Here is a 55,947-nt window from a genome sequence, read left to right on the forward strand (position 1 = left end):
AGTAAATATGCGTCGGGATTCATCTGTCTTATTCCACTCATTCTGATCATCGACCTGATCTTTTTGTCTGGTGTCAGCGGCCCTTGGGACTTCCCCGGCTGGCCGGTATCGCCAGCGCGAGAGGCTGCGTATCGATGGGGTTGCGCGGCAACAGCGGCCGCTCCGGTCGTCATGGTACTTCAAGCAATCGTCAATTTTCTGGCTGCCGAGTTCAAATGGACGCTTCGACGCGAGCTCATTGTTGGACTGACTACGGCCAGTGTCGTGCTGATTACCGGCGCGATCTTCCTGGCTATTTCTCGTGGCTACGCCGCACTGCCCCAGTATCTCGGAGCAGCACTATGACGTCCAGCAGAAAGACAAAAGCTCTCAACATCTGCTGGGGTGTCGCACTCCCCTTACTAACTCTGCTCACCAGCATCAGTTGGTACACGGCGTCGCCGCCGGATACCAGCAACCGGAAAATCGAGTCATTCCTTGCCCTCACCAGCTCGGTAGGGCTGCTTGCTGCACAGAGCTTCGGTGTTTATTGCGCCGTGGGGCGGAAAAGATCATCAGCTCGGCGGCTTTCTACGGAACGATGCTGGCTAGTGCTCTGATTGCACTGTTTTCGACCGCGACAGTGGTGCTGGGCTTGCTTGCCTCCGCTCCTGAGGCCGATTCTGGCAAAGACCCGTCCGCAATTCCGGGCGCCGGTCCAGCCTATTTTCTGGCCGCATTCGCGATGCCCGCCGCACTGAGCGCGGTCCTCGCAACAGCCGCAATATATGCCTTGGCCGAATGCAAGAATTGGACCCGCAACACCGTCACCACGGGCACAGTCATTGCGTGCAGCTTGATTCTTTGCCTCGGCTGGGCTGCTTTCCGCCAGCCAAACAGCCGCCCTCGGGCCGCCAGCGCCGCCACAACCGGCAGCCCGGCCAAACCCAATGACAGCTCGCACTCCGAAGGCGGACCCGAACGCGTCTGCGCTCCCTTCCGAATGCCCAGCAGTAAAAGTGAGCAGCATGCAGGCTTTGCGCATTCCGGCCGGCGACCAATAGAGCATGGTGACCAGCGTGCTAAACACCTTTTCAACGTGGCTCAATTCTGGCTCAGAATTTATGCGGTTGCCGCAGTGGCGCACAGCCCCCGCTCATTGAGTCAACTTACTCGCTTCTGCCTACGGCAACGCCTACACCAGCTCAATTTTCACCAATCAGGCAGGCGCGGCTTGGTTGCAGTACTTCAATGGACAGGTGACGCTCAACGCGAGACTGTTGCAGGCCCTCCGCACCGCGAGCCCAGATACCGATTTGTCAAAACCGGCCAGTTACCATTTAGACCTAATCATCGATACCAGTGGCAACAGCTCGGGTAACTACTTGAAATTCGACGCAACGTTGATTTCAAGCGCAGCCGTCGACTGGCAGAATCCCGACAAAAAAGCGCGCTGGTATGTGCAAATGATCCCTGTGGGAAGAATTCTACATGATCGACTATGTTGAAGCTACCTAAGCGATCTGAGCAGAGTCCCCGATTTGAGTCTGACTGCCGCCAAACCCACCCATTTTTTGCCAAATTTGCCAATTCGCGGACTCCACCTAAATTGAAGCCCCGGGCACCGCAGGGCCGCTGGCTACATCTGCCCGAATATCTCCTGAACGTCCTTTGGGCAATCAGCATCCCAACGCTCTTGCTCTTTGCCAGCAAGGCTTACTACGAGGTGCTCTCCTCTAAATATGTCTATCCGCACGATTGGCCAATATTCATTGCGGCCACGGTATTGATTCTGGGTACCACAACCGTGAGTGCACACTGGAGCTTCGCGCGAGCTCCGTTGATGCACAGGAGGACTAAGCTCATGTGCATGAGCCTCAAGAGGTTGGCCTGTATTCCTGCCGGATTCATCGCGTTCCTGACGTTGGTGTTTGGAGTCTCTCGGCTAGACCAACGAGATCCGCCGCTTTCAAGCACCGAGCTGCTCATAGGCTGGCTCAATGGCCTGTCCCAATTCGCGCCAATGCTCGCGATTGTCTTCGCGAGCATCATTTCGATGTACGGAAAAAGGTCCGGCTGGAAGCTTAATACCGTCGTCTGGAGCACAGTCGCTGGCGTAACCGCAATCCTCGGTACCGGTACCGGTACCGCCTTCATTATCGCTGGCCACATTCTCAAATCGCAGGTCTAAACCCGACGAAGACACGTCTCAGTCAACCGAAATGTCGTGACCTGGCGCACAAAAGAGGACTAGGATATTTACTCTGGTCAACTACTCTGCTCGGGTCAAAAAGAAGCTGGCATGACTGATACGAAACTAAAACAGAACACACTCCTGCAATCCATCGGCCGACTCTATCCCTTTATGGAACCCATCATGCCGCGCTTGGTGATGGGCCTGTTCAGCGCTCTCGCTGCCAGTATCGTGGCCTTGCTCATCCCCCAGGTCTATCAAGTTCTCATCAGCTCAGCTCTTCACCAAGGCGGTGAAGCAGCTAGCCTTTGGCTTGCCGCCGTCGTCGTGCTTGTCCTGGGTATTTTGGAAGCTGGCTTCGTCGCACTGCGCCGGCTTTTGGTGATCTCGCCGTCCACCACAGTCGAGTCAAAGATGCGGACGACCTTCTTTAAACACCTGCAGAATCTCACCGTCTCATTTCACGATCGCTGGGGCTCGGGCCAACTGCTGAGCCGCGCGATGAGCGACCTGAATTTGATTCGCCGCTGGATGGCCTTTGGCGCAATCATTTTGGTGGTGGATACCACCACGGTGCTGCTTGGCACTGTCCTGATGTTCACGCTCAGCTGGGTGCGGGGATTGATTTTCGTTGCCGCCGCGATTCCGATCGTGATTAGCGGCTTCCGGTTCAGCCGCTAATACCGCGAAGCGAGCCGGAAAAGCCAGGATCAAGCTGGCGATCTTGCCACCGCCGTCGAGGAATCTGTGCACGGAATCCGAGTGCTGAAAGCTTTTGGCCGCAGTCGAGAAGCTTTGGCCAACTTCAGTGGCCAAGCTGAAGAATTGCGCCAAACTGAGATTTCCAAAGCCAGATCGCTGGCCAGCTTTTCGATGATCGTCACGTTGCTCCCGGAGCTCGCGCTGGGCACCGCACTCACGGTGGGCATACTACTAGTGGCCGGCGGCCAGCTCACGGTTGGCGCCGTCGTCGCCTTCTTTGCCACCGCTGCTGTTGTTGCCGGTCCGGTGGAGTTTATTGGTCCGCTGATGGCGATGTCGCTGAGCGCAAAAACCGCGATCGACCGGCACTTTGAGGTTATGGACACCGAGAACACGATCGTCGATCCAGCAACACCAAAAACCTTGGCAACGGTCGGCGGAAGTGTCGACTTCCGCGATGTTTCTTTTCGATACGCAGACTCAACTGAAGACACCTTAAAAGGCTTGAACCTCAGCATTCGAGCTGGCGAGAAAATGGCCCTTGTTGGCGTCACCGGTTGCGGTAAAAGTACTCTCTTGCAACTGGCACCGCGGCTCTACGACGTCACTGGCGGCTCCATTGCCGTGGACGGCGTGGACATCCGCGACTTGCCCCTGCATGAGCTGCGCCGGATTGTCTCAGTCGCCTTCGAAGACACCATTTTGTTTTCATCTTCGGTTCGGGACAATGTGCTGCTGGGCCTTGATTGCGAACATTCTGATGAGCTGCTGGATCAGGCCTTAGAAACCGCCCAGGCACACTTTGCCTACTCGCTTCCCGACGGCGTTGAAACCCTGATCGGCGAAGAAGGCTTGAGTCTTTCTGGCGGACAACGGCAACGAATTGCCTTCGCCAGGGTAATCGCTGCCAAGCCCGCGGTGTTGGTGCTAGACGATCCGCTCTCCGCGTTGGACGTTCGAACGGAAGAACTCGTGGAAGCGCGACTCCGCGTGGTGCTTGCTTCTACCACCACCTTGATCGTGGCGCATCGACCCTCAACAGTGGCGCTAGCGGACAGGGTTGCTCTGATGGAAAACGGCATCGTGAGCGCGGTTGGCACCCACGCTGAGTTGCTAGCGAGCAATGCGCACTACCGCTACGTGCTGGCCAGCCTCAGCGAAGAGCCCAAGGACCTGGACAGCGAGTTAGAAGACGACTTAGACGACGATTTGGAAGGGATTTCCCGATGAGCATCGGCACCGCTGACGGAGACCGGGTCAAACTCAACCAGGCCGATTCGAAGATTGTCCGCAAGCGTTCACTGCGGTTGCTTGGCTCGTTGATTCGGCCGGTTCAACCTGACAATTGTCCTAGTGGTCTTATCCCAAGCCACCCGAGTTGCCGGGCCACTGCTGATTGCTTTCGGCATTGACCATGCGCTGCCTTCGCTGCGCGATGGTAATCCTTGGCAGCTAGTGATCACAGGTGGCGGCTATTTACTTGCCGCGGTTTTGACTGCCTGGATGACCGCCGGGTAGGTCCGGACGACGGCGCAGCTCAGCCAGGCAATGCTGCTCGACTTGCGCCGACGGGTCTTCCGACACACGCAACAATTGAGTTTGGAGTTCCACGAAAAATACACTTCCGGTCGCATCATTTCGCGGCAAACTTCAGATCTGGAGGCGTTGCGCGAACTGTTAGATTCGGGTGTTTCCTCCCTAGCTTCTGGCGCGGTATTCCTGGTTCTGACGGCGATCAGCATCTTCGCGCTCGATTGGCAGACCGGAGTAGTCATCCTGTTTGCCGCGGTTCCCGTGACCTTGCTCTTCCGCTGGTACCAGAAACGCTCACAAGTTGCCTTCCGTGCCTCGCGAGTGGTCTCGGCCAAGCTCATTGTGCATTTCATTGAGACCATGACCGGAATCCGTGCGGTCAAAGCATTCCGTCGGGAAAAGACCAATGGCACCAGATACGACGAACTCTCCGAGGATTACCGCAAAGTAACGCTAAAATCGATCAACTTGGTGGGGATCTTTCAACCAGGGCTGATTCTTATTGGCAACGTCACGGTCGCGGTAGTTTTATTGCTTGGCGGTTTCCGCGTGCTGAGCGGTGGTCTTGCGGTTGGCGCGCTACTTGCCTTGATCTTGGCGACCAAACGGTTCTTTTCCCCCGTGGATCAGATGGCGATGTTTTATACGTCTTTCCAATCAGCACAAGCCGCTTTGGAAAAGGTCTCCGGCTTACTGGAAGAGGTGCCCACCGTCCGGCCGCCGAAGAATCCGATTCCGCTCCCAAACCCGCGGGGCGAGTTGGTCTTTCGGGGCGTGGAATTCGGCTACGGCGCCGGCCCGCTAGTGATGCCACATCTTGACTTGACCATCCCGTCCGGCCAAACGGTCGCCGTCGTCGGCCAAACTGGTGCTGGAAAATCGACGCTAGCAAAGCTGGTGGCCAGATTTTATGACGTCACGGCCGGTTCATTAACGCTCGACTGCGTGCCGCTCAAAGAGCTCTCCTCGGAAGATCTACGCCGAGCGATTGTGATGGTAACCCAAGAGGCATTTTTGTTCAGCGGATCGGTCGCGGAAAACATAGCACTGGGCAAGCCATCAGCCAGCCGAGCTGAAATTGAAACGGCGGCCCGAGAGGTTGGCGCACACGACTTCATCATGGAGTTACCCGAAGGCTACGACACCGATGTTAATAAGCGCGGCGGTCGAGTGTCTGCTGGGCAACGCCAGCTGATTTCTTTTGCCCGCGCGTTTTTAGCTGCCCCTGCAGTGCTCATTCTGGACGAAGCAACCGCTTCTTTGGACATCCCTTCCGAACTCGTTGTCCAGCAGGGGCTCAAAAAGTTGCTCGGCTCAGTGGCTGGTTCTTCGCGTACGGCAATCATCATCGCGCACCGGTTGTCTACGGTGGAGATTGCCGACCGAGTTTTGGTAGTGCACGACGGCAAAGTGGTTGAGGATGGTACGCCAGCTCAGCTGATTTCCGACGGCGGAAGATTCGCTGCGCTACACGGAGCTTGGCAGGAGTCGCTCGTTTCGGGCTGAGCCCGGATCAAACCACTTGGGTTTGGGTACTAGGGCTAAGTCGGCTATTCTTGAGAAGTTGCTTTGCCGCTTTGGGTGGCGAAGCATCGGGGTGTGGCGCAGCTTGGTAGCGCGCGTCGTTCGGGACGACGAGGCCGCAGGTTCAAATCCTGTCACCCCGACCAACACTGTTTTTCTTAGGCGAACCGCATGAGAAACAGCAGAATCTAAAAAGGGAGTTTCAGTCCACGGACTGAAACTCCCTTTTTGTTGGCAAGGTGAACTAGGAGTGTTTAGCTCCCCGCCCGCGTCGGATGGCTAGCAGCAACACCAAGCCGACGATGAGTAAGAGTATCCCTAGCAATATTGGCAATGCTGGGCTAGCACCGGTATTGGCCAAATCTGAAGATGCATCCGCAGAAACTGAAGTATCAGCGGACGGCCCTGTTTCTGGGTGAGCGGACTCGCCCGACGGCACCGTTGGAGTGGGAGTTACTGCCGGTAACGACGCTTCGCTCACCTGAACCGTTACGTTGGTACTCAAGATCATCGCACCCGTGCCGTCAAAGATATTGAGCACACCTTCTTGGAGACCCGAGTTATTGAAGCTCTGCTTCAAAGTTACGATTTGTCCCATTCCTTGTGGCTGTATTTCGGCAGTATTTTTGCTGCCATTTTTCCAGACAACCTCCGCTCGGGCACCGGTCAAAAGCGACGGTTTGGCGTCGATTGTTGCGACCTGCGCGGTAAGAGATTTATTCACCTCGGCGCTCAACGGCGGCACGTTGGCAATGGTTGGCACACTAGTGCAAGGACTCTTTGGCCGCGCCGTAGCAGAGGTCTCCCAAGCGCTGTCCGAGTCAGTTCCGAGGGTGAATTTCAGGTCTCCGCCAGCTTTAAGCTCACTCCAGTTGAGGTGGCTTCGATCAATGGACTGGCCACCGAGGTTAAGCGCGTCAATGAACTGAAGCTTGTCCGTTTTTGCTGTTGGCGCACTCAAGGTAAGCACCTTGCCTTCTGGCAATTTCAAGGTTGCTGAGCTAAACGATGGCGCACTGAGCAAGAAATCTCCGGTGCCAAACATGCCGGGGTAAATGCCTAGCGCCGCGAAGACATACCAGGATGACATGGCCCCTAAGTCATCGTTACCGGTTACACCACTTGGTTTGTTGACAAACAAAGATTGCGCAGCGCTGGACACTGCCGATGCTTTGGCTGGTTGGCCGACGTAGTCATAAAGCCACGGCGTATGTGTATCCGGTTCATTATTCGGATTGAACCGGAAGGAATTGTCATAGTTCAGTGCACCGATAACCCAGGATTTACGCGCAGTCCCTTCCGGATCTTTCATGATTCCCGGCAGGTCGAAAAAGGCGTCCAGCCGGGAGACGGTCTTCGCATCTCCGCCCTGCGCTTTAATGAGCCCCGGCATGTCTTGCATAGTCAGCCATTGGTACTGCCAAGGAGTGCCTTCTTGGCAGCCAACATTTGCCGACGTCGGGTCCCCCTGACCCCAGCTGCCATCCACGTTCCGCACGCGAGGGAATCCGGTCTCGCCTTGAGAACTGAGCTGAGGATCCCAAACATTAGCCCAGTTGCCACCTCGCTCGCGAAGGGCCTGTGCATTCGGAGTGTCACCTTGGCCTTGTGCAACGAGCGCAACAGAGCAGTCCGCCAAGGCATATTCCATAGTTGCCGAACCAGGGAAGGCTCGATCATCGTCTTGACCCTTTTTGTTATAGGCCGCATCCGCTGGAATATATCCTTTTTCGAGATAGCTAGTGTTCCCTGCCCAGCCAGGGAATTGCGAATCCTCAGGCGGCGTTCCATCCACATTCTTGAGCATCACCTGATACGCCGTCGCGGCATCGAAGGTTACCGCTTTGTTCGTCAGCGTGTCGGCGGCTTTGAGCCAACCGCTAGCCTTGTCGAAAGCTCCGTACTGAATCGCCCCGGTGTGTCCGGAGACTTTCTTGTTTGAGAGGATCAGGACATGGCAGGGAAAACTACGACACGGTATCCGCAGGAGTTGAAGGATCGTACGGTGCGCATGGTTGCGGAGATGGAGGGTGCATCTTCGGAGTGGGCGGCGATGCAAAAAGTTGCCCAGCTTTTGGGTGTGGGTGTGCCGGAAACGGTGCGTAAATGGGTCCGGCAAGCCGAGATCGATGTTGGTACTAGAACTGGAACAACGAGCACGGAATCGGCCGAGCTGAAACGGTTACGGCGTGAGAACGCTGAGCTGAAACGGGCGAACGCGATCCTTCGGAGTGCTTCAGCTTTTTTCGCGGTCGAACTCGACCGCCACAACACTGATCGTGAAATACATCAAGGACCATGCCGGTCACCGCGAGAATAATGGATTGCGGTGGGGTGTCGAGTCGATCTGCCAGGTGCTTACTGGGACGGGGTGAAGACCACCCCGTCCACGTACTACGAATGGGTGGATAAAACACGATCTCACCGAGAACAACGTGATGAGGTGCTCAAGCCCGTGATCCAGAAGGTGTATGCCGCTAATTACGGGGTTTACGGCACCAGGAAAGTCTGGTTGGCGATGAACCGTGAAGGTGTGCCGGTGGCCAGGTGCACGGTAGAACGGCTCATGGGGTTACTTGGCATACAGGGTGCGGTCCGTGGCAAGGTCAAACGCACCACGATCAAAGACTCGAAGGCAGCCCGAGCGAAGGACTTGGTCCGCCGTGATTTCACACCAACGGCACCGGATCGGCTATGGGTAGATGATTTCACCTATGTTTCGACCTGGTCCGGGTGGGTCTATGTTGCCTTCGTGATCGATGCTTACTCTCGGAGGATCCTGGGCTGGTCAGCGAGTGCTTCTATGAACACCGTGCTAGTGCTCAACGCAGTTAATCAGGCAATCTGGAGTCGTGAACGGGCCGGGGCTGAGATTTCCGGGGTGATTCATCATCACGATGCCGGGGCTCAATACGCCTCCTTGGCCTTCACCGAACGCCTGGCCCAGGCCGGTATCCGCCCCTCGATCGGTTCTGTGGGTGATAGTTACGACAACGCCTTGGCGGAAACCATCAACGGGCTTTATAAGACCGAGCTGATCAAACCAGGCAAGCCCTGGCGGACTCTAGAAGAAGTCGAAATCGGCACTGCTGAATGGGCCGATTGGTACAACCACCGAAGGCTCTACACAGTACTGCGGAGACATCCCACCAGTAGAGCTAGAAAACCACTACTACAATCACTACCAGAGCACGGCAGCCGCCGACAGGCTCATCGTCTGAGAAACCCTCCGGACACACCGGAGCGATTCAAGTAGACATCGCCGGATCCGGAAGCAACACCGCATACCCTCGGGCTGCCATGATCATTGGATTCCAGCGCCAGGACCAGCTATTCCATGAGCCCAACGGCCCGCCGTGCACCCACAGCAACATTGGGTGCGGTGCTTTGCCTTCTTTCGGCAAAACTAACCATGCGCGAACTTCGGCTCCGTCGGCCGCCGTCGTGCTGATTTCTTCGATCCGGCCAGGAAGTTCGGGACGGGCCACGGGGCCGAGCAACGCCGAGACCTCTCCCGACTGCAAATCGATGCGAACCGCTTCGGCCGGAAAGGCGTAGGAACTCCGCAAGGCGTAGAGCGTATTACCGTCTGGCGAAACCAAGACATTCGAATAGGAAGCGTCGTCAGTGCTGATCTGCGTAACGTCACCAGAGCTTATGTCGATCAAGAAGATTGGCGAACGACCCCTATGGTCCGCGGTAACCACCAGGCGCTCTCCCCGCGGTAACCAAGCCTGCGGAGCCGCCCAGTGATCCCACTCTGCCACCAGTTGCTTCATGTTGCCGGTGCTGAAATCAAACAACCAGAGCGTCAGCTCCATCGCCTGCGCCGGGTCAGTGATTGATTCCCTAGTCACCACCATCTGCGAATTGTCTGGGCTGATCGGTCCGGGCGTGAATCGTGCATCAGGCTCGTCGATCAGCACACTACGTTCGCCAGTGTCGAGGTCTATCCGCTCCAAGCGTGTGTAATTATCTGCCTTTGCAACCGGGCGGAATACGCCGACGACGGCGAAACTTCCATCCGGGCTCAATTCAGTTCCAGCCCCGCACAAGCCGACGCCGATCTCCTCGGTCACGAGCCGAAGCTTCGTGGCCCTGACATCTACCGTTCCAGAGACTTGCGGCTCATCTTCCAGCACAAAAAGCCTGGGTTGGTCGGGTCCGAGGTCGTGATCCCAGTGGCGAACCGGGTAACCAGAATGCAGTATCGCGGAAATCTTGTGTTCTTTGCGTGCTTTTCGCTTCCGCATCGGCTTCCTCATCCGCCGCGCCGGGCAGCACACTTGCGTTCAGCAGGATTCGCGCAGAACTAGTGTTCGCGGTGAATCCGTTCATGCCGCCTTCGCGAACGTGCAGCAATCGCGCTTCTCCGGCCTCACCGGGCAATTCCCAAAGCGCGCCAATTGACTCTTCGCTATCCGCCTCGGGATCGGGGCGGGCCGAGGTAAAGAGCAACCGACCATCTTGGCTGAATGCTGCCGAGCTCTCACCTTTAGCGCTGCGGGTGAGCCTGCGAGCTGGCGTAACTCCTTGCGGGTCAATCTCCCAGAGTGCGTTGCGATACGCGGTACTTTTCGAATCCAGGCTGGCAACTGTGGTCACCAATCGCCGGCCATCTGCGCTGAGCGTCAACCCGCTTAGTCGGGGAATCGCGATGTATCGGTTCAGATCGTGGAAGGGGCTTTCGGTGGGGCAGCGCTCTTGATGGGCTCAGAAGTAACCATCAAAGTTTACCACAAGACCGGCATAAGCACTCCCCTTCCGCCGAGTGTCGACTTGTGGCTGGTTTCCTGGAAGAAAACCAGCCACAAGTCGACACTCGGCGGAAGTTAGAAGCGAAGATGGTTAGTGCATTCCGCGTAGGTCTAGCGCCAGGCTGGTTTCGCCGTCCGCGGTTAGACGGACTGGGATGCCCCAGTCCTGTTGATACAGATGGCAGGCCGCGTGGTCGGGAATTTCACCACCAGGCTCACCATCGCAAGCTGCCGCTCTGGCCGTGATGTGCAGAATGCCCTCCGGAATTTTACCATTGAGCGTGAGGGTCCGGTTCAAGCCAATCGATGTCCCGCCGCCGTCAAGGAGTAGCTCCGGCGGTGTGGAAGCAATCTTCAGCTGAGTTGGATCACCCCAACGGTCATCGAGTTTCTTTCCGGTAGGCGCACTGAATCGCACCGCCAAGGAAAATCGCCTGCAGCGACGTTGATTGCCGGTCGCTGAGTCTGGGCAGACCCCTCATCCACCTGCAGCGCTTCCTTGGGCAGAGCAACGCGGCTGAGCTGGTGCCGGTTTGCTTCTACGACAATCAACAAATCGCCGTCGAGAACCACATCGGAAGGCTCGGCTAGATCGCGTGCCAGCGTACTCACGGTCTTCGACGCCGGATCGTAACGGCGCACAGCACCGTTATAGGTATCCGCTATTGCGACGGAGCCATCTGGCAGCGCTGCAACGCCTAGCGGGTGTTGCAATCGGGCCGCTGAGGCGTCGCCATCTTGGAATCCAAAGTCGAACAGCCCTTCGCCAACCGCAGTCTCCACCCGATTCACGCGGCCGTCCGTAACCCGCAAAACGCGTAGCGCCGAAGTTTCCGAAGCGGCGACCCAAATATCGCCATTCGCGTCCACGGCCAGGCCGGATGACTGGGCGAACCAAGCCTGATCAGCAGCGCCGTCGAGCAGACCCTCCAAGCCGGTGCCGGCCAAAATACTTACCGTCTGCGCCGCCGGGTCGAAGCCGAAAATTTGGTGGGTGCCGGCCATCGCGATCACTACCTGGCCAAGGGTCTCCGAGTAGGTGACATCCCACGGCGAGGAGAGTGCGATCGTGAGCGGATCGCCGCTGAGCACGCCAGAGGTGCCCTCGCCGTCGTCATTTACTGTGTTAGGGCCGGCATCGAGCAACCGCTGCACACCATTTCCGGCCAAGGTTCGCACTGAGCCATCAGTCAAGGAAATCCCGCGCAGACGATGGTTGACCGAGTCCGCTACGACGACGTCGTAACCCAGCTGGGCGGCCAAAACTTCCGGCAGCAGCACTAAGCCTTGCGGCTCGTTGAACCGAGCCATTTGCGCAGCACCATCGGCAAAACCCTTAGTGCCAGTGCCGAAGGCGCGCACCACGGTCTCCAGGTCGGCTTCCAACTCCACCAAACGATGATGACCGGTATCCGAGACCAGGAAATTCCTATTCCGCAGCGGTGCAACCTTGCCCGGGAAACGCAAGGTGCCAGCGCGCGGTTCCGGCGCTACATAAGGACCGTCACCGCGGTGCAAGGTGCCTTTCGCTTCGTGGATTGCGATCAGTTCCGGGATGAATGACTCCAGGCCGGCCGCATGACCTTCACCAGAAAGATTCGCCACAATATAGCCCTCTGGGTCAATGACCACCAGAGTCGGCCAAGCCCGCGCGCCATAGGCCTACCAGGTCACCAATTCCGGATCGTCCAGAACGGGATGTTGGATCTCATAACGTTCGACGGCGGCCGCGAGCGCCACTGGATCGGCTTCGTGCTCGAATTTAGGCGAATGCACGCCAACCGTTACGAGAACATCGGCGTATTTCTGCTCCAGCGGGCGCAACTCGTCCAAGACGTGCAGGCAATTGATACAGCAGAATGTCCAGAAATCTAGCAGCACAATTTTGCCGCGCAGAGCCTGCAGATCCAGACTCTGGCCACCGGTGTTGAGCCAACCCCGACCAACCAGTTCCGAGGCCCGAATTCTGGGCGCACTTTGCGTCGTCACGGCAGCGTTCCCTGCGGTCATTATTTTCCTGCCTTTGGCTGGTCGTGGTCAGAATCGCGTTTCGCGAGCCGAGCGAACATGTCGTTATAAGCATTGAGATCGGCGTTGTTATTCCGGTCGGCGGCGCGATCGGTACGTTTACTCTCGCGCGTATCGGAGCGAGACCACAGCACAGCGACGCCGATTGCCACCAGAACGGTAGGAATCTCACCAATCCCCCAGGCAACGACACCACCCATTTGCTGGTCTGCAATGGCTGACAGACCCCACGGTCGGCCAAAATTGCCGAAGTAGGAAGCCTGCAGCAGGGTTGTGGAGGACATGATGGCGACGCCGAAGAAGGCGTGAAATGCCATGGTCGCCAAAAGCAGTAACAGCCGCAATGGATAGGGCGCCCGGCGGGGTACTGGATCGATGCCGATCAAGGACAACACAAAGAGATAGCCGGTGATGGTGAAATGCAGATTCATCAACTCGTGGCCAATGTGGTCTCGCAAGGCGTAGCCAAAAATCGGCGAGTAATAAAACAGCACGATGCTGCCAGCAAAGTTGGCCGCGGCGAACAAAGGATTCGTCACTAAGGCGGAGAACTTTGAGTGCACCACGACCAGGATCCATTCGCGAATGCCCCTGCTGCCATCAGCGCGCGGCGGCAACGCCTTGAGCGCCAGGCTGACCGGCGCACCGAGCACCATGAAAATCGGCACCACCATTGTGAGCGCCATATGGTCCACCATATGCGCGCTGAAAAGGATTCGGCCGTAAACGCTGGGGCCGCCCGAGGTGATGTAGACCAGCGCGATCATGCCTACTGTCCACGATATGGTGCGCAGTACCGGCCAGCTGTCGCCACGGCGTCGAATCTTTCGCACCGCGAGGAAGTACGCTACCGCAGTACCCACGGCGAAGGTGAGCCAAAGCCAGTCAATCCGCCACTCACTAATCCAGCGAATCGGCGTCAGTTCCGGCGGCAATGGGTAGCCGGAGAGAATTTCAGCGGGCGGCGTGCTGGGCGCGTAGCTAGTGGGTTGCGGCGGCGCGGAGCGGCTCAGGCCAACGGCAATGCCACTGGTTGCCGCCATAATGAGAAGTTCGACGGCGATGAGCTGCCACAGCACTCGTTTGGTGCTCTTTTTGCCCTTCTCTAGCTGCGGGATAATCCACTGCCGATGCATGAAGCCAATCACGCCGAGCACCAAGGTTGCCGCGGTTTTGATCAGGATCAATTGACCGTATGGCGAGTTGAAAAGGACGTCCCAACTGGTGACGCGGATGGATGCATTCACCACACCAGAGGCGAAAACGATCGTGAATCCGAATAATGCCAACGAGGAAAAGCGTTTGAGGACTTTTGCTGTTAAAGCTTCGGGTACTGAAAGTTTGGGCGAAACCACGGTAAGCGCCGTAATGCCGCCGAACCAGATCGCCACTCCAACAATGTGCAGGAGGAGTGAATTGACCGCGCCTTCATGGTCCGCTGCAGAGGCCGAGTGGCCGATTAACGCCTGCGGCACCATACCGATGACGGCCAGGATGAGGGTCAGCCCCAGGCCAGTGAGTGAGCGAATGCCAAAGCACAAAGTGCTGACGACGGCGGCAAAGATAAAGATTGCCAGCCATGCCCGGCCGGAATCAATGTCAGTCATGAAGTAGACCAAGCCGCTGGTGAAGTCGGGGCTGCCAGAGACGGAGAGACCAGATTGATCGAGGTAGGTCAGAATCAGTACCGCGATTGCGGCAACGGTCCACACAACGGCTGCCACCGAGGCCAGCGCCATTGCCCGAGCGAACGCTGGGTGCTCGTCCTTATTGGTGCTGCTACTGGAACGGCCTTTGGCGATTTTGTCTTTAGGCAGGATTACTACGGCGAAAATTAGCGCACCGACGACGGCCGCGATGGCAATGTTGTGCACGGCGAGCGCTGCGGGCAATCCCCAACGCACAAGTGGTCCGGGGTCAAGCAGAGTAGGTGCGGCAACTGCGCCACCAAAGAGCAATTCCGCAGAAAGTCCAAGCGCAAGCGCTAATCCGGCAAACAACAACCACGGGTTTCGGACGCCTTCGGCAGCGCTGGCTGGACTGGTTTGTTTGGATACGGCAACTGGCACCCCTCTATTGTCCGGCACTGGGTGCGCTCGCGGCTAATTTCCGCTCTGCGAGGATCACGCCGGACGTCTGCGTCCATTCACGTTTCAGATAGCTAGACAACATTTCGTTAGCCAGAACGCAGGTTGTCTAGCTAACGCGAAGCCGTCTAGCTATCCGAAACGGCTGGGCGCGGAAACAGCTGAGGGCGGCTCCCCTAAGTGAGAACCGCCCTCAGCTGAAGCGAATCGAAGTAAAATTACTTCTTTTTGGCCGGAGCCTTCTTCGCGGGAGCCTTCTTGGCAACAGCAACAGCAGCCTTCAGCTTGGAACCAGCGGTCAGCTTGACGCTGTGGCCAGCGGCAATCTGGATGGTCTCGCCAGTCTGCGGGTTGCGGCCGGTGCGGGCAGCGCGGTCGGTACGCTCAACGGCGAGCCAGCCCGGGATGGTGATCTTCTCGCCAGCGGCGACGGAGCTCTCGAAGGTCGAGAACAGCGCGTCGAGCACGTTGTTCACGGCAGCCTGGCTGGTTTCAGCCTTGGCAGCAACTTCAGCGACGAGCTCACTACGGTTCTTAGCCATGTATGTCCTCCTGGACCTCGGATCGAGCTAAAACACGGGGTGCGTTCTAACCACTGTTCGAAAACATACCAGCTAGACCCGTATTGGCCAGCAAAATCGCCGAGATTTCCGCGGAATTTGGCGGTTTTCCCCATGTTTTCCACAGTTTTTGGTCATAATTTCGCTCAGAGAGTAGCGAATGCTTCGGGCGCGGCGGGTCTTGACAGGCTCCTGCCTGCGGAGTTGAGTCGGTCTAGACCAACCGCTCAACCGGCCATTCACTTTCAAGAATCGGAAAAATCATGGAATACACCCACCTTGGCCGTAGCGGCCTCAAAGTCTCACGTCTTGTCCTGGGCACCATGAACTTTGGCCCCGTTACGAGCGAAGAAGACAGCCACCAAATCATGGCAAGTGCCCTCGACGCCGGAAGCAACTTTTTTGACACCGCGAATGTCTACGGCTGGGACAAAAAGGGCAGCACGGAGAGCATCATTGGCAACTGGTTCGCAGCCTCCGGTAAACGTGAAGATGTGGTTCTGGCGACCAAGGTCTATGGCTCAATGGGCGAAGGACCTAACTCAGAAGGCCTGTCTGCGAAACATATTCGTCGGCAAGTTGAGGCTTCGCTCAAGCGGCTGCAAACCGATTACATTGACCTTTACCAATTTCACCACGTGCAGCGAGACACCCCATGGGACGAGATCTGGCAGGCGATGGATGTGCTGGTCCAACAAGGCAAAGTGCTTTACATTGGCTCTTCCAACTTTGCCGGCTGGCATATTGCGCAGGCCAGTGAAGCTGCCAAATCTCGGCACTTCTTGGGGCTGGTCAGCGAACAGTCAATTTACAACTTGATGAATCGAAATATTGAGCTTGAGGTACTGCCCGCGGCGCGAAGTTATGGGCTGGGCGTGATTCCTTGGTCGCCCTTGGCTGGCGGCTTACTGGGTGGCGTGCTGCAAAAAGGTAAGACGGCGGTCCGCGGCACCGATGATTACCGGAAAGGTCTACTTGCCGCCAACCGGGACAAAATCAAAGCCTTTGAAGCATTCAGCAAAGAGCTAGGGCATCATCCGGCCAACGTTGGGCTAGCTTGGCGGCTGGCCCAGGACGGCGTAACCGGTCCAATCGTCGGACCGCGGACGGTGGATCAGCTCAAGGGCTCGCTGGATGCGCTGAAGATCCGTTTCAAAAAGGCAGATTTAGCCAAGCTCGACGAGATTTTCCCTGGACCCGGCGGCCCGGCGCCTGAAGCGTACGCCTGGTAGCCGCGAGATGCCTAAGGTCAAGTGGCTGAAGCAGCCAGAAGAACAGGATTACCTGGCAGCGGCGAACTATCTGTCGCTGCTAGCCGGCGACGGCGAGGTTGCCGACGTCGTCAAGCAATTGCGGGCGGCTCCGGTGACTTTCCAGAAGGCTAAAGACATCCTGCGCGCTTCCGGATTGACATTGCTCGCTAGGGATAACGCACACGTTGCCTCCGATCTGCACAAGATCGAGGCGGGCAAGCAGCTCTCGCCGGTGTTGTTGGTCCGCGGCGATCTGGCTGCTGGACGGTACGCGCAGATCGCCGATGGCTATCATCGGGTCTGTGCAAGCTATCTGACCGATGAGAACACTGACATTCCGGTAAAAATCGCAGCGCTGCCCAGCGCGACGGGCACTGATTGACCATGTTGAGTTTCCCCACGCTTTCACTCGTCGTGCTCGTGGGGCTACTCGGACCGTTGCTTGCGGTGCCGCCGCGGTGGCGGCTGCCAGTGGTGCTTGGCGAGCTCTTAGCCGGTATCGCGATCGGCCAGACCGGTTTCCAATGGGTTGATGCTGGCGATAGCACTTTCACCTTTCTTGCCGACGTCGACTTTGCCTTGATCATGTTCGTTGCCGGCACGCACGTCCCGGTGCGCGACGCCAAAATCCGCGAGGCGCTAGGGCAGGGCGCGTTGCGGGTATTGGCGACGGCGGTGCTGGCGGCTGCGCTAGGCATCGGCGTCGCGCTGTTGTTCGGCATCGCGCACGCGCCGCTTTATGTGGTGCTGATCGCTTCGGCGGCGGCGGCGCTCGTGTTGCCGATTGTTGAGTCTTTGGGGTTGAGCGGGCCAAAAGTCTTAGTGATGACGGCGCAAGTTGCTATTGCTGATACGGCAGCGATTATTGCGCTGCCGCTGGCGATCGATCCCGCGAATGCTGGCAGAGCGGCGCTGGGCGCGCTGGCTATTGCCGCCTGCGCCGTCGCACTCTTTTCTTGCTCCGTGAGGTGGAACGACGTGGGCTTCGTCAGCAATTACATGAAGTTTCCGAGCGACGCGGCTTCGCGCTGGAGTTGAGAATCCAGTTAGCTATCTTGTTCGCGCTGGCTGCGTTGTCGACGCTGAACCACGTTTCGATTATGTTGGCCGGATTTTCGTTCGGCCTGGTGGTCTCCGCGGTGGGTGAGCCGAGGCGACTGGCCAAACAACTTTTCGCGGTGGCTGAAGGCTTTCTGGGTCCACTGTTTTTTGTCTGGCTTGGTGCCTCGCTCAATCTGCGTGAGCTGGCTACAAACCCGGCGATGATTCTGCTGGGCGTGGTGCTGGGTGTGGCCGCGTTGCTTGCGCATCTGGCGATGCGACCGCTGGGGCAACCATTTCCGCTTGGCGCGCTTTCCGCTGCCCAGCTGGGAGTCCCGGTTGCCGCTGCCACGATTGGCACGCAGTCGCATTTGCTCATGCCGGGCGAAGCTAGTGCGCTGATTCTCGGCGCGATAGTCAAGATTGCTGGCATGGCGTTCGCGGGTTCGCACACGACGAAGGCCATTGCTCCGGTGAAGTAAATTGATTCTATTTGTCCAGTAACTCTCATCTTCAAGCATCATGTGCTAGTCTCCGAGGCAAATATTCGTGCTGAACATTTGTGCTGAACAAGGGGCGGTTATGGGCGAGGTTTCACGACGAAAAGTTATTGCCGGTATTACGGGCGTTGCCGCGGTGGGGGCGCTGTCCTGGGCTGGCGCCGCGCCGGCCACGGCGTCGCAGCCCTGCCAGCAGGATGGTAAGGTTCTGGCGCTCAACGCCTGGTACGGCGGCAAAGGTGTTGCCGCGGTGGCGTAGACATGATTGCCAACGTGATCAAGGAATCCGGAGCGTCGCTCGTCTTCATTCCGGAGGCCAAGGAGACGACGCCGGAGATCGCGGCGAAGCTGACCGCGCTGGGCGTGGAATTCCATCAGACAATCACCGGGGACACTGCGATTCTGTCTTCCTACCCGATCAGCGAGGCCACCCAGTTCCCGTTCATGACCAAAGCTGTGGTGACCGTTGGATCGATTGAGGTTGCTGCTTATGCTGCGCACCTGGAGTACCGCTGGTATGCCACCTACTTGCCGCGCGGTTACGGGGCTGGCGTGCCGTCGGGAGAGTTTTCCGAGTACGGCTGGGACAAGATTCCTGGCGGCGCGGTTACCGACGCAGCTGCCGTCAATCGCGTCAATGAGGCCTCCGGACGACCGGCTGAAATCGCTGGTTTTATCGCCGACGCGCGGAAGGAACGACGGCGTGGCCGGGTTGTGATTATGGGCGGCGACTTCAATGAGCCGTCAACTTTGGATTGGACTAGGCGCACGGCACAGCTCTTCGATCACCACGGTGTGGTGCTCAAATGGGGATCAACCCAAGCTTTACGCGAGGCAGGCTTTGTAGATGCTTATCGGAAGCAGCATCCGAATCCGGTTTCACACCCGGGGTTCACCTGGCCTGCAAGTAACCCGAATGCGCCGGTCAGCAAGCTCACGTGGGCACCGGAGGCTGATGAGCGAGACCGGATCGACTACGTTTTCCATTATCCTGATTCCCGGCTGCGGCTTGTTGACACGCAGGTTGTGGGCCCGAAGGGGTCGATAGTGCGCAATGAACGCGTAGATGAGACGTCGCAGGACTCCTTCGTTTTGACTGATTCGCCGTGGCCGACGGATCACAAAGGCGTGCTGGCTAGTTACTTGGTGCGGGGCTAACGGCTCGGCGAAACCGCAACCATCTGCACTTCCAACTCGCTACCCACCATCACCGACCGAGTCTCCGTGATGGAAGGCCAACTGTACATTTGCTAGGTAAATGGACAAACGCGGCTCGAAATAAGCTACTTTCAAGACGATTTTGGGGCCGCTCCGGCTGAATCGCCCCGGTGTGTCCGGAGACTTTCTTGTTTGAGAGGATCAGGACATGGCAGGGAAAACTACGACACGGTATCCGCAGGAGTTGAAGGATCATACGGTGCGCATGGTGGCGGAGATGGAGGGTGCATCTTCGGAGTGGGCGGCGATGCAAAAAGTTGCCCAGCTTTTGGGTGTGGGTGTGCCGGAAACGGTGCGTAAATGGGTCCGGCAAGCCGAGATCGATGTTGGTACTAGAACTGGAACAACGAGCACGGAATCGGCCGAGCTGAAACGGTTACGGCGTGAGAACGCTGAGCTGAAACGGGCGAACGCGATCCTTCGGAGTGCTTCAGCTTTTTTCGCGGTCGAACTCGACCGCCATAACACTGATCGTGAAATACATCAAGGACCATGCCGGTCACCGCGAGAATAATGGATTGCGGTGGGGTGTCGAGTCGATCTGCCAGGTGCTTACTGGGACGGGGTGAAGACCACCCCGTCCACGTACTACGAATGGGTGGATAAAACACGATCTCACCGAGAACAACGTGATGAGGTGCTCAAGCCCGTGATCCAGAAGGTGTATGCCGCTAATTACGGGGTGCACGGCACCAGGAAAGTCTGGTTGGCGATGAACCGTGAAGGTGTGCCGGTGGCCAGGTGCACGGTAGAACGGCTCATGGGGTTACTTGGCATACAGGGTGCGGTCCGTGGCAAGGTCAAACGCACCACGATCAAAGACTCGAAGGCAGCCCGAGCGAAGGACTTGGTCCGCCGTGATTTCACACCAACGGCACCGGATCGGCTATGGGTAGATGATTTCACCTATGTTTCGACCTGGTCCGGGTGGGTCTATGTTGCCTTCGTGATCGATGCTTACTCTCGGAGGATCCTGGGCTGGTCAGCGAGTGCTTCTATGAACACCGTGCTAGTGCTCAACGCAGTTAATCAGGCAATCTGGAGTCGTGAACGGGCCGGGGCTGAGATTTCCGGGGTGATTCATCATCACGATGCCGGGGCTCAATACGCCTCCTTGGCCTTCACCGAACGCCTGGCCCAGGCCGGTATCCGCCCCTCGATCGGTTCTGTGGGTGATAGTTACGACAACGCCTTGGCGGAAACCATCAACGGGCTTTATAAGACCGAGCTGATCAAACCCGGCAAGCCCTGGCGGACTCTAGAAGAAGTCGAAATCGGCACCGCTGAATGGGCCGATTGGTACAACCACCGAAGGCTCTACCAGTACTGCGGAGACATCCCACCAGTAGAGCTAGAAAACCACTACTACAATCACTACCAGAGCACGGCAGCCGCCGACAGGCTCATCGTCTGAGAAACCCTCCGGACACACCGGAGCGATTCAGAGCGGGGCGATGCGGCGCGCAATCGAGAGAAATTGCTCAATATCGCGGCGCAGATCATCGCCGAAAATGGCATTGAAGGCCTCACGATGGACGAGCTAGCGCATCGGGCTTGCACGGGGAAAGGCACAATATTTCGCCGTTTTGGTAGCCGATCTGGCCTGCTTGACTCGTTGTTGAGTCATACCGAAGAGGACTTTCAACGATCTTTGATCTTCGGGCCGCCACCGTTTGGCCCTGGTGCACCCGCGCAGGAACGCCTTTTGGCTTACGGGCGCGCCGTGATTGATCGATTTGGCGTCAATGGAGAACTGCAACGAGCCGCAGATGCCGGTGGGTATCGCTTTAATACTCGAGTAGCATCCTTCCATCGAATGCACGTGACGATGTTGTTACGCGAATGCGGTGTGGGCGTCGACGAAGCCGGGTTGGCGCTAGTAATGCTCAGCGCTTTGCAGCCCAACCTACTGAACTACCAACGAAAAGAGGCCGGCATGAATGCCGACCATCAATTCGTATTATGGAGTTTTTTGGTCCAACGACTAGCTGGACCGGCTAACTAGACCAGCGCGTGCCAGTTCTCGGATAGCTCTAGGCCATGCGCCAAGGCGACCGAGCTGTTGGTCACCTTGCCGCCAGCCACGTTGAGGCCTGCCGCAAGCGCTGCATTGCTTTCCAGGGCAGCTTTTGCGCCCAAGTTTGCCAGCGCGACGGCGTAGCGCAGCGTGACGTTAGTCAGCGCGTACGTCGAGGTGTTAGGTACCGCACCAGGCATATTTGCTACGCAGTAGAACAGCGAATTGTGCACCGTGAAGGTCGGGTTTTCGTGCGTGGTGGGGTGGCTGTCTTCAAAGCAACCGCCCTGATCGACGGCGATGTCCACCAGAACTGAACCCGGCTTCATCCGTGCAACAAGTGCGTTAGTGACCAGCTTTGGTGCCTTTGCGCCGGGGATCAAGACCGAGCCAATGACCAGATCCGCGTCGAGAAGCGACTTCTCGATTTCCAAAGTGTTGGAAGCAATGGTCTTCAGGCGGCCCTGGTAAATCGCGTCGAGCTCGCGCAGACGATTGATATTGATGTCCAAGATGCTGACATCTGCACCCAAGCCAAGCGCCATTGCGGCAGCATTGGTGCCAGCAACACCAGCGCCGAGTACAACAACCTTGGCTGGACGAACTCCGGGCACGCCGCCCAGCAGCACACCTTTACCGCCAGCGGGCGCCGTCAGCGACTGTGCGCCAACCTGTACGGAAAGACGACCTGCGACCTCGGACATCGGAGCGAGCAGCGGCAGTGCGCGGCCTTCCTGGACAGTTTCGTAGGCGATCGCCGTGACGCCGGACTTGACCAATTCTGCAGTCAACTCTGGTTCTGCTGCGAGGTGCAAGTAGGTGAAGAGGACAAGGCCTTCGCGGAAGCGGTGGTACTCGGCAGCGACGGGTTCTTTGACCTTCATGACCATGTCTGAGCGGGTCCAGAGATCATCAGCGGATTCAACCAGCTGGGCTCCGGCAACTGCATACTCGTCGTCGCTGATGGATGAGCCAACGCCTGCGCCACGTTCGATCAGAACGGTGTGGCCATGACTAATAAATTCGTGCACGCCGGAGGCAGCGATTGCCACCCGGAATTCGTTATTTTTGATTTCCTTGGGGACACCGATGATCATGGTAAAACTCCGTTGTGAGTGCGATCTATAACCCTTTAACTTTAGGACCGAATGTGAGCTGGCGGACAGATGATCTTTTCTTGTAGTCGAGTGAAACCTTGATATTGCGCTGACTTTTCGGTCAAGTTGTTCGACATATGTCGAGCTGTAGTGCGTCAAGTATCGTATCCTGTCGATATGCCTCAGCACAGTTTGCGTAGTCACGATGTCGAAGGCCTGGTCGAGGAAGTTGCCATGGCTTTGGGCCGCGGCTTGTCGTTGGAAAATGTTGACGGTCTGCTCCTGGCTTACAGCTCAAATCAACCGCATGCAGATAAGGTCCGAATCAACTTTTTGTTGAGTAAACAGGTACCCGCTGACGTCAGCGCTTGGCAGCTTTCGCGTGGAATCGCCGTCGCTGTTCGCCCGGTTGCCTTGCCGGCAAACGAACAACTCGGTATGTTCGGCAGGGTATGTGTGCCGTTGTTGGTTCGCGGATACCGAGTTGGTTACCTTTGGGTCCAACAAGACGAGACGGAGGACTCGGCAACCGGAATCCTGGCGCAGCTTCCTGGCGTGCGCAATCAACTGGATCTTCTAGCCTCATTACTGCTCGATTCCAATACCGCTGAATCCGAGCACCGTCGAGGTCGCGAACAGGAATTCCTGGCCGCTTGTAACGGTGATGTGGCAGCCTTAGGCGGGATTTCTAGCTGGAAGGAAGTACATAATCGCGGCCCCTGGCAATTGATCTGCGCCGTTGATGTTTCTGAAGATTCGATATTAGCTTCAGATGATTTGATTGCAGCGACTCTGACGCACCGGAGTGCGGCTTTGCAAGCCACCATTGGTCTGGACGCGGCTCTATTTGCTGCTGGAACTGGCACGCACGCCGTGATGTTGTTTCGTGACTCTGTGGGGCGTGCCAATCATGCGGCCGCTTTAGTGCGGTATCAGCTTGAACTTGGCAAGCGCTTGGGGCGGTCCTCGACCAGAATGGTTTTTGGCATTAGCGAGCCGTTCTCGAATCTTTCCTTACTCGCCAAATCGTATCTGCAATCGAAAATTGCGGCTCAAGCTGGTGCGGTAGATCCGGGTCTTGGAGAACTGGTTGATTGTCATTCCGTAGGTTTCTATCAGTTGCTGGCAAGCGGTACTTGGGGCCGAATGAGCTCGGTTTACTACCGTCAACTCAATCAAAGCGATCGAAACGCGGAGCTGATGCCGGTACTTGAACTGCTCTATGACAATAACGGCTCTGTCCAGGACGTGGCCGATCGGCTGCATTTACATCGCAGTTCGATTTATAACCGACTGGCGCGAATCAAAAGCTTGCTTGGTGCTGACCCGCTGAACGGCTTGGTGCGGTTAGAACTTCATGGCGCGATCAAAGCCGAACGGTGGGCGCGGCGGCCTAGATTGTGACCGCTGCCAAGCTCTGGTGATTGTGGGCTGTGGTTATCGACGGCGCTTGCCTACTCAATTAGGGTTGAAGCAGTTTCGGACGCTGCATCCACTGATTGCTGAATTGAGGATTTTCATGGCCAATTTTGCTGATTACCAGTTAGGGATCTACCTTGCTGGCACGCAGGGCAGAAAGCCCGCCTTGCCAATTTCGAGCGTTGAGCTGGAAGCCGCGGCCCACAGCGAACTCGGCGCGGAGATACTGGGGTATGTAGCTGGCGGCGCTGGCGATGAGCAAACCCAGCGAGCGAATACCGAGGCTTTCGCGAACTGGGGCCTGATGCCGCGGATGCTGAGGGGCGCGGAAAAACGGGATTTGTCGATTGAACTATTTGGCCACCGTTACCCGAGCCCAAATTTTCCTTTGCCCAGTTGGCGTACTCGGCGTCTGCCGTGCCGACGGCGATCTAGAGACCGCGAGGGCAGCGGCAATCACCAGGGTGCCGATGTTTGCCTCGACTCTTTCAGCTGCACCGCTGGAACAGGTGCGGCAAGCTCAAGGCGGCACCCCTTGCTTTTTCCAGCTGTACCCGCCGAACGATCGTGAGCTGACCGAGAATTTAGTCAAACGGGCTGAGCTAGCCGGATTTACTGGAATCGTGGTGACCGTTGATACCTGGGTAAACGGTTGGCGTCCTAGGGACCTAGCCAATGCGTATTTGCCGATGCTCCGTGGACTTTGCCTAGAAAATTATCGAACTGACCCACGGTTTCAGCAACTGGTCAACGCTCAACCAGGGGCACCGAACATGCCGCTGAGCTCACCTGGGCCGGGATCTTCGGCAAACCAACGCTGAGCTGGGGAGATATCTCCGCGATACGTGCGATGACCGATTTACCGTTGTTGATCAAGGGGATCTGCTCGGCCGAGGATGCCCGGCAAGCCGCAGATTTCGGTGCTGACGGCATCGTGTGTTCTAACCACGGCGGCAGGCAGGCCAATGGCGGCTTACCGGCGCTGTAATGTCTGCCCGACGTCGTCGATGCCACCGATTTTCCGGTGTTATTCGATTCAGGTGTGCGTACCGGTACCGACGTGGTTAAGGCGCTGGTGCTTGGCGCGAAGGCGGTGGGAATCGGTAGACCTTATGTGTACGGGCTAACGCTGTCCGGTGCCGCTGGCGTGGAGCATGTTATTCGGAGCATCCTCGCCGAGGCCGATTTGCTGATGGCTGTGGATGGTTACGCGAGCATTGCTGAGCTGACTCGCGACGTGCTGCATCGAGTCGCTAAATGAGCGGCTCGCCAGCAATCCGGGCCGCCGTCGTCGGCTTTGGCCTAGCTGGAAGTGTCTTCCACGCCCCGGCCATCGCGGCCAATGCGGATTACAAACTAGTTTCGATTGTCACTGGGAATCCGCAACGGCGCAGCCAAGCAGAGCAGTCTTATCCAGGAGTCGCAATTGTTGACTCCTTTGAGCAGCTGCCGTTTTCGGATCTCGATTTGGTGGTTATCGGTACCCCACCAGATACCCATCTGCCGCTCGCACACGCGGCACTTGATGCGGGCCTGGCCGTCGTCGTAGATAAACCGTTTGCTCCCAGCAGCGCTGAGGCAATGGAGCTCGTCCAGCACGCCGAACGAGCGGGCGGATTGCTCACTGTGTATCAACATCGACGCTGGGACGGTGAAATTCAAACGTTGCAGGGCTTGTTGCGCAGCGGATCACTGGGCGAGGTGTTCCGATTCGAATCGGCAATGGAACGTTGGGCTCCACAAATCAGCAAGCCGTGGAAGGCTCAAGGTGGGCCGGGAACCGGAGTGTTATTTGACTTGGGTACGCATTTGATCGACCAGGCCTTGCAGCTCTTTGGGCCGGTACAGAAGGTGTACGGCGAGCTCAACGCGCGCCGAGCTGACGGGCACAGTGATGACGATGCCTTTGTGGCCCTGTTGCATGAGAACGGTGTTCGATCACATTTGACCATGAACCTTAGCTCGGCACGGATTGCGCCCCGGATGCGTTTGTTGGGCAGCCAGGCTGCCTATTTCAAGCAACACGGCGACCTGCAGGAGGCTCAAATTCAGGCGGGCGTTGGTCCGGGGCAAGATCAGTATGGGATTGATCCGCAGGAAAATGGGGGTTTTTTGGGCTTAGGAGATACGGCGCAACCGATTGAGACCGTCCGTGGGAATTATCCGCGATTTTATGAATTGCTAGCCGCGTCGATTAACGAGTCAGGGCCGCCACCGGTCGATCCTCTCGACGCGTTAGCGGCCCTGCGGATTATTGAACAGATCCGAACTCAGAACTCGTTTTAGAGCGCGGCAACTGCCTCTTCTTTAGCTGCTGAAGCTTCCTTTGGATCGGTGATCTTCTTCTTGGGCAAGAAGAAGGTGACCAGGAAGGCTACGCCAACCAAAACGGCCGCGCTGAGCATCACCAAGTCGATGGACTGGGCGAAGCCGTTGCGAATCGGTTCGGTGAGGGCTTTATTAGCGCTGCGCAGCCAGGAGGTGTCGTTCAAATTGCTGGCACCACCGTTCTGCGCGTTCTGAATGAAGTCCAAGAACCCTTTGTTGTCTGGGTTTTTCACAATTGCAGGATCTTTGAACATCGCGGCATAAGTAGGGTTCTTCATGGCATCGCCTAGGAGCGTGGCGATTTTGTCTTGCGCCGTGGCGAAGAGCATCGAGATGAACACTGCAGTACCCACGGTGCCACCCATTGAGCGGAAGAACGTTGCCGTAGAAGTAGCTACGCCCATGTCTTTCGGCGGTACAGCGAATTGCATCGACAGAGTGAGCGGCTGCATGCAGAAGCCCAGGCCCAGGCCGAAAGCAATCGCGATGCCGCCCGGTACGAGCAGCGAGGTGTCGACGCCCAGCAGCAGGCCCATTGCCAAAGCAGATGCGCCAAGAATCAAGGTGCCAAGGATCGGGAACACTCGATAAGTGCCAGTCCTGGAGATGACTTGACCGCTGGTGATTGAACCCACCAAAATACCGACGGTAAAGGTGATCATCAACAAACCAGCTTCAGTCGGCGTGAGGCCAGCAACAAGCTGCAAGTACATTGGCAGCATCGCGATAGCACCGAACATGCCAATGCCGATGATGAAGTTCAAAAGCGCTGAAACACCGAAAGCTGGGATCTTAAAGAACCGCAACGGGATCAGTGCCGAATCTCCAGCCATTCGTTCAGCCAGGATAAAGGCGATGATGCCAAGGACGCCTAGGCCATAGCAAAGGAACGATCCGCCTGAACTCCAGCCCCATTCACGGCCTTGTTCAGCCACGATAAGCAGAGGTACCAAGGCCAAGGTAATGCTGGCAGCCCCCCAATAATCGACCTTTTGGCGTGCGCCTTCCTTCTTTGGCAGATGGAGGAACATCCAAACCACCACGAGCGCCGCAAGGGCGATCGGGACGTTGATCAGAAAGACCCAACGCCAGCCTTCCAGCCATAAGATCTGCGAAGAACCGGCAAAGAATCCGCCAACTACTGGGCCCAGAACTGAGGAGATACCAAATACGGACATGAAGTAGCCCTGGTATTTGCCGCGGTCTTTCAGCGGAACAATGTCGCCGATGATGGCCAGGCCAAGGGACATCAAGCCACCAGCGCCAAGGCCCTGGATGCCACGAGCCACAGCAAGCTCACCAATGGAGTGGACAAAGCCGGCGTAAATTGACCCGGCTAAGAAGATTGAAATTGCGATGACGTAGAGCGGCCGACGACCGAAGATGTCGGAAAGCTTTCCGTACAGCGGCTTGCTTACCGTGGAGGTAATCAAGTAAGCCGTGGTGGCCCAGGCTTGGAGCGAGAGACCATTGAGGTCATTGGAAATGGTGTAGATGGAAATGGAAACAATGGTCTGGTCCAGTGCGGCGAGGAACATACCCAACAGCAGACCGACCAAAATGGTCATGATCTGGCGGTGACTGTATGCCTGGCCGGGTTCTGGAAGCCGTCTATTCTGGTTATTTGATGTCATCGTGTGTGACACGTCGTGCTCCGTAGTCTGAGCTCAGGGATGCCCCATGCATCCAAAAAAATAGTTGCTTTCGTGAAACGAGAATATCCCCGGACTGCGGAATTGTCGTTAATAAGTGGGTGATCTTCGCCGCATTGTGCGGGATCGAAGCAGAGCTGCGCCTAACGCGCAGCTTGCACCGGCGGCAGATCCCAGATCCATCCTGGACCCTTAGTGGTGCGTTGGGACAACATAAGCGATCCAGAAGCGATGGGCGAATCTAGCACCACTAAGCCGCGGATCTTCTGCCCAGAGGCGATCCTGGCCGGCAAGCCCAAGCCATTATCTAAGCAGGCATGCCCAGCCCTGGTGTCCAAAGTGCTAGTTACCGTTTTGCCGTCTGGGCCAATCAGATCGAATTCTTTAGGACTAACGCCAAAGAAGGGTTCTTGGGAGCTAGCGAGCGCTGCCCTGGTCTGGACCCAGAGCTCTACTGCAATGAAATGACCATTGCTAGGTTTGATGTCAGTGTCCGTTTGGCACTTGTAATCGACGGTGATTGAAGCGACCGAAAAATCGACAAGCCGTTGTTGCTTGTCGTCGGTAACTGTTACGCCGGCCAGTTCGCCGATCTGTTTCTCTAAGCTGCCTTGCGAGTCGTAGACGCCCGGCCGGATGGCCTCCGGCAAAGTGAAGTCACTATTTGGTGTGACCGGAGTGTTGTCAGTGCCCTGCCGATTTTTACTCGAGGGAGAGCTTTGGGCGCTTGGTGAACCTTGCGCATTAGCGCTCGACGACGGTCCACTGAGACTGCTTGGCCCGTTCGCTGGTGAACAACCAGTGGCAATCAACACGAGTGAAACCAGCATCAGGGCCGGCAATGCGGCGGCGCGGCGTAATGACAAGTTCACTCCTTCGGCATTGCATTCAGATGTGCCGCCCGGTTGCGGTAGCTAGTTCAAATATTCCGGAGGGTAGGCTAATTCCAGATTACCCGGCAATAGCAAACTTTGGGAGGCAGTCGATGGCGACAGAACAAGCTGGAGCGTCGGCTCCGCCGCCGCTGTCAGCGGCATTGGCGGAGCCGGTTGTTAAGGTCAAGCCGCTCTGGATTAGCTCGGTAGTGCTGGTCAACGTTGGCATAAACGCGGCGTTTTTTGGTCCGATTCAGGTACTTCTGGGTAATCAAGCGATCTCCTTCGATGAGAGGGACAAAGAGGCAATCTTGGCTCTGGTTACCGGCTGTGGAGCTGCTGTGTCTTTAGTAGCCAACCCACTTTTTGGTTCCTTCTCTGACCGAACGACCTCCCAATTTGGCAGGCGTGTGCCCTGGGTTTTGGCTGGCGCAATCACCGGCACTATCGCGTTACTGGGACTTTCAGTAGCCCCAAGCGTTGCCGTAATGGCGGCGCTGTGGTGCTTAGCGCAATTGGGTTGTAACGGGATGTTAGCGGCCATCACCGCCGCGATCCCGGATCGAGTTCCGGTATCGCAACGCGGCGTGGTTGGCGGTGTGGCCTCAATGGGCACGGTGATTGGCATCTTGCTGGGCGCCGGAATAGGTGCCGCGGCAGCCAAGAACTTCGCCCTCGGATACTGGCTTTGTGCTGCAGCGCTGCTGGCCGGCGTCGTACTTTATCTTTTGCGAAGTAACGACGAACAGTTGGGCAAAGCTGAGCGCGGTCCACTATCGCTAGTTGAGTTCTTCCGGGGATTCTGGATCAGCCCGCGAAAGTATCCAGATTTTGGCTGGGCCTGGCTAACTCGTTTCTTGGTTCAGTTTGGCGTCCAAATCTGCATTGTGTACTTGCTGTTTTTCTTGCGCGATAAGGTCGGGTACTCCGAGCCGGAATTTGGTGTGTTGATTCTTACCGGAATTTACGCCGTATTGACGATGATCACGGCTGGAATTGGCGGGGTCTGGACTGACCGGATCGGCAGGCGTAAGCCTTTCGTGCTGGCATCGGCAGCAATCATTGCGATGGCCGCTTTGACCTTGGCATTCTTCCCCAGCTGGCCCGGCGCGTTGCTTGGCGCAGCCATATTGGGTGTTGGCAACGGCACCTTTCTCGCTGTTGATCTCGCCTTGTTGACGCAGGTGCTGCCTGCCGCCGTGAGCCGCGGCAAGGACTTAGGTGTGATCAACGTGGCTAATTCATTGCCGCAGGTTCTCACCGCGCCAACCGCTTTCGTTTTCGTCAAAATGCTGGGCGGCTACGTGAGTCTTTATGTGATCGCTGCCGTCATTGGCTTGCTTGGTGCGTTTTTCGTCCTGAAAATTCAGAGCGTGCGCTGACCAGGCTGGGCTGCCCCTGCGCGTAATCCTTGAGCTGGTAACCGTTGACCGCGGCGTCGAAAGCGGCGTTTGCTGCCGCCAATTTAGCCGCATTTTCCTTGCTATCTGCCGAAGACGCATATTTATCGGCATTGGTCAGGATCAAGGCTTGGTTCTTGCTCACCCATTCACGCAACTCAGATTCATAGGCAACAAACGCGTCCTGATGAGCGTTATGTTTGGCTAGCTCGCCGGCTAGTACGAATGCGCCCACGAGTGCCACTGAGGTGCCTTGTCCAGAGAGCGGTGAGGGGCAATAAGCGGCGTCGCCAACTAAAGCGATTCGCCCGCGGTGCCAACGGTCCAGATGAATCTGACCGACGGAGTCGAAATAGAAGTCGGAAGCTTCTTCCATCGCATCAAGTATTTCTGGAATGACCCAACCGAGCTTGCTGAAGGCGGCCCGGACTAGCGATTTCTGCTGATCAGTATTTCGGTAATCAAAATCATCTGGAAGTTGCCCACCAAAGCCAAGCATCGCGCGGACCGCGCTATTGCCGCGCGCGCTGTAAAAGATTCCCATGGTGCCAGCCTCTGGATCGGCCGGGTCAAAAAGCTGCTGGATGACCTGCCAATGATCCAAATTGAGCACATTTGGCGTCGAAAAGATGCCCAAGTGGGTGTGCAGTGGGGTGAAGAACTCAGCCCCCGGGCCAAAGGTTAGCGAACGGGTCCGTGAATGCAATCCGTCTGCGCCAATAACCAGGTCGAACTCCCGAATCAGGCCGCTTTCGAAGCTAACCGTGACGCCTTTTTCGTGTTCAGCAAGCGCACTGATTGAATCGCCAAAGATGTACTCGATGTCAGCCGAGGCGTCGAATATCAATTGGGCGAGTTCGTCACGCAGAATCTCGACGTCCGGGCTATCGCTTTCGCCGCCAGTGAGAGTGTGTTCGGAACTGCTCATGATCTCGTTGCCATCGGCGTCGACCATTGTCATGCCTCGCATGGCCGTCCGATGTTCGTAAAGGGCCGAGCGCAAACCCATCCGCGCCATGACCTCTAGCGCCGGGCCTCGTACGTCGATTGGTTGCCCGCCTTGCCGAAGGCCTCCGGGATTGCGTTCCACAACTGTGGGATTGAAGCCGGAGTGACGCAACCACCAGGCGAGAGTCGGGCCAGCTACGCTAGCGCCGGAGATCAAAATGTCCATGTCATCCTCCAAAAAAGTATTTGTGTATGACGTAAACATAATTGATTATGTGTACTTTGTAAACAGTTAAATTTTGACGTGTTTCTTCGCCTTCACCCTCCTCGGATGCATTTTCAGCTTGGGGTGGGCGTATATATCGCAAATTGACCATCCGCATGCTGAAGATGCATCCGAGGAGGGTGGAAACCGAAGAGAGCCAGGTGAACGGTCTAGATTGCGCCGAAAGGGATTCTGCTAAGGTCGTCCGGCAGATGCGATGCACCGTCGAACTTTGCCAGCGCTCGCTGCCAGACATCCGCGGGCGCATTAGCTGGCACTAGATGGTGCAACGCTAGGCTTTTAGCGCCGGCCGCTATGGCTAGATCGACGACGTCGGCTGCTCCGGTATGCGAGCGCAGGTGATGGGAGAGCGTGGCCTGCGCAACCGGGTTTGGTTTGTCGAAGCGTTCGCGCACCCAATCCAGATCGATTGCTTCATGGAGTAGGAGGTTGGTGCCCTGGGCTAAGGTAACCAGGTTGTCGCAGCGTGCGGTATCACCAGAAATTGTCACTGAGCCCTGCTCCGTATCGAAGCGCGAACGCGGGGGCCACCGGCGGATGCTCAACTAGGGCGGCGCTTACCGTGACAAGCTCGTCACGATAAACCACAAATGGCTCGTGTCGGGGTGCCGGATTTTGGTCCGGGTGAAAGCCAACAGATGCTGGAATCTGGATTTCGTTAGCGTGATAGATCTCGTCTGGACGGGCTCGTTGACTATCCAGAATCCGCTCATTGAAATCAGTCGCATTGGCGCGAACCAACAGGTCCAGCATCTCGGTGATGCCCGGCGTCGGATTCTCCGGTGCCACCATCCGCTGCGCGAGAGCTTAGGGGTAGCCGGTGTAGCCAGAGCGATTTCCGGGCCCGAAGATCTGAACAGGCACCCGGCACAACGCCATCTCATAGAGACTAAACATCAATAACGGCGCAAGGCCCGCCACATGGTCTGAATGCAGGTGGGTGATGAATACGCCGCGAAGTGCATTGAAATCTAGGCCGGCTCTTGCCAAGTTCCCGCCCGCGCCGTCACCGCAATCCACCAGGTAAACGGCATCGCCGACGACGGCGGTCGCGATTCCGGAGCGCGGAACGGCGCCTTCGGAATCACGCCACCATCGTGGTCCGCCTGCGGTGCCCAGCGTAACGACGTACGGCGCTGCTTTATTCACTGGCCGACGAACGCTGCTAACGCGGTCAGCTGTGCTGCCCGGCATTGCGGATTCAAATACATCATGTGCCCGGCCTCGTGATAGTGATGGCTGAAACGATCTCGAGCTTCATCGCTGATGTTCAGGTGCGCCCAAAAATACTCGGCGGCGAAGTGCGGCGTGGCGCCGTCGTGGTAGCCGTAGTCCACATGAACCCGCAGAGACGGGTTGTAGTTGAGCAACTTTTCCAGGTCCCCAGTTACTTCGATGGGGCGACCTTCAAAGGTTTTATAGCTCCAAGGCTGTACCCGGCCGGTGAGAATTTCGTAGGGCAGATCATTTTCATAGCCCAGCTCGGCCCGGATGTAGTGATTAACTGCTGCGGCGTATGGGCCGTTGATGGCGTTTAGCGAAGGGTCATCCCAGTTGATCGAGGCTTGACCGCGCAAATTTTTCTGCGTGAAACGGCCATCGATTCGGCCCACCGTGAGACCTTCTTCGCGGAGCAATTCGGCCGAGAATTCCGAGTAGTCCCAGCGTAAATTGCTGCGCCGAACAAAGCCTTCGCTCAAGGTGGTGACGGCAGCGAGCTTGGCCGCGACGTCGTCGTACTCTTCAGTGCTCAGCCTGGAACCTTGGCTCAATGCGTAACCAAAGTCCTTTGCCGCGAACTCCTCGGCCTCCTCAACGACCTCGGCGAGGCTCCGGTCGGGGTGCCGACCGTGGAAGTGCGCAATCGCGGCTTAAGTAGGTACGTGTAGCGCATACGGGGTGTCGCTACCGGGCTCAAAATCCAGCGTAGACATGTTCAGTACGGTGGAAATTAAGCCGAGCCCGTTGACCGCTAAACCGTAAGCATCGAAAAGCCGAGCGGCGACGGCGACGGCGCGCAGCGTGCCGTAGGACTCGCCAACCAAATACTTGGGCGAGAGCCAGCGGTTATTGCGCATGGTCCAGAGCCGGATGACTTCTGCTACTAAGTCGCGATCTTCAACAAAGGCGTGGAACTCGCCATCTTTGCCGCCCTTGACCACTCGAGAGAAGCCGGTACTCACGGGATAAATCATCACTAGATCTGCGTGTTTGAGGATGGTCTGCTCATTGTCGAGGAGTCCGTATGGTGCTGGCGTGAGTGCGCCGACGTCGCCGCTATCTACCAAACGGGGACCGAGGAGCCCCATGTGTAGCCAGACCGAGCTTGAGCCGGGCCCACCGTTGAGGGCGAAAACTACTGGGCGGTTCTCGCCCTCGACGGTGTATGAAGTAACGAAGATTTCTGCCTTTGCTTTGAGTCCTTTGTTCTTGCCGTCTTTACTTTCCTCTTTCCGCAACACCAAGCGGCCCGCCGTCGAGGTGTAGTGGAGGCCATTTCGCTCGTGTGCTCGAGTGACGAAGTCGTCACTGACTTCGGGTTCTTTCGATTCGGTGTCTGGGGAGGTCTTTTCGTCAGCCATGGTTCCGAGCCTATGCGTTTCTGCCCCGCGCCGGGATGCAATTTCAGCATAGGGATGCGGCAATTACGGCAAATGAAGCATCCGCATGCTGAAAATGTATCCGGGACGGCAGATTTTTGCTCTCTACTCCCCAGTAACATGGCCTCATGCACCTGTTACTGCGGACCATTTGGCACTTCTTCGTTTCCTCGCGTCAAGCTGCCGCGAGTTTATGGAGCCACACCTCGGTTCGAATGAGAGCCTGGCCTACTGATATCGACATCGCCGGGCACATCAACAACGGAATGTACTTCTCGCTGATGGACTTAGGGCGATTCGATCTGATGATGCGCTCGGGGATGTGGAAGACAATCCGGGCCAAAAAATGGACTCCGGTAATGAGTGCGGAGACAATATCCTTCCGCAAATCGATTGTGCTTTGGCAGAAGTACACGATGGAAACCCGAGTGCTGGGTTTTGATGAGAAGGCAATGTATTTTGAGCAGTGCTATGGTGGCCGACGGCGATGTTTACGTGCGTGCGTTCATGGCAATGCGGTTGGTGTCCAAGCGAGGGCCCGTGACGAATGAGGAGCTTTTCGCCGAAATTGGTGAGCCTCCGGCGGATCTCGTTTTGCACGAATGGATTCATACTTGGCGGGCCGACGTCGCATTGCCTGGCGCTCGGAAGCCTGCTCCCTTTAGCTGGAGTCGCTAGCGCGTAACATGGCGCTGTGACTACTGACCTAGGAAAATTCGATTTCAATTCGCCCACCGCGCAGACCTTGCGCACAAGGCAAGGGATTAAATGCAATTTTCATCCGGAGGATGTGCTGCCGCTCTGGATAGCCGAAATGGATTTTCCTACCGCACCAGTTATCGTCGCGGAACTACAACGCACTGTCCAGGAAGAGTCGTTTGGTTACACGCCACCTCGATAGGATGCCTTGGCAGAAGCGCTCGCAGAATTTAGCCGCGTCAGGTACGGCTGGAAATTTGAGCCGGAAGCCATGCGGATTCTGCCCGAGGTCCTTACTGGGGTTGAAGCGGCAATTGACGCCTTCAACCCATCAGGGAGCTCGGTAATTCTGCCAGTTCCGGCGTATATGCCGTTTTTCGGTTTGATCGAGTCCATGGGACGGCAACGAATCGAAGTTCCTTTTGTCAACGACGGCGGTCGCTGGATGTTGGACTTGGCCGCTGTGGAGGAAGCGCTGAAAGCTGGCGCCGGTACGTTGTTGCTGACCAATCCGCACAACCCCTTGGGCAAGATGTTTGGCCACGCTGAGCTCAGTGCGATCTCGGAACTCGTGGCGCGATACAGTGCGCGGGTGGTAGCTGATGAGATCCACGCTCCCTTGATTTACGACGGCGTACACGTGCCGTACGCTTCCGTCGATGAGGCAGCTTCGGGCCATACTGCGACGTTGGTATCTACGTCGAAGGCTTGGAATCTTCCAGGGCTCTGTGCCGCCCAAGTGATTTTGGCCAGCGCAAAAGATCGGGCAGTGTGGGATTCCTGGACGCAGGAAGATACCCACGGAATCTCACCTTTGGGTGCTCGGGCCGCTACTGCCGCATACCGAGATGGCGGGCCATGGTTGGATGCGCTCCTGACTCAGCTGCGTGCCAACCGGGAGTTCTTGTTTCAGAGCCTTTCGGCGATTCCCGGCTTGAAAACGATTGCGCCGGAGGCTACATACCTTGCCTGGCTCGATTTCTCCGCGGTGGACCTTGGCGAGCATTACCGGCTTGGCGAGGGGCCGGCGTCGTACTTTTTACGCGAAGCGAAAGTGGCTTTTGTGCCTGGCAACTCCTGCGGCGAAGCCAGCGCCGATTGTCTTCGGCTCAATTTTGGCACTACGCAGCCGATTTTGGCGCAGGCGGTTGAGGCTGTGCTGGCAGCATCACCGAGGTAATGCTGCCAGCACTGTGCTCAGTGCTTAGCTCGTAACTCGCTCCACGAATTTCGCGGTGCGTTCGGTTAGGGTGGCAATTTGGCTAGCCCGAGTGGTTTCCCAATCGGCGTGCCGTTGGCTTGGCTGCAGTTCAACCCGGACATTGCGTGAACAACGGAAATCCGAGCAGATAAGCGTGCCTACGGTATTGCCTTCGCGCCCCGCGTGCCCTGCCTTGCGTGCAACATAGAGATAAACATCCGTCTCGGCGCGCACGTCGCGGCAAAGGTCACAGATGATCTTTCGGATCTTTCCACTGCCGCCGTCGGGGGCGCGCAAAGCTATTCCGACCAAACCGGTATCAGCCGGAAATACCAAGTAGCCTCGCTGTGGCATTTTGGGGTCTCGCCAACCCAAGTAGTCGAGCTGTTCCCAATCCAATTCTGCAAAGTTAGCTGGAAAGTTGATGGCTTTGACTTCGCTGCGCGAGGCGTTGGTGAAGCTGTGACGGATTTCGTCGGTTGAAAAATTCTGCATGATAAAGACCCTGTCTTCGAAAAGTTTTGGGTGCAGGAACGTGCGCAAAAAAGGCACAGGGCATAGCAAAATTCCGACCTACACTAATTGCTCCGACTGAATTAGTTCAGAACGTCGAAGGCAGGGAGCTATGTCGGAAAGCTCAGTTGCACATCGACGCGGAGCCCGGCGCGAAGTAGGCCGAGTTGGCCGCCTCGCTTCCGATGGCTGCGAATCGCATACCGTTCCTTAGAAAACTTCACGGGATTACTACTTCAGGGTAGCATCCAGCTCATGATGCAATCTGCAGTTCTAATGACTTCTGCCGCTCAGCGGCCCTACGCAAGCAGTGCACCGTTGGAACTTATGGAGCTGGAAATTCCGCAGCCTCGTGCGGGTTAGGTGCTGGTGCGAATTGAGCAGGCGAGCCTGTGCCATTCAGATTTGTCGGTAGTCAACGGCTCCCGATTACGCCCACTGCCGATGGCTTTGGGGCACGAAGCGGCTGGCGTGATTTCCGCCCTTGGCGAGGGTGTTACCGATCTGAGTGTGGGTGACCAGGTGGTGATGGTTTTTGTGCCAGCTTGTGGAAGCTGCCGAGCTTGTGCGGCTGGAAGGCCGGCATTGTGCCACCGTGGCGCAGAGACCAATGGCAGCGGGGACTTGCTGCACGGCACACCGATGCGGGGGCGCGGATCAATCACCACCTGGGCGTATACGCCTTTGCCGAGTAGGCTGTGGTCGCCCGCGAGTCGTTGGTGCCGGTGGACGCCGATGTGCCCGCCGACGTCGCCACGCTCTTTGGTTGCGCTGCGCTGACCGGCGTTGGCGCGGTGTTGAACACGGCGGACGTTCAGCCGGGGCAGTCAGTGATCGTGTTTGGTCTAGGCGCGGTTGGGTTGATGGCCGTGATGGCTGCCGCGCAAATCGAGGGAGTCACCGTCATCGCGGTGGATCCATTAGCCTCCAAACACGAGTTGGCACTGCGGTGCGGGGCCGATTTTGTTGCGGTCCCCGAGCAGGCCGCTGATTTGGTGGCAATGCATTTCGACGACGGCGCCGATGTTGCGATTGAAGCCGTTGGTAGCGCACGGGTGATGGAAGCGTTTTTGGCATTGCTAACGCGTGGCGGGGCTCTGGTTTCGGTGGGGTTGCCTCACCCGGATCAGCAATTGAGTGTCCAGGCGCTGCAGTTTGCGGGAACAGGAAAGCGGCTGCTGGGTTCCTATATGGGCGATGCTGTGCCGGCTAGGGACATCCCACGGTACGTGCAGCTTTGGCGCGACGGCAGGTTGCCAGTTGAGCTTTTGCACACCGATACCAAGCCGCTGAGCGCGATCAACGAAAGTTTGGATGCGCTGGCTGATGGCACGGTGGTGCGGAGATTGTTTGTGCCGGGGAGCTAGCTCGGTCTGATTCGGCGTAGCGTAGCCTCATGGAGCAAAACCGGCTGAAGCTGCAAATACCCCTGCGCTGGGGCGATATGGATGCCTATGGGCATATCAACAATGTCGAAATTGTGCGGATCCTCGAAGAAGCCCGCGTCCACGCTTTCGGCCAGCCAACGGGTACAGGATTGCCCGGTAGCGAGGTGTCGATTCCGATTTTCAACGACCTGCCAGCCGGAGTACAGATCTTGGTGGTGGAGCATCGGATCAAATACCTAGCACCGTTGAATTACCGCAATATTCCGGCGAGGGTCGATTTGTGGGTTAGTTCGCTCAAGGGTGCCAGCATCACCTTGGCATATGCCATCTACGATCCCGCAGATGGCACTCGATGCGTTATCGCGGAGACAGTGCTCGCTTTCTTCGATTCTGTTGCGAGTCGGTTGTTGCGTGTTGAACCGGCCCACCGGGAACGACTTTCGGCGTTACTGGGTGAATCGAATTTCAACTGATTGGGCCTTGCGCAAAACTTCGCTTAACGACGTGGCCGGATTACCGGTCAGCTGCTGCACCTGATCGGTAACTGCTGCCATTTCGCCAGCTGCAATCGCGGTATAGGTGCTGACCCAGGCATCAACTTCCCATTGCGCGGCCTGGAAAACGGCCCGCGAAGCGTATGCCTCTGGGACAGTTTCATTGAGGAACCTTGTGGGTTTACCGGTTGATTCGGTAATGATCTGAGCAACTTCGGTAAGCGTTAGCGCTGCCGGGCCAGTCAGGTCATAGCTCTTATTCACATGAGCTCCGGGCGCTAAAAGTATTGCGCTCGCTACCGCCGCGACGTCGGAGCTGGTCACCCCAGCCACCCGACCGTCTGCCGCTGGGCCCCGGATGACGCCGTTGGCATCGGCGAAATCTGCCAGGAGATCCAAATAAAAGTTGTCACGGAGAAATGTCTACGACAGGCCAGCAGATTTGATGTGTTCTTCAGTGGCCCAGTGATCTCTGGCAAGCGTGAAAGTGGCATCGGCAGAAGCGCCAATAAACGAGGTGTAGACGATGTGTTTTACCCCGGCTGCGGTGGCGGCATCGACAAATGCCAGATGTTGCGCCAGCCGGTCTGGCGCCTCCGCCGCGGAAACCATGAAAAGCAGCTCGACGCCGTCCAGCGCTAACCGGTTCGCCTCGCTATCCGCGTACCCGGAGCTGGCGATCGCGCTTGCGCCCGCAAGCTTTGGCGCCCGGATGACATCCCGGACGACGAGTTTCAATTCTGCGCCGGCGGAACTCAGCGCGAGCCCGACCGCTCCACCAATGTTTCCCGTTGCACCAGTAATCGCGATTTTTGCGCTCATAATGTTCAGCATACTCGCCGGACATAGCCGGTTTTCAGATTGAAATGAAAGGATGCCGGTATGGCTGAGATGATTACTTTGAGCAACGGTATTGACGCATATTTAGCAACCCCGGTGGGCGAGGCCAAGGGGGCAATAATTGTCATTCACGAGATCTGGGGCTTAGTCCCGCACACCAAAGATGTGGCTGACCGATTCGCAGCCGCTGGCTACCTGGTGCTAGCACCAAGTCTGCTGGCGGAAACCGGTATCACCTCTGAGCGAGCCGCTGAATTCGAGCGCTTGCTCTTCGATCCAGATGCGGATCCCGAAGAAAAGAACAAGCAGCAGACGGCGTTCAGGGCTTTGCTAGCGCCCATCCGGTCGCCAGAACACGCGGCCAAGACCGCTGAACGAGTCCAGGTGTGCTTTGATTTTCTCACCGAAAAGGTCGGCGAAAAAGTGGCAATTGCGGGATTCTATTTTGGCGGCACCAGCGCCTTCTCGCTGGCGGTTCATGAGCCAAGGCTCAAAGCCGCAATTCCGTTTTACGGACACGCGGACTTCAGCGTCGCGGAGCTCAAAAACGTCAAAGCACCCATCCTCGCTTTCTATGGCGAGACTGACGAGGGGCTCACCACCGCGCTGCCAGAGCGGAGCGCAAAGATGAAAGAGGCCGACGTCGAATTTGAAGCTGTCGTTTACCCGAGCACCGGGCACGCATTCTTCAACGACTCAAACCCCTGGGCGTTTGACCAAAGCGCGTCAACCGATGCTTGGGCAAAGACTTTGGCTTTCCTGGCCGCAAATATCTAGCTGTCAATAATCTGTTGCAACAGACTTCCGTAGGTCTGCACGAAATCTTCGGATTCGACGTCGGCAAAAAGGTCCAAAGTGCGCATTCCGCTAGCCAGGCCCAAGAGCATCGCCATTACTGCTTCGGCATGTTGTTGGGCCTGGCTAGGCAGCCGCTCGCTAAGCCAAGCTAGATACTTTTGGCGAATCTCCTCACGGGCGGCATTCTTATCTGGCGCGTCGTGTACCCGCATTGGCGCCATCGTCCAAGGTTCAGGCTCACCGCGATCACGACGATCAGCTAAACGACGCACCAACTGAAAGCCCAGCGGTTCTGCCAAGGTGGAATCCGGATCTACGGGTGCGGTAGGCGCCGAGGCCGCGTACAACTGTGCTTTGCTGCCCATCACCTTCATCACCATGGCCGGCGAATACCCAGCCCTAGCAGCAACGTCTTTGATGGTTACAGCGGTATAGCCTTCTTCACCAAAGAGGTCCCTGGCGGCAGCGATGATTGTCTCGCGGGTGCTCACGAAGTCACCAGTTCAGCCAGCGGTAGATCTTCAAAGTCCACCACCAAAGATTGGCCAGTGAGCACTACCTGTCGAGCAACAGCCCGGGTGGCGCCGGTTGCCAGCACGGTCACAATATAGCGGCCGGTCTGTGGCAGCGGTAGCTCGTAATTTCCAGCCACGTCAGTCCGGGCTGAACCGAAAAATTCTCCGGTCGGTTTGGTGAGAGTGACCAGTGCTTCTTCAACTCGTCGGCCGCCAGAACGCACGGTACCGCTCAGACCGAATCGAACAGACAGCGTGATGACTCGACCCTGCTCGCCGGCAACAAACTCTGCGACTTCTGATGTTGGCGCCCAGCCTTCGGCGCTGGAGACCACCAAATAGCGACCCTCACCAGGCAGCGCCAGAGCGTAGCGGCCCTCATTATCAGCGCGTGACCAATCGGCGGGTTCGCCGTCCAGATCCAAGGCAGTCACTACCGCATTCCGGACTGGCTTTCCGGCCGGTCCTACAACGACGCCGCGCACCACCATCTCATTATCGGCTGCTAGCCGAGCGGGGGCGATTGAGGCAGACGCCGCAGGATCGGATTTTTGTGCATTGGTGACAATCCGAATGGCGCCGGTGGCCGTGGCGATTTCTTTCGCCGTTGGGATGAATACGTCAACCGTAATCGCCGCCAAAGCCGCGATTGAGGCCAGCCAGAACACCGTAGTGAACGCGCTCAGTGTGGGCAGCGTAACGGAGCCGTGCTGGGCAATAAAGGAGGTGAGGATCGCGGCAATGGCCGCGCTCGCCGTCGAAGTTCCCACCGCGCGAAGCAGCGAGTTGAGTCCATTGGCACTGCGCGCATGATCAGGGTTGGCATTGCCGCATAGGCAATTGCGGTGCCGATGCTAACGGTGGTGGCACCCAGGATGATCATCCAGACTTCGCCGGTGAGGAAGACTCGAGCAATATAAGCGCCGGCCAGAACGGCTGCACCAACAATGAGCGTGGTTTTCGCGCCGAATCTTTTGGTCAGGGCAGCGGAGATTGGTGCGAAGGCGACCATCGCTAAGCCGGAAGGCGCCATGCAAAGGCCAGCCACAGTGACCGCCAGCCCAAAGCCAAACCCGCTGATTTCCGGCAACTGCAATTGTTGCGTGGTGGCCAGCATACTGGCATACATCGAAAAGCCGACTAGCAAGGATGCCAGGTTGGTTAGTAGGACTGGGCGGCGGCTCGAGGTACGTAGATCCACCATGGGCTGGCTGACCCTGAGCTCGTAGGGGACCCAGGCAGCCCAAAAGACTACTGCGGTGATGAAAAATAGAATGACGGGCTCGCTGGACCAGCCCCAATTGTCGCCTTTGGAGATTGCCAGCAGCAGCGCGGTCAAGGCGACAGAAAGCAGCGCCGCGCCAAAGAAGTCAAAGCGGCCTTTGGCGCGAAGTTCGGATTCAGGGACTACCAACAACACTGCGATAATCAACAGCACGCTCACCACAGTGCTTAGCCAGAAAATGGCTTCCCAGCCGAGGCTTTCGTAAATCAAACCGGACAATGGCAGACCCAGAGCGCTACCGATGCCTAAAGTGGCGCTCATCAACGCCACTGCTGAAGCGACGCGTTCTTTGGGTAGTTCATCGCGCATAATCGAGATACCCACGGGGATGAGCGATGCGGCGAAACCTTGGAAGGCGCGGCCGACGACGAGCAGCGCACCCGCTCCTTGGCCAAATTCCCGCGCTCAAAAAGGGTGCATACGCTGCAGACATGTCCAAAACGCTCAACCTTGCCTGGGCCGTGAGCCTAGAGAAATTCGTGCCTGAGCTGGTCAAGGCCGTTGACGCAGCAGGCAAGAAGTAACAAGTGGTTGGCCTGGAGTGCCGAAAGGTCAGTGATGAGTGAGACGCTAACCGTCACCACTGCGGCACAGGCCGAGGCGGATCGCAAAACCAGCATGTCTCGACGAATGCTGGTACTGCTATTGCTTGCGGTTTGCCTAGTGGTAGTCGCCCTAGCCTCGGTGGCGGTGGGCGCGCGCGGGATCCCGCTGGGCACGGTTTTCGATGCTTTGACGCACTTTGACCAGCTGGGCAAACCGGGTGCAGATCCAAGCGGCGACTGGGCGGTAGTTCAGACGAGAATTCCGCGCACAATCGCAGGAATACTCGTCTGAGCCTGCTTAGGCCTGGCCGGGACAGCGATGCAAGGCGTGGCGCGAAACCCACTGGCAGACCCAGGAATTCTAGGCGTGAACGCTGGTGCGGCTCTCGCGGTGATAGCCGCCGTCGTGCTTTTTGGCACTACCACTCCATCGGGATATATCTGGTTCGCCTTTATTGGCGCGGCCGTAGCGGCCGTTTTGGTTTACGCCATCGCGAGTCTTGGTCGCGAGGGCGCGACGCCGGTCAAGCTCGCGCTCGCGGGTGCGGCACTTTCCGCTGGACTGGTGTCATTGCTGCAGGGTTTGTTGATTACCAATCAGGACGCACTGACAGCATTTCGCAATTGGCAAGTGGGCTCAGTGGCCGGCAAAGGCTGGGAACAGATTTTGCCGGTGCTGCCGTTCATGGTGGTGGGCATCGTGATCGTCATCTTTACTGGTCGTTGGCTCAACGGTTTGGCTTTGGGCGATGACCTAGCGCGAGGACTAGGCCAGAACCCGATGTTGGCGCGCGGTGTTTCGGCAATCGGCATTGTGCTGCTTTGCGGGGCGGCTACTGCTTTGGCGGGTCCGGTTGGCTTTATCGGGCTGGTAGTTCCGCACTTGTTGCGAGCCTTGATTGGTACCGACTACCGCTGGCTGCTGCCGTACTCAGTACTTCTTGCGCCGGTGATCTTAGTCTTGGCCGACGTCGTCGGACGGGTAATTCTGTTGCCGGGTGAAGTGGCTGCCGGAATCATCTCGGTCTTTGTCAGTGCGCCAGTCTTTATTTGGCTCGTGCGTAAGCGCAAGGCGGTGGCACTGTGACGCTATTGCAGAAATCAAATATCGCAAAGCTAGTGAACACAGCGGCTCTGCTCCGTGCGGTGCTTGGCTTGCTGGTTGGGGCGGCATTTGGCGTGTCCGGGGTAATCTTTCAGACCTTGCTACGTAATCCATTAGCAAGCCCGGACATTATTGGGATTTCTGGTGGAGCCAGCGCCACCGCGGTCGCTGCAATTGTGCTTTTTTCTGCCAGTGGTGTCACGGTTTCGGTGTTGGCCATTATCGGTGCGATTCTAATTGCCTTATTGATCAGTGCACTTGCTGGCCGCGATTCTGGTGGTCGCTTGATTTTGATTGGCATCGGCATTGCCGCAATGGCAGATGCTTTTGTCATTTTCATCATGCAACGAGCCGAGATCAACCGGGCTCAGGATGCCATGCTTTGGCTGACTGGCTCGCTCAATTCAGCCAATTTGGACCGAATCTCCGCTTTTGCTTATTGGCCTCATTATTGCTATTCCGTTCGTGCTGATTTTCACCGCCAAATTGGGTGGGTTGCAACTGGGCGATGACACTGCTGCCGGCTTGGGCATCGCCGTCGGGCGGACCCGCATGGGGCTGATCATTGTTGGTGTGGCTCTAGCCGCGCTAGCTACCGCGGCATCTGGGCCAATCGCCTTCGTTTCTTTCCTCGCTGAGCCGATTGCGCGCAGACTCCTGGGTGGTCGAGTTTCATTAATTGCCTCTGCTCTGGTGGGTGTTTCGATCGTGCTCGCTGCCGACTATGTTGCGGCCTACCTGATTCAGGGAACTAGCTTGCCGGTTGGTGTGGTGACCGGCGCTGCGGGCGCGCCCTTCCTTCTTTGGCTTTTGATCAGTAGCAACAAACAAGGATCGGCGAGCTGATGGCCGGATTGCCCCAACAAGACAAACAAGCAAAGAACCCTGATGAACTCTCGAAGGAGAAGCGGATGAGCACCGAGGCGAATTCTCACTCGGCTAGCCAAGCCGGGCCAACCCTGGCGGCCGAGGGCATATCGCTGGCTTACGGTGAACGGACCGTGGTCGATGGGCTCAGCGTCGAACTTCCGCAGGGGCAGGTGACGATGATTGTTGGCGCAAACGCCTTCGGTAAGTCCACCCTGTTGCGCGGATTGGCAAGATTGCTCAAGCCCGGTGCTGGCTCGGTATTGCTCGATGGCACTGACATTCACAAGTTGCCGGCCAAACAGGTAGCTCGGCGATTGGGGCTGCTACCCCAATCGCCCATAGCACCTGACGGCATTACCGTCTCAGAGCTGGTGGGCCGCGGCGGCTACCCGCATCAGGGCTGGTTCCGAAAATGGAGCAAAGAGGACGACGACGCCGTAGCTGAGGCGTTAGAGGCTACCGACACTTTGCAACTGGCAGAGCGTGGTGTGGACGAGCTATCGGGTGGTCAGCGTCAGCGAGTTTGGATTGCAATGGCGCTTGCCCAGCAGACTCCACTACTGCTTTTAGATGAGCCGACGACCTACTTGGATATGGCGCATCAGGTTGAAGTGCTTGATTTGGTTACCGAACTCAACCGGAGCCGGGGGACCACCGTGGCGATTGTTCTGCATGAACTCAACCTGGCAGCTAGGTACGGCGATCACCTTATTGCGATGAAAAATGGCGCAATTGCTGCGCAAGGTACACCTTCCAAAGTGTTGACCGAAGAGCTGGTTCGAGAAGTTTTTGGTTTGGAATCAGTGATCTTGCCGGATCCGGTGACCGGGGCACCCATGGTGGTGCCGTAAGGCCGCCAACACTCAAGAACTTTGCAGTCAGCACCAGATAACTTAGCGGCACTACCCCGTGAATCCGATGAATTTGAAGGAGTAGAAGCATGAGCACTGTTACTGAGACGATCCAACCGATGAAAGCCTTCAGCGTTAAGGTTGGAAAGGTCCAGGACTTGGGCCCGCACTTCAAACGGATTACCTTTCCTCCGAGGACCTGCGCGATTTCGGTTCTGATGCTTCGGGCCAGACGCTAGATTTGCGCATCAAAGTCATGGTGCCCTCGCCGGGGCACAACTTGCCGGACTTCCAAACCTTGATAGCTCAGCCAGATGCCTCGTGGTACCAAACGTGGCTTGCCATGGACCCGGCGACGCGCGGTTCCATGCGGACCTATACCGTGCGTGAAGCCCGCCCTGCTCAGGCCGAAGTGGACGTAGATTTTGTTCTGCATCCGCCAGTTGACGGCGGCCCAGCCGGGCCTGCGGCTAGCTGGGCGGCAGACGCTGTTATTGGTGACGAGCTGATTCTGATTGGTCCGAATGCGGCTGCCGGGCCTTGTCTTGGCATCGAGTTTAAGCCCGGGGCGTCGAAGCGACTCTTGTTGGTTGGCGATGAGACAGCGGTTCCGGCCATTGCGGCCATTTTAGATACTTTGGCTGCGGATGTGAGCGGGACCGCGATTTTAGAGGTGCCAGAATCGGCTGACTTTTTAGCGCTGAAGGCACCAGCCGGCGTCGAAATTAAATCGTTGGCTCGTGATCAAGCCGCGCACGGCGAGCTTTTAGGTGCTGCGGTACGTGCGGCATGTTTGCCGGGATCGCATGTGGCCAAGGTAGAGCTTGAGGACGTCAACGTAGATGAGGTGATCCTTTGGGAATCACCAGATCCCGAAAGCGACGGGTTATCCAGTGCGCTGTACGCCTGGATTGCCGGCGAAGCCGGTGTGATCAAAGAGTTGCGTCGCTATCTGGTCCGTGAAGTCGGAATGGATCGCAAACAAGTTGCCTTTATGGGATATTAGCGAACGGGAAAATCTGAAGATGTCTGAGCTTGATCTGTTTCGAAGCAGCTTTTCTCGGCGTCAAGGCTTTGCGCTAATGGGCGTAGCTGCCATCGGTTTGGGGCTAGCTTCTTGTTCCACTGGCACCGTGACCGACGCTGGAGCCTCCGCGGCATCCGATGTTGACGGTACTTTCCCCGTGACAATAAAGCATGCCTTGGGCGAGACCGTGATTGCCAAAGCGCCTAGCCGGGTAGCAACGATTTCCTGGACCAACGACGATATGGTCATGGCGCTGGGCGTAGTGCCAGTGGGGGTTCCAAAAGTAGCTTGGGGTGGTGATGCGCAAGGTCTGACGCCTTGGAAACAAGATGCGTTGGAGCAACTTGGCGCACCGTTGGGCAGCACAGCTGCGCCGGTGATCTATTCCGAGACCGATGGCTGGAATTTTACTGAGATTGCTAAGACCAGTCCTGAAGTAATCGTTGCGGCGTACTCGCAGCTGAGCCAAGAGGGATACGAAAAGCTTTCGAAAATTGCGCCGGTGGTTTTGTACCCCGAGGGTCAGGCCTACCAAATGCCATGGCGGGATTCGCTCCGACTTGTGGGTAAAGCCTTGGGCCGGAACGCCAAAGCAGAGCAGCTGATCAAAGATACTGATGCAATCATGACGGCTGAAAAGTCGAAGTTCCACAACTTGGCGGGAAAGACCTTCATCTGGAGCGGGGTAGACACGGCAACCACCGGGCAGATGTTCTTATGTACAACGGGTGACCCGCGTTCGCGTTTCCTGATGGAGCTGGGCCTCAAACCGGCCCCTGTTTTGCTCGACTGGCAAAAGGACGTCAAAGATTATTACTTTTCGTTCTCCACCGAAAAAGCCAATGAACTAGTCAGCGACATCATGTTCATCGACTTTTCTAGTGACTTCACCAAAGAGTCGCTTACCAAGGCCCCGCTGTTGAGCCAGATTCCGGCAGTCAAGCGTGATGCTCTGGTTGGCTTCGATGACAATACGCTGAGTTTGGCTATTGTGGCTTCTTCGCCGCTGTCGCTGAAATGGGCGGTGGATCTGGTTGTTTCGATGGCGGATAAGGCTGCTGCGAAGGCCTAAATTCAGCCCGCGGCCCGAATACCGGATTGCAGATGAGCTTGCAGCGGAAGTTGGTATTGCTTTCGGCCGGATGGAATTTAAACGCGTTCGACATTGCCTTTTCGACGGCGGCAGACCTTGCCGACAATCAGGCCGTGTTGAAAGCGCTTTGTCATCCGTGGCCCCCGCCCAATCGAATGCTGGTTGTAAATTCCGCAAAGTTTTACTCGAGGTGCACTCTACCGCTTGAGTCGCGGTTTGCTCTGGAGCATTGGGTATTTATGCCACATTCTGGACGAACGCATAGATCTGGAGCATTCCGAGGCTAAGCGGTAGTGCTCGTTATGGCCTGCCGAATGAGGGCAAAGTCATGCTCTGTGATTGGCACCACGCCTCGGCGCAACTGGTAGCCCCAATTGGCTTCTTGTGTGAACTCCAATTGGGGCTGCAGCTCGGCAAGTGACACGTCTGTGCTGAGGTCGTAGTGCACTTTGCGACGCCAAGGCTTAAAGTTTTCAACATCGCTTTGCCAAGGTTCGCCGTCGGCAATGCGGCCCACAGCGGTAAAAGCCTTGAGCGGCTCACCGTCCGGGTAGCTAGTCTTCGGCGAGTAATAGACCAAGCCGTCGCCTGGGCTCATCCGACGGATGCCTTGTGGCTTGCCATGGTTGGTCTGCACAATGCCAAATTCCACGCCTTGGCGAACATGCTGAGCGCTCACCACGGCCAGCCAAAAGTTGCTCATCAGATGATCCTTTCGTTGCAGTGAATGCCAAAATTAGGGGCGGAGCAGCACCTTGATAGCGCGACGCTCATCCATTGCTTTGTACGCTTCAGCAGCTTCGCTCAACGGCGGCTCTAAGTCGAAAACTTTGCCCGGTTTGATGGTGCCATTGAGAACTTCCGGCAGCAGCTCTGGAATGTAAGTATGTGCTGGTGCGATGCCGCCAGCCACGTGGATGTTGGTTTCAAATAGGTAGCGCAACGGTAGCGCTGATTCGCCAACGGGCACGCCCACATAGCCGAGGTGTCCGCCCGGACGCAGCACGTGCAGGGCCTGGTCCATCGATTCTTTGGTGCCCACGCACTCGAGCGCGCAATCTGCCAAGCCACCTAGGAGTTCCTTGATCTTGGCAATGCCTCCTTCGCCGCGTTCGGCGACGACGTCGGTCGCGCCGAATTCGACGGCAAGCTTCTGGCGATCCTCGTGCCGAGACATGATGATGATCCGCCCTGCACCGAGGCGCGCTGCGGCCAGCACCCCGGAAAGTCCGACGGCGCCGTCGCCCACCACAACGACCGTCTTGCCCGGCCCAACCTCGGCGGAAACTGCTGCGTGGTGGCCGGTGCACATGACGTCAGCGAGCGTGAGCAGGTGCGGGATGAGGTCATCGGAGGGCATTTCTGGCGTGGCGATCAAGGTGCCATCGGCGTAAGGCATCCGAACAAATTGGCTCTGTGCGCCGGTAACCGGCAAGCCGAATCCGTCGTCGCCACCAAAGCCGGTGCCGTGCTCGCACGCTTGGGTCCAGCAATTTTTACAGTTGACACAGGTGCCATCGCTGATCGCGAACGGCGAGATGACAAAATCACCGGGTTTGACGGTTTGGACGTCTGCACCAATTTCCTCAACTACGCTGACTAGCTCGTGGCCAATTCCGTGCGCCTCTTTGGTGGGCTTCACGCCACGGTAAGGCCATAGATCTGAGCCGCAAACGCAAGCGGCAACCACCCGGACGACGGCGTCGCTAGGGTTCAGGATGGTCGGTTGCGGCAGGTCCTCGACGCGAATGTCGCCGGGGGCATGGATGATGGTGGCAAGCACAGCTAGCTCCTCGAAATAACGTGAACGATACGTAAATAGTTACTCAAGACTACTTACCGGCCACGATACTCCCCGCCGCTGTACCTAGGATGAAGGTGTGGACTTTGCGAACCGGTACCTGGCCTTAGGCGACTCCTTTACCGAAGGGGTGGGCGATCATGCGCCGGATTTGCCCAATGGCGTTCGAGGTTGGGCAGACGTCGTTGCGGCGCAACTTGCTGAGCAAAACGGCGACTGGGGTTATGCGAACTTAGCGATCCGTGGCCGCAAAATGGGCCAAATTCTTGACGAGCAGCTGGCTCCAGCGCTGGCGATGAAACCAACTTTGGTCACGATTTACTCGGGCGTCAACGATCTGATGCGGCCCACGGTAGATATCGATGCGCTGATGGTTCGTTATGACGAGGCGATTGGTGCATTGGTTGCTGCTGGCGCGCAGGTGGCGATGTTCACTGGCTTCGATGCGAAAGTTTCTAAGATCTTTGCTCGGTTACGCGGCCGGACGGCGATCTATAACGAGCTGGTGCGGGAGATCTCAGATAAGCACGGCACGCTGTTGATCGATTTTTGGCGGTTCCGCGAGTTTGACGACTGGCGGATGTGGGCTGAAGACCGGATCCATATGTCCACTGCGGGGCATCAACGGATGGCGCAGCGAGTGCTTGGCGTGCTGGGTAAGCCCTCGACTTTAGCGGAACCGGCGTTACCAGTTTTTGCAGCAAAATCGACCTCGGAGCGACTCAAAGCGCAAGCCGAATGGACGTGTGACCACGTGGGGCCGTGGATCGGCCGACGAGTGCGCGGAGCTTCATCAGGAGATGAATTGGATCCACGCTGGCCAGAGTTACGGAATCCACTCAGCTAAGCCACTTTCCTAACTAGTGGCCGCGAACTGTCAGCACTGGGCAGTCCGCTTCCAGGATGATTTGTTGCGCCATTGAGCCCATTAAAGAGCTTCATGACGGGGGAGCGTTTCCGGGTAGAAAGCACAATTAGCTCGGCAGAATAACCTTCGGCCAGTTCCAAGACCTGTTCGGCCGTGTTGTCGCGTGCCAGCACTAACTCATACTCAATTCCAGCTGATTCGAGTGCTTCGGCAACTTCGCTTCGAGCTTCAGGTGAGGCGTAGACCGGCGTCGCACTGGCGTCGCCGCTCGCGACGATCTTCGCTTGCCGCCAGCGCGCCTGGCTGATCGCCTCGGCAATTGCTGCGGCGCCGTCGTCGCCCTTTACATGGACGAGGATGATGGTTGGCAATGTGTCTCTTTTCAACGCAGTTCCTTCCGAGAGATTCACGGCTTAGCGGCCGAACGGGATGACGCCGAAGAGAACGCCGACGGTGAGCATCGCGAGCGAGACGACCAATGCGCGCCAGAGCACTTTCTTGTGGTGATCGCCCAGATCCACGTTGGCTAGGGAGACGAGGAGCAGAATTGCTGGCACCAAAGGGCTCTGTAGGTGCACTGGTTGGCCGGTGATCGAGGCGCGAGCCATTTCTACCGGTTGGATCCCGTAGTTTTCGGCGGTCTTGCTGAGTATCGGCAAAATGCCGAGGTAGAAGGCATCATTGCTCATCAGGAAGGTTGCCGGAATGGAGATCAGGCCGGTGATTACTGCGGCGTAGGGCCCCATTGACGGCGGAATGATCTGCACAAGCCACTGGGACATGGCATCCACCATGCCGGTGCCGCTGAGCATGCCGGTCAAGACGCCGGCGGCCATTACCATCGCAACTACGGCGACCACAGACGGTGCGTGCGCAATCAGCTGCTTAGCCTGATCGCCAACCTTCGGGAAGTTGACTAGCAAGGCGATGGCGCTGCCAAGCATGAAGACGTAGGGCAGCGGAATGACGTCGATGACCAGCACGATCATCACGATGACGGTCAGCGCCAAGTTGAACCAAATGAGCTTGGGACGCAGTGTGGATCGGTTGGGGTCTAACACGGTATCTGCCATTGCCGAGTCGGCTAGATAAACTTTCGCTTTGACCAATTTGCCGGCACCACCGAGCGCCTTACCCAGGCCGCCACCGAAGGTTTTCTTGCTGAAGTTGTCGCCCTTGGCCGCGATGGTTTGGCCAGCTCCGGGTGCCCAGGTGATGGGGTCCAGGGCGCGCAGTCGATTGCGCTCGCTGATGCCCAGCAGCCAAGCGAATGCGAAGCAGATGATGAGTCCAACGATGAGGGACGGGATCATGGGCACGAAGATGTCAGTGGCTGGAACCTTTAGTGCGGTCGCGGCGCGGATCGTGGGGCCACCCCAGGCACGATGTTGAGTGTGCCGTTGGTTAGGCCGGCCACGCAGGTGAGGACTACTGGGCTAATGCCCAGTCTGAGATAAATCGGCAGCATCGCCGCCGTGGTGATGATGAAGGTAGTGGAGCCGTCGCCGTCCAGCGAGACTGCGCCAGAAAGAAGAGCGGTGCCAAGCACGACCTTGGCCGGGTCGTTGCCCAGTACCTTCAGAATGTAGCGCACTAACGGATCGAAAAGGCCGACGTCGATCATCAGGCCAAAGAAGATGATCGCGAACATCAGCAGTGCAGCTGTTGAGGCCATGCCACCGATTGATTTCATCACCATCTCGCCGATGTTGTGCTCTTTGGGACCCCAAAGCAGGCCGCCCGCGAAGAGCGCGAATACGGTGGGCACGATGATGAGTGCCAGGACCGGGGTCATTCGCTTGGTCATGATGAGCACCATGAAGACCAAAATCATCAAGAATCCGAGGATTACCAGCACGTTCTCTCCCATTGCGTCCGACGTCATTGTCAGGGCACGCTGCGATTCGCTGGCCCCCCTAAAAGAGGGTAAGACGTGTCTTAGCTCACAGTGTGGGTTTAGGGGAGCTGAGTGGCAATGTTCTCTTTAAGCGGAGTTTTGCGCATTGTGCTCACGTTGATCCGTATTCGATCTAGGTCAGAGGTGCTGAGTAGCTTGCTTTGCGTTTTTAGCTGGTCAGGTGTGCAGCCCCTTGCCGGGTCGAACACCTGACCAGCAAGACGATAGAGGGGAAAAGTTGCCAACTTTACGATATCTAAGAGTCAGGTAACCTTGCGCGTAGCTTGGCTTCAGTGGCGGCAATCATCAGCGCCATTGATGGCTCTACTGCACCGAGACCTTCCATCCTTCAATGTTGGTTGGTGCGTTGATGTTGTTTAGCGAGATATCTTCTTTTTGGCATTGATAGCTGTTTGCGCCAACCGCACCCTGCGGCCATATGCGTGTGTATTTCACGCCTGCAGCGTTGATGTTGTATGCCTGTACGCCGTAGTCGCCTTGCACGGTTTTACCTGCTATCCCTGGCAAGGGCTTTTCTTGATTCGTTTATCGATTAACTTCGGGACACTAGAGTTGCCTAGGATTCACTGACGATCGAATCGCTCAGAAGCGCGTTTTCCAATCAACCGTCAGGGTTGACTGGCTAGTACCTATTTTTGATTGAACGCATGGCGTTCTGGGATTGGCTATACCGTGGCGGGCACACGCATGGTCCTGGCTGCTATTGACTAGCTCGATAGCGTTCCTGTCCTCTTTGACCGCTATCCGATGCTCGGATAAGTCCCTAGGCAGCTCGGACAAAAACGGAGGTGGCGACTGGCTCATGAAGAGCGAGCCGCGCTCGCTGCCGATGTGCGCCATCTCAGTGCGGAGCGGTGGAGTACGCCGTTGTTGTCTGCTGGCTGGAGTGTGCACGGCGTGCTGGCGCATTTGATTGGTCTACAAGACCACAAGACCTGGCTTTGTTCGCGGAATTATTGCCGCGCGTTTCGACTTTGATCGCAATAGCCAGGCCGGCGTCGACCGGGAGCGCTATACCTATCCAACGCGAACTTTGACCGCGTTGGAAGTGGCGATTCCGCTAACTGCAACTCCGCCCGCGGATCCTGTCACTCGGTTGATTGAAGAAATTGCGCACGGTGAGGATATTCGTCGTCTGCTGGGTATCCACAGTGCTTATCCCCTTGAATCTGTGCTGCTCGCGCTGGGTTATTTAGTGAAGACATCGCAGAAGCTCGGCAGTAGAGTCGGTCTGCTTCTCTTTCCTTCCGGGCGAAAGTTGATCCGAGTGAGTTGTCCGGCGAGGGTGCAAATGATTTTCCGGCACGGTTGAGTGCGTAGCTAGTGTGCTGATTGGCTTTAACCCTCGCGATGCCGGTAAACTAGTGAGGCGCTAAGTGGCGTGGAACCCGGGCAATTGCTCCGATGGCTGTTTGAAGGCAGCGGTCGGTAGTGAGGGGCTCAAGTTGCACGGACCCGACGTCGGCCAAATCTGAGAAATCATTTTGTAGAGCTGGACGCTGCTTTGCGCTTAAACATACACATCAATGGAGGCAGATCATGGCAGCACATTGCCAGGTGACTGGAGCTGAGCCGGGCTTCGGGCATAGCATTTCGCACTCGCACCGCCGCAACAAGCGTCGGTTCGACCCGAACATTCAGAAGAAGCGCTACTGGGTACCGTCCCTGCGCCGTAATGTCACGCTGCAGGTTTCTGCACGTGGCATCAAGACCATCGACGTCCGCGGCATTGACGCAGTCGTCACCGAGATCCTTGCACGTGGGGTGAAGCTCTAATGGCTAAAGACAAGGACGTACGTCCGATCATCAAGCTCAAGAGCACGGCCGGCACCGGCCACACCTACGTGACTCGCAAGAACCGTCGTAACGACCCAGACCGTTTGGTTCTGAAGAAGTACGACCCCAGGATCCGTCAGCACGTCGAATTCCGAGAGGAGCGCTAAGACATGGCTAAGAAGTCAATGATCGCTAAGAACGACCAGCGCAAGGTCATCGTCGAGCGTTACGCCGAGAAGCGCCTTGCCTTGAAGAAGGCTTTGGTTAACCCGGAGTCGACCGACGAGCAGCGCGAAGAGGCCCGTTTGGGTCTGCAGAAGCTGCCCCGCAACGCCTCACCGATCCGTCTACGTAACCGCGACGCGATCGACGGACGCCCGCGCGGTACCCTCCAGAAGTTCGGCATCTCCCGTGTTCGCTTCCGCGACATGGCTCACCGTGGCGAATTGCCCGGTATCAAGAAGTCGAGCTGGTAAAAACTTCATTCACCGCTCAAACGCGGTGAACGCCTAAAGGGGCGGTGGTCTTCGGACCGCCGCCCCTTTTTGTTTCTCCGCTAATTTCGAAGAAAAGTTCAAACGGTACGCGTTCAAAGTCCATTTTCAAGCGCGGCAGACACCTCTACGCTCGAAGAATGCTCACCTCCAATGGCTACAGCCTGGACGAATCGCCGCAACGACTAGGCCTGCTGGACCCGGTTCCAGCCAGCGAAATGCGAGATTTCGATGCGCTGTGGCATCGAATACGCAACGATGGCTACCTTTATCTGAAAGGATTCTTGCCTAGTCAGGATGTGCAAGACTTCCGACACTACTACTTCAAATCATTAGCGGGCACTGGGCTGCACCGCGTCGGCACCGACCCGGGGCAAGGCATCTCCGCAGAGCAGAAGCCAGACCAAGCAGCATTGCGCAGGGTACTTTTCGATTCGATCGTTCCCGGCACTGAATATGCCGGGCTAACTGCTCACCCAAGAATCGTTGACTGGTTCAAGTGGTTTCTTGCCGACGACGTGCATCTGCATCGGCGCAAAATCATCAGACATACTCGCCCTGGTGATGCCGGAATTGGCACCGCGACGCAGGCGCACTATGACTTGGTGTACTTGCGTGAAGGCGCCGACAAAGTGCTTTCAATGTGGATTCCGCTGGGGGATTGTCCACGTAGCAGGGGTGGCTTGGTCTACTTAGAACAGAGCCACCGTTGGGTGCTGGCAGAAGAAGCGGCTGGAACCTTGCCGCAACCGGCCGCTTCAATCACGGCTGACTTGCCCGGTTTGGCGCAAAAGCATGATGCCCGGTGGCTGGCAGCGGATTATCAAGCCGGCGACGTCGTGGTGCACTCCGCCCATATGGTGCACGCGGCACTTGACAATGTGGATCCGGACGGTGTGATCAGGTTGAGCACCGATATTCGGTATCAGCGCAGCGGCGAGCCGATAGATTGGCGTTGGCAGAACGATTGGAACTGGGCAGACGGACTCTAGGCAGGAATCATGGGTGACTGGGCGCTTTATCGAACCCCAGATCCGGTGTTGCGTGACTCCGCGCTGGTCTGTCTGGGTGCCGGTGAGCAGTCGGGTGAATCGCCCCGGTGTGTCCGGAGACTTTCTTGTTTGAGAGGATCAGGACATGGCAGGGAAGACTACGACACGGTATCCGCAGGAGTTGAAGGATCGTACGGTGCGCATGGTGGCGGAGATGGAGGGTGCGTCTTCGGAGTGGGCGGCGATGCAAAAAGTTGCCCAGCTTTTGGGTGTGGGTGTGCCGGAAACGGTGCGTAAATGGGTCCGGCAAGCCGAGATCGATGTTGGTACTAGAACTGGAACAACGAGCACGGAATCGGCCGAGCTGAAACGGTTACGGCGTGAGAACGCTGAGCTGAAACGGGCGAACGCGATCCTTCGGAGTGCTTCAGCTTTTTTCGCGGTCGAACTCGACCGCCACAACACTGATCGTGAAATACATCAAGGACCATGCCGGTCACCGCGAGAATAATGGATTGCGGTGGGGTGTCGAGTCGATCTGCCAGGTGCTTACTGGGACGGGGTGAAGACCACCCCGTCCACGTACTACGAATGGGTGGATAAAACACGATCTCACCGAGAACAACGTGATGAGGTGCTCAAGCCCGTGATCCAGAAGGTGTATGCCGCTAATTACGGGGTTTACGGCACCAGGAAAGTCTGGTTGGCGATGAACCGTGAAGGTGTGCCGGTGGCCAGGTGCACGGTAGAACGGCTCATGGGGTTACTTGGCATACAGGGTGCGGTCCGTGGCAAGGTCAAACGCACCACGATCAAAGACTCGAAGGCGGCCCGAGCGAAGGACTTGGTCCGCCGTGATTTCACACCAACGGCACC

At 57.2% G+C, this 55,947-nt stretch carries 57 protein-coding genes, 1 tRNA gene and 11 pseudogenes (2 of these 69 only partly in view); 42 read left to right on the forward strand and 27 right to left on the reverse strand.

The window, feature by feature from the left end:
* Positions 1-345, forward strand: the 3' portion of a protein-coding gene (locus RSAL33209_RS12375; RefSeq protein WP_145962087.1) for a hypothetical protein. The gene continues 51 nt to the left of window position 1, outside the view; 345 of the gene's 396 nt are visible here — the last part of the coding sequence; its start codon lies beyond the left edge, outside the window; it ends in the stop codon at positions 343-345.
* Positions 346-702: 357 nt separating this feature from the next.
* Here the strand turns inward: RSAL33209_RS12375 and RSAL33209_RS17625 are convergent, their stop codons facing one another.
* Positions 703-924, reverse strand: coding sequence for a hypothetical protein (locus RSAL33209_RS17625; RefSeq protein WP_145962166.1), 222 nt, complete (start codon positions 922-924; stop codon positions 703-705).
* Between the two features lie 664 nt (positions 925-1,588).
* On the opposite strand from RSAL33209_RS17625, the gene RSAL33209_RS12385 reads away from it, so the two are divergent.
* From RSAL33209_RS12385 to RSAL33209_RS12400, 4 genes and pseudogenes are all read left to right on the forward strand, one after another.
* Positions 1,589-2,170 (forward strand): hypothetical protein, encoded by a 582-nt coding sequence (locus RSAL33209_RS12385; protein ID WP_041684789.1) that lies wholly within the window; start codon positions 1,589-1,591, stop codon positions 2,168-2,170.
* 111 nt (positions 2,171-2,281) lie between these two features.
* Positions 2,282-4,105, forward strand: a pseudogene (locus RSAL33209_RS12390) (ABC transporter ATP-binding protein).
* Positions 4,102-5,914: pseudogene (locus RSAL33209_RS12395) on the forward strand (ABC transporter ATP-binding protein). The pseudogenes RSAL33209_RS12390 and RSAL33209_RS12395 overlap by 4 nt, the downstream one beginning before the upstream one ends.
* A gap of 87 nt (positions 5,915-6,001) precedes the next feature.
* Positions 6,002-6,078: transfer RNA gene (locus tag RSAL33209_RS12400), tRNA-Pro, on the forward strand.
* Positions 6,079-6,176: 98 nt separating this feature from the next.
* Here the strand turns inward: RSAL33209_RS12400 and RSAL33209_RS16490 are convergent.
* The gene (locus RSAL33209_RS16490; protein ID WP_080503828.1) at positions 6,177-7,991 is read right to left on the reverse strand and encodes a glycoside hydrolase domain-containing protein; all 1,815 of its coding nucleotides are present in this window, start codon (positions 7,989-7,991) and stop codon (positions 6,177-6,179) included.
* Between RSAL33209_RS16490 and RSAL33209_RS12415 the strand changes: the two are divergent.
* Positions 7,887-9,153 (forward strand): annotated as a pseudogene (locus tag RSAL33209_RS12415) (IS3 family transposase). The gene RSAL33209_RS16490 and the pseudogene RSAL33209_RS12415 sit on opposite strands and share 105 nt — an antisense overlap.
* Before the next feature lie 27 nt (positions 9,154-9,180).
* On the opposite strand, the gene RSAL33209_RS16495 reads toward RSAL33209_RS12415, so the two are convergent.
* The 5 genes and pseudogenes from RSAL33209_RS16495 to RSAL33209_RS12435 all read right to left on the reverse strand — a co-directional run bounded on the left by RSAL33209_RS16495 (position 9,181) and on the right by RSAL33209_RS12435 (position 15,346).
* On the reverse strand, positions 9,181-10,074 hold the full coding sequence (locus tag RSAL33209_RS16495; protein ID WP_049758989.1) for a S9 family peptidase: 894 nt from the start codon (positions 10,072-10,074) through the stop codon (positions 9,181-9,183).
* Complete coding sequence (locus tag RSAL33209_RS16500; protein WP_012246193.1) at positions 10,061-10,567, reverse strand: TolB-like translocation protein; 507 nt, start codon at positions 10,565-10,567, stop codon at positions 10,061-10,063. Before RSAL33209_RS16500 ends, RSAL33209_RS16495 begins: the two co-directional genes overlap by 14 nt.
* Before the next feature lie 213 nt (positions 10,568-10,780).
* A pseudogene (locus RSAL33209_RS12425) lies at positions 10,781-12,699 on the reverse strand (NHL domain-containing thioredoxin family protein).
* Entirely contained in the window at positions 12,699-14,786 is a 2,088-nt protein-coding gene (locus tag RSAL33209_RS12430; protein ID WP_244862347.1) for a bifunctional copper resistance protein CopD/cytochrome c oxidase assembly protein, read from the reverse strand. The pseudogene RSAL33209_RS12425 and the gene RSAL33209_RS12430 overlap by 1 nt, the downstream one beginning before the upstream one ends.
* Before the next feature lie 236 nt (positions 14,787-15,022).
* Positions 15,023-15,346 (reverse strand): HU family DNA-binding protein, encoded by a 324-nt coding sequence (locus tag RSAL33209_RS12435; protein WP_012246198.1) that lies wholly within the window; start codon positions 15,344-15,346, stop codon positions 15,023-15,025.
* 281 nt (positions 15,347-15,627) lie between these two features.
* Here RSAL33209_RS12435 and RSAL33209_RS12440 point away from each other — a divergent pair, with 281 nt between their 5' ends.
* From RSAL33209_RS12440 to RSAL33209_RS12470, 8 genes and pseudogenes are all read left to right on the forward strand, one after another.
* Positions 15,628-16,596: an aldo/keto reductase gene (locus tag RSAL33209_RS12440; RefSeq protein ID WP_012246199.1), complete on the forward strand. Its 969-nt coding sequence runs from the start codon at positions 15,628-15,630 to the stop codon at positions 16,594-16,596.
* A 7-nt stretch (positions 16,597-16,603) separates the two neighbouring features.
* Entirely contained in the window at positions 16,604-16,999 is a 396-nt protein-coding gene (locus tag RSAL33209_RS12445; protein WP_012246200.1) for a hypothetical protein, read from the forward strand.
* Positions 17,000-17,001: 2 nt separating this feature from the next.
* On the forward strand, positions 17,002-17,655 hold the full coding sequence (locus RSAL33209_RS19325) for a cation:proton antiporter domain-containing protein (RefSeq protein WP_267895901.1): 654 nt from the start codon (positions 17,002-17,004) through the stop codon (positions 17,653-17,655).
* Positions 17,652-18,140 carry a cation:proton antiporter domain-containing protein gene (locus tag RSAL33209_RS19330; RefSeq protein WP_012246202.1) on the forward strand — a complete coding sequence of 163 codons (489 nt, stop codon included), beginning with the start codon at positions 17,652-17,654 and terminating at the stop codon, positions 18,138-18,140. The genes RSAL33209_RS19325 and RSAL33209_RS19330 overlap by 4 nt, the downstream gene beginning before the upstream one ends.
* 100 nt (positions 18,141-18,240) lie before the next feature.
* On the forward strand, positions 18,241-18,417 hold the full coding sequence (locus tag RSAL33209_RS17630) for a hypothetical protein (RefSeq protein WP_155116087.1): 177 nt from the start codon (positions 18,241-18,243) through the stop codon (positions 18,415-18,417).
* A gap of 2 nt (positions 18,418-18,419) precedes the next feature.
* A complete protein-coding gene (locus RSAL33209_RS12455) occupies positions 18,420-19,316 on the forward strand; it encodes an endonuclease/exonuclease/phosphatase family protein (protein WP_012246204.1) in 897 nt (298 codons plus the stop codon).
* 208 nt (positions 19,317-19,524) lie between these two features.
* Positions 19,525-20,790 (forward strand): annotated as a pseudogene (locus RSAL33209_RS17190) (IS3 family transposase).
* Between the two features lie 63 nt (positions 20,791-20,853).
* Positions 20,854-21,381: a TetR/AcrR family transcriptional regulator gene (locus RSAL33209_RS12470; protein ID WP_012246205.1), complete on the forward strand. Its 528-nt coding sequence runs from the start codon at positions 20,854-20,856 to the stop codon at positions 21,379-21,381.
* Here the strand turns inward: RSAL33209_RS12470 and ald are convergent.
* Positions 21,378-22,490 (reverse strand): alanine dehydrogenase, encoded by a 1,113-nt coding sequence (gene ald / locus RSAL33209_RS12475; protein ID WP_012246206.1) that lies wholly within the window; start codon positions 22,488-22,490, stop codon positions 21,378-21,380. The two genes, RSAL33209_RS12470 and ald, sit on opposite strands and share 4 nt — an antisense overlap.
* 177 nt (positions 22,491-22,667) lie before the next feature.
* Between ald and RSAL33209_RS12480 the strand changes: the two genes are divergently transcribed.
* From RSAL33209_RS12480 to RSAL33209_RS12490, 5 genes and pseudogenes are all read left to right on the forward strand, one after another.
* Positions 22,668-23,894, forward strand: coding sequence for a PucR family transcriptional regulator (locus RSAL33209_RS12480; RefSeq protein ID WP_411740975.1), 1,227 nt, complete (start codon positions 22,668-22,670; stop codon positions 23,892-23,894).
* A gap of 115 nt (positions 23,895-24,009) precedes the next feature.
* Positions 24,010-24,228: pseudogene (locus RSAL33209_RS20080) on the forward strand (alpha-hydroxy-acid oxidizing protein); the annotation flags it as partial.
* Positions 24,229-24,256: 28 nt separating this feature from the next.
* Entirely contained in the window at positions 24,257-24,730 is a 474-nt protein-coding gene (locus tag RSAL33209_RS19335; protein WP_267896027.1) for an alpha-hydroxy-acid oxidizing protein, read from the forward strand.
* Positions 24,727-25,170: pseudogene (locus tag RSAL33209_RS19340) on the forward strand (alpha-hydroxy-acid oxidizing protein). Before RSAL33209_RS19335 ends, RSAL33209_RS19340 begins: the two are co-directional and overlap by 4 nt.
* Entirely contained in the window at positions 25,167-26,195 is a 1,029-nt protein-coding gene (locus RSAL33209_RS12490) for a Gfo/Idh/MocA family protein (protein ID WP_012246211.1), read from the forward strand. Before RSAL33209_RS19340 ends, RSAL33209_RS12490 begins: the two are co-directional and overlap by 4 nt.
* Here RSAL33209_RS12490 and RSAL33209_RS12495 read toward each other — a convergent pair.
* The gene (locus RSAL33209_RS12495) at positions 26,192-27,871 is read right to left on the reverse strand and encodes an MDR family MFS transporter (RefSeq protein ID WP_049758990.1); all 1,680 of its coding nucleotides are present in this window, start codon (positions 27,869-27,871) and stop codon (positions 26,192-26,194) included. The genes RSAL33209_RS12490 and RSAL33209_RS12495 overlap by 4 nt on opposite strands.
* A gap of 161 nt (positions 27,872-28,032) precedes the next feature.
* The gene (locus RSAL33209_RS12500) at positions 28,033-28,755 is read right to left on the reverse strand and encodes a DUF4352 domain-containing protein (RefSeq protein WP_145962090.1); all 723 of its coding nucleotides are present in this window, start codon (positions 28,753-28,755) and stop codon (positions 28,033-28,035) included.
* Between the two features lie 119 nt (positions 28,756-28,874).
* On the opposite strand from RSAL33209_RS12500, the gene RSAL33209_RS12505 reads away from it, so the two are divergent.
* Positions 28,875-30,146, forward strand: coding sequence for an MFS transporter (locus RSAL33209_RS12505; protein ID WP_041684790.1), 1,272 nt, complete (start codon positions 28,875-28,877; stop codon positions 30,144-30,146).
* Here RSAL33209_RS12505 and RSAL33209_RS12510 read toward each other — a convergent pair.
* The 6 genes from RSAL33209_RS12510 to RSAL33209_RS18890 form a co-directional block, all read right to left on the reverse strand.
* On the reverse strand, positions 30,094-31,338 hold the full coding sequence (locus tag RSAL33209_RS12510) for an FAD-dependent monooxygenase (protein WP_080503829.1): 1,245 nt from the start codon (positions 31,336-31,338) through the stop codon (positions 30,094-30,096). The genes RSAL33209_RS12505 and RSAL33209_RS12510 overlap by 53 nt on opposite strands.
* A 209-nt stretch (positions 31,339-31,547) precedes the next feature.
* A complete protein-coding gene (locus RSAL33209_RS18870; RefSeq protein WP_012246215.1) occupies positions 31,548-31,889 on the reverse strand; it encodes an MBL fold metallo-hydrolase in 342 nt (113 codons plus the stop codon).
* The gene (locus tag RSAL33209_RS18875) at positions 31,873-32,190 is read right to left on the reverse strand and encodes an MBL fold metallo-hydrolase (RefSeq protein WP_012246216.1); all 318 of its coding nucleotides are present in this window, start codon (positions 32,188-32,190) and stop codon (positions 31,873-31,875) included. Before RSAL33209_RS18875 ends, RSAL33209_RS18870 begins: the two co-directional genes overlap by 17 nt.
* A 15-nt stretch (positions 32,191-32,205) precedes the next feature.
* Positions 32,206-32,547, reverse strand: a complete 342-nt coding sequence (locus RSAL33209_RS18880; RefSeq protein WP_233494201.1) for an MBL fold metallo-hydrolase — start codon at positions 32,545-32,547, stop codon at positions 32,206-32,208.
* Positions 32,544-33,170, reverse strand: coding sequence for a hypothetical protein (locus RSAL33209_RS18885; RefSeq protein ID WP_012246218.1), 627 nt, complete (start codon positions 33,168-33,170; stop codon positions 32,544-32,546). Before RSAL33209_RS18885 ends, RSAL33209_RS18880 begins: the two co-directional genes overlap by 4 nt.
* Before the next feature lie 99 nt (positions 33,171-33,269).
* Positions 33,270-33,980 (reverse strand): S10 family serine carboxypeptidase-like protein, encoded by a 711-nt coding sequence (locus tag RSAL33209_RS18890; RefSeq protein WP_233494202.1) that lies wholly within the window; start codon positions 33,978-33,980, stop codon positions 33,270-33,272.
* A 146-nt stretch (positions 33,981-34,126) separates the two neighbouring features.
* Between RSAL33209_RS18890 and RSAL33209_RS12525 the strand changes: the two are divergent.
* From RSAL33209_RS12525 to RSAL33209_RS12530, 3 genes and pseudogenes are all read left to right on the forward strand, one after another.
* Positions 34,127-34,676, forward strand: a pseudogene (locus RSAL33209_RS12525) (acyl-CoA thioesterase).
* 16 nt (positions 34,677-34,692) lie between these two features.
* Entirely contained in the window at positions 34,693-34,899 is a 207-nt protein-coding gene (locus RSAL33209_RS18235; RefSeq protein ID WP_012246221.1) for a cystathionine beta-lyase, read from the forward strand.
* 6 nt (positions 34,900-34,905) lie between these two features.
* Entirely contained in the window at positions 34,906-35,877 is a 972-nt protein-coding gene (locus RSAL33209_RS12530; RefSeq protein ID WP_012246222.1) for a MalY/PatB family protein, read from the forward strand.
* 24 nt (positions 35,878-35,901) lie between these two features.
* Here RSAL33209_RS12530 and RSAL33209_RS12535 read toward each other — a convergent pair whose 3' ends face one another.
* Positions 35,902-36,393: an FBP domain-containing protein gene (locus RSAL33209_RS12535; protein ID WP_041685759.1), complete on the reverse strand. Its 492-nt coding sequence runs from the start codon at positions 36,391-36,393 to the stop codon at positions 35,902-35,904.
* A 387-nt stretch (positions 36,394-36,780) separates the two neighbouring features.
* On the opposite strand from RSAL33209_RS12535, the gene RSAL33209_RS19740 reads away from it, so the two are divergent.
* The 3 genes from RSAL33209_RS19740 to RSAL33209_RS12545 are packed head-to-tail and all read left to right on the forward strand — an operon-like array spanning position 36,781 to position 38,272.
* Positions 36,781-37,191, forward strand: a complete 411-nt coding sequence (locus tag RSAL33209_RS19740; protein ID WP_325050050.1) for an alcohol dehydrogenase catalytic domain-containing protein — start codon at positions 36,781-36,783, stop codon at positions 37,189-37,191.
* On the forward strand, positions 37,110-37,778 hold the full coding sequence (locus RSAL33209_RS19745; RefSeq protein ID WP_012246225.1) for a zinc-binding dehydrogenase: 669 nt from the start codon (positions 37,110-37,112) through the stop codon (positions 37,776-37,778). Before RSAL33209_RS19740 ends, RSAL33209_RS19745 begins: the two co-directional genes overlap by 82 nt.
* A 29-nt stretch (positions 37,779-37,807) precedes the next feature.
* A complete protein-coding gene (locus tag RSAL33209_RS12545; protein WP_012246226.1) occupies positions 37,808-38,272 on the forward strand; it encodes an acyl-CoA thioesterase in 465 nt (154 codons plus the stop codon).
* Here RSAL33209_RS12545 and RSAL33209_RS19750 read toward each other — a convergent pair.
* Positions 38,246-38,692 carry a Rossmann-fold NAD(P)-binding domain-containing protein gene (locus tag RSAL33209_RS19750; RefSeq protein WP_325050052.1) on the reverse strand — a complete coding sequence of 149 codons (447 nt, stop codon included), beginning with the start codon at positions 38,690-38,692 and terminating at the stop codon, positions 38,246-38,248. The two genes, RSAL33209_RS12545 and RSAL33209_RS19750, sit on opposite strands and share 27 nt — an antisense overlap.
* Positions 38,693-38,716: 24 nt before the next feature.
* Positions 38,717-39,115 (reverse strand): NmrA family NAD(P)-binding protein, encoded by a 399-nt coding sequence (locus tag RSAL33209_RS19755; RefSeq protein WP_325050053.1) that lies wholly within the window; start codon positions 39,113-39,115, stop codon positions 38,717-38,719.
* A 60-nt stretch (positions 39,116-39,175) separates the two neighbouring features.
* Here RSAL33209_RS19755 and RSAL33209_RS12555 point away from each other — a divergent pair, with 60 nt between their 5' ends.
* Entirely contained in the window at positions 39,176-39,910 is a 735-nt protein-coding gene (locus tag RSAL33209_RS12555; RefSeq protein WP_012246228.1) for a dienelactone hydrolase family protein, read from the forward strand.
* Here the strand turns inward: RSAL33209_RS12555 and RSAL33209_RS12560 are convergent.
* Genes RSAL33209_RS12560 through RSAL33209_RS18245 form a run of 3 tightly spaced genes read right to left on the reverse strand, consistent with a single transcriptional unit; the run spans position 39,907 to position 42,055 of the window.
* Complete coding sequence (locus tag RSAL33209_RS12560; RefSeq protein WP_012246229.1) at positions 39,907-40,422, reverse strand: TetR/AcrR family transcriptional regulator; 516 nt, start codon at positions 40,420-40,422, stop codon at positions 39,907-39,909. The two genes, RSAL33209_RS12555 and RSAL33209_RS12560, sit on opposite strands and share 4 nt — an antisense overlap.
* Complete coding sequence (locus RSAL33209_RS18240) at positions 40,419-41,216, reverse strand: carboxypeptidase-like regulatory domain-containing protein (RefSeq protein ID WP_199533175.1); 798 nt, start codon at positions 41,214-41,216, stop codon at positions 40,419-40,421. Before RSAL33209_RS18240 ends, RSAL33209_RS12560 begins: the two co-directional genes overlap by 4 nt.
* Positions 41,129-42,055 carry an MFS transporter gene (locus tag RSAL33209_RS18245; RefSeq protein WP_012246231.1) on the reverse strand — a complete coding sequence of 309 codons (927 nt, stop codon included), beginning with the start codon at positions 42,053-42,055 and terminating at the stop codon, positions 41,129-41,131. Before RSAL33209_RS18245 ends, RSAL33209_RS18240 begins: the two co-directional genes overlap by 88 nt.
* 294 nt (positions 42,056-42,349) lie before the next feature.
* On the opposite strand from RSAL33209_RS18245, the pseudogene RSAL33209_RS12575 reads away from it, so the two are divergent.
* From RSAL33209_RS12575 to RSAL33209_RS12595, 7 genes and pseudogenes are all read left to right on the forward strand, one after another.
* Positions 42,350-43,363, forward strand: a pseudogene (locus RSAL33209_RS12575) (FecCD family ABC transporter permease).
* Entirely contained in the window at positions 43,360-43,893 is a 534-nt protein-coding gene (locus RSAL33209_RS19345) for an iron chelate uptake ABC transporter family permease subunit (protein ID WP_012246234.1), read from the forward strand. Before RSAL33209_RS12575 ends, RSAL33209_RS19345 begins: the two are co-directional and overlap by 4 nt.
* Positions 43,847-44,227, forward strand: coding sequence for an iron chelate uptake ABC transporter family permease subunit (locus RSAL33209_RS19350; RefSeq protein ID WP_267895903.1), 381 nt, complete (start codon positions 43,847-43,849; stop codon positions 44,225-44,227). The genes RSAL33209_RS19345 and RSAL33209_RS19350 overlap by 47 nt, the downstream gene beginning before the upstream one ends.
* Positions 44,228-44,292: 65 nt before the next feature.
* The gene (locus RSAL33209_RS12585; RefSeq protein WP_049759101.1) at positions 44,293-45,102 is read left to right on the forward strand and encodes an ABC transporter ATP-binding protein; all 810 of its coding nucleotides are present in this window, start codon (positions 44,293-44,295) and stop codon (positions 45,100-45,102) included.
* A gap of 89 nt (positions 45,103-45,191) precedes the next feature.
* Entirely contained in the window at positions 45,192-45,341 is a 150-nt protein-coding gene (locus RSAL33209_RS19760; RefSeq protein ID WP_325050054.1) for a hypothetical protein, read from the forward strand.
* The gene (locus tag RSAL33209_RS12590) at positions 45,302-46,108 is read left to right on the forward strand and encodes a siderophore-interacting protein (RefSeq protein ID WP_325050143.1); all 807 of its coding nucleotides are present in this window, start codon (positions 45,302-45,304) and stop codon (positions 46,106-46,108) included. Before RSAL33209_RS19760 ends, RSAL33209_RS12590 begins: the two co-directional genes overlap by 40 nt.
* A 19-nt stretch (positions 46,109-46,127) precedes the next feature.
* The gene (locus RSAL33209_RS12595; RefSeq protein WP_012246238.1) at positions 46,128-47,201 is read left to right on the forward strand and encodes an ABC transporter substrate-binding protein; all 1,074 of its coding nucleotides are present in this window, start codon (positions 46,128-46,130) and stop codon (positions 47,199-47,201) included.
* 304 nt (positions 47,202-47,505) lie between these two features.
* Here the strand turns inward: RSAL33209_RS12595 and RSAL33209_RS12605 are convergent, their stop codons facing one another.
* Both RSAL33209_RS12605 and RSAL33209_RS12610 read right to left on the reverse strand, forming a co-directional pair.
* The gene (locus RSAL33209_RS12605) at positions 47,506-47,925 is read right to left on the reverse strand and encodes an EVE domain-containing protein (RefSeq protein WP_012246239.1); all 420 of its coding nucleotides are present in this window, start codon (positions 47,923-47,925) and stop codon (positions 47,506-47,508) included.
* Positions 47,926-47,958: 33 nt separating this feature from the next.
* On the reverse strand, positions 47,959-49,005 hold the full coding sequence (locus RSAL33209_RS12610; RefSeq protein ID WP_012246240.1) for a zinc-binding dehydrogenase: 1,047 nt from the start codon (positions 49,003-49,005) through the stop codon (positions 47,959-47,961).
* 97 nt (positions 49,006-49,102) lie between these two features.
* Between RSAL33209_RS12610 and RSAL33209_RS12615 the strand changes: the two genes are divergently transcribed.
* Positions 49,103-49,870: an SGNH/GDSL hydrolase family protein gene (locus RSAL33209_RS12615; RefSeq protein ID WP_012246241.1), complete on the forward strand. Its 768-nt coding sequence runs from the start codon at positions 49,103-49,105 to the stop codon at positions 49,868-49,870.
* Here the strand turns inward: RSAL33209_RS12615 and RSAL33209_RS12620 are convergent.
* From RSAL33209_RS12620 to RSAL33209_RS12630, 3 genes and pseudogenes are all read right to left on the reverse strand, one after another.
* A complete protein-coding gene (locus RSAL33209_RS12620; RefSeq protein ID WP_158539318.1) occupies positions 49,867-50,277 on the reverse strand; it encodes a universal stress protein in 411 nt (136 codons plus the stop codon). The two genes, RSAL33209_RS12615 and RSAL33209_RS12620, sit on opposite strands and share 4 nt — an antisense overlap.
* Before the next feature lie 27 nt (positions 50,278-50,304).
* A pseudogene (locus RSAL33209_RS12625) lies at positions 50,305-51,749 on the reverse strand (CitMHS family transporter).
* Between the two features lie 363 nt (positions 51,750-52,112).
* Positions 52,113-52,316 carry a hypothetical protein gene (locus RSAL33209_RS12630; RefSeq protein ID WP_012246246.1) on the reverse strand — a complete coding sequence of 68 codons (204 nt, stop codon included), beginning with the start codon at positions 52,314-52,316 and terminating at the stop codon, positions 52,113-52,115.
* Positions 52,317-52,640: 324 nt separating this feature from the next.
* Between RSAL33209_RS12630 and RSAL33209_RS18895 the strand changes: the two genes are divergently transcribed.
* The 7 genes and pseudogenes from RSAL33209_RS18895 to RSAL33209_RS17200 all read left to right on the forward strand — a co-directional run.
* Positions 52,641-52,787: a maleylpyruvate isomerase N-terminal domain-containing protein gene (locus RSAL33209_RS18895; RefSeq protein WP_233494203.1), complete on the forward strand. Its 147-nt coding sequence runs from the start codon at positions 52,641-52,643 to the stop codon at positions 52,785-52,787.
* Entirely contained in the window at positions 52,723-53,121 is a 399-nt protein-coding gene (locus RSAL33209_RS12635) for a hypothetical protein (RefSeq protein ID WP_012246247.1), read from the forward strand. Before RSAL33209_RS18895 ends, RSAL33209_RS12635 begins: the two co-directional genes overlap by 65 nt.
* A 227-nt stretch (positions 53,122-53,348) precedes the next feature.
* Positions 53,349-53,585, forward strand: a complete 237-nt coding sequence (gene rpmB, locus RSAL33209_RS12640) for a 50S ribosomal protein L28 (RefSeq protein WP_041684794.1) — start codon at positions 53,349-53,351, stop codon at positions 53,583-53,585.
* Positions 53,585-53,752: a 50S ribosomal protein L33 gene (rpmG, locus tag RSAL33209_RS12645; protein WP_012246249.1), complete on the forward strand. Its 168-nt coding sequence runs from the start codon at positions 53,585-53,587 to the stop codon at positions 53,750-53,752. The genes rpmB and rpmG overlap by 1 nt, the downstream gene beginning before the upstream one ends.
* Positions 53,753-53,755: 3 nt before the next feature.
* Positions 53,756-54,061: a 30S ribosomal protein S14 gene (gene rpsN, locus RSAL33209_RS12650; protein ID WP_012246250.1), complete on the forward strand. Its 306-nt coding sequence runs from the start codon at positions 53,756-53,758 to the stop codon at positions 54,059-54,061.
* Between the two features lie 158 nt (positions 54,062-54,219).
* Positions 54,220-55,071 carry a phytanoyl-CoA dioxygenase family protein gene (locus tag RSAL33209_RS12655; protein ID WP_041684795.1) on the forward strand — a complete coding sequence of 284 codons (852 nt, stop codon included), beginning with the start codon at positions 54,220-54,222 and terminating at the stop codon, positions 55,069-55,071.
* Positions 55,072-55,216: 145 nt separating this feature from the next.
* Positions 55,217-55,947, forward strand: a pseudogene (locus tag RSAL33209_RS17200) (IS3 family transposase) (it continues 535 nt past the right edge of the window).

Origin of the sequence: Renibacterium salmoninarum ATCC 33209 (assembly GCF_000018885.1) — a bacterium.
Classification (GTDB): Bacteria; Actinomycetota; Actinomycetes; order Actinomycetales; family Micrococcaceae; genus Renibacterium; species Renibacterium salmoninarum.

Coding starts and splice junctions, on each gene's coding strand:
- RSAL33209_RS12435 (WP_012246198.1), bottom strand. CDS start 15,346: ATGGCTAAGAACCGTAGTGAGCTCGTCGCTGAAGTTGCTGCCAAGGCT.
- RSAL33209_RS12440 (WP_012246199.1), top strand. CDS start 15,628: ATGGAATACACCCACCTTGGCCGTAGCGGCCTCAAAGTCTCACGTCTT.
- RSAL33209_RS12445 (WP_012246200.1), top strand. CDS start 16,604: ATGCCTAAGGTCAAGTGGCTGAAGCAGCCAGAAGAACAGGATTACCTG.
- RSAL33209_RS19325 (WP_267895901.1), top strand. CDS start 17,002: ATGTTGAGTTTCCCCACGCTTTCACTCGTCGTGCTCGTGGGGCTACTC.
- RSAL33209_RS17630 (WP_155116087.1), top strand. CDS start 18,241: ATGGGCGAGGTTTCACGACGAAAAGTTATTGCCGGTATTACGGGCGTT.
- RSAL33209_RS12455 (WP_012246204.1), top strand. CDS start 18,420: ATGATTGCCAACGTGATCAAGGAATCCGGAGCGTCGCTCGTCTTCATT.
- ald (WP_012246206.1), bottom strand. CDS start 22,490: ATGATCATCGGTGTCCCCAAGGAAATCAAAAATAACGAATTCCGGGTG.
- RSAL33209_RS12480 (WP_411740975.1), top strand. CDS start 22,668: ATGCCTCAGCACAGTTTGCGTAGTCACGATGTCGAAGGCCTGGTCGAG.
- RSAL33209_RS12490 (WP_012246211.1), top strand. CDS start 25,167: ATGAGCGGCTCGCCAGCAATCCGGGCCGCCGTCGTCGGCTTTGGCCTA.
- RSAL33209_RS12495 (WP_049758990.1), bottom strand. CDS start 27,871: ATGACATCAAATAACCAGAATAGACGGCTTCCAGAACCCGGCCAGGCA.
- RSAL33209_RS12505 (WP_041684790.1), top strand. CDS start 28,875: ATGGCGACAGAACAAGCTGGAGCGTCGGCTCCGCCGCCGCTGTCAGCG.
- RSAL33209_RS12510 (WP_080503829.1), bottom strand. CDS start 31,338: ATGGACATTTTGATCTCCGGCGCTAGCGTAGCTGGCCCGACTCTCGCC.
- RSAL33209_RS18875 (WP_012246216.1), bottom strand. CDS start 32,190: ATGGTGGCACCGGAGAATCCGACGCCGGGCATCACCGAGATGCTGGAC.
- RSAL33209_RS18890 (WP_233494202.1), bottom strand. CDS start 33,980: ATGGCTGACGAAAAGACCTCCCCAGACACCGAATCGAAAGAACCCGAA.
- RSAL33209_RS12535 (WP_041685759.1), bottom strand. CDS start 36,393: ATGCAGAATTTTTCAACCGACGAAATCCGTCACAGCTTCACCAACGCC.
- RSAL33209_RS12545 (WP_012246226.1), top strand. CDS start 37,808: ATGGAGCAAAACCGGCTGAAGCTGCAAATACCCCTGCGCTGGGGCGAT.
- RSAL33209_RS19755 (WP_325050053.1), bottom strand. CDS start 39,115: ATGAGCGCAAAAATCGCGATTACTGGTGCAACGGGAAACATTGGTGGA.
- RSAL33209_RS12555 (WP_012246228.1), top strand. CDS start 39,176: ATGGCTGAGATGATTACTTTGAGCAACGGTATTGACGCATATTTAGCA.
- RSAL33209_RS12585 (WP_049759101.1), top strand. CDS start 44,293: ATGAGCACCGAGGCGAATTCTCACTCGGCTAGCCAAGCCGGGCCAACC.
- RSAL33209_RS19760 (WP_325050054.1), top strand. CDS start 45,192: ATGAGCACTGTTACTGAGACGATCCAACCGATGAAAGCCTTCAGCGTT.
- RSAL33209_RS12595 (WP_012246238.1), top strand. CDS start 46,128: ATGTCTGAGCTTGATCTGTTTCGAAGCAGCTTTTCTCGGCGTCAAGGC.
- RSAL33209_RS12605 (WP_012246239.1), bottom strand. CDS start 47,925: ATGAGCAACTTTTGGCTGGCCGTGGTGAGCGCTCAGCATGTTCGCCAA.
- rpmB (WP_041684794.1), top strand. CDS start 53,349: ATGGCAGCACATTGCCAGGTGACTGGAGCTGAGCCGGGCTTCGGGCAT.
- rpmG (WP_012246249.1), top strand. CDS start 53,585: ATGGCTAAAGACAAGGACGTACGTCCGATCATCAAGCTCAAGAGCACG.
- rpsN (WP_012246250.1), top strand. CDS start 53,756: ATGGCTAAGAAGTCAATGATCGCTAAGAACGACCAGCGCAAGGTCATC.
- RSAL33209_RS12655 (WP_041684795.1), top strand. CDS start 54,220: ATGCTCACCTCCAATGGCTACAGCCTGGACGAATCGCCGCAACGACTA.